Source organism: Candidatus Filomicrobium marinum (genome assembly GCF_000981545.1).
Taxonomy (GTDB): domain Bacteria; phylum Pseudomonadota; class Alphaproteobacteria; order Rhizobiales; family Hyphomicrobiaceae; genus Filomicrobium; species Filomicrobium insigne.
This window is the reverse complement of sequence record NZ_LN829119.1, coordinates 343,935-401,605: the sequence shown is the minus strand read 5'-3', so window position 1 is coordinate 401,605 and position 57,671 is coordinate 343,935. Positions and strand designations below refer to the sequence as shown.

Genomic DNA, 57,671 nt, shown 5'->3' with positions numbered 1-57,671 from the left:
CGAGGCAGAACTAAGCGAAGCGTTGCAAAAAGCCTGGCGGCACGCCGTGACCAAAAAACCACGTCGATAATGGCCTGCCCCAGCCCCAGCGGAGGCCTCCGCTGCTCAAAGGACGCCATTACGGTCTTTGGTTCAAAAACGGTGCAACCTTGCCACGATGCCATCATACCGTGGCAGAGCTCTCAACAGACCGCTTTTGATACTTAGGCCGTTGGAGTAATAAATCGGACGCCCATGACTTGCCGTCTCAAGCGGCCAGAGCTGCTCCACGGGAACCGGAAGCAGTCCTCACCGTGGGCACGCTGGGGGGATATATATGTACGCGTCGGACCAGTCTAAAACGGCGAGCCAAATATGTCTGGGACGCGTCGGAAGTCTACTGCCCCTAGCCCTCTTCATACTGATCGTTATTGCGCTCTTCGTCCTTTTGGCGTCCGGCACCGCCAGGGCACAGGACGAAGCTCAGGCCGCGGCAGGCCCACCTTACAATATCGCCCTCTTTACCAGCACCCGAACTGAAGAGTGCTATAGCCGTGGCTACGTCGAAGCCATTCGCAAACTCACAGGCGAGGAACAGGCCAGGATCAACGCCTACGGCGGCATTCGCGGCCGGCCCGTCTCACTCCATTTCTTCGATGACTTCCTCGAAGAGACGAAAACCATCAGCAATATGCGCTCCGCCCTCGCACTGCCAAACCTCTTGGCGGTAATCGGTCTTTCCAGCTCGACGCGGGGTAAAGCTTTGTTCGAAGCTATGTCTCCGGAACTTCGCGCAAGTAATGTGCCGTTTCTAACCGACGTATCAGTGAACGGCATCTTCAAAGACCTGCCTAATGTGTTCTCCACTCGCCCGTCACAGGAGGAAGAACGCGCCCCCATCGTTACACACTTCCTCGCGCAAATGGGCTTTCAGCGTGTGGCCTTCGTCGTGAGAGATGACGCCGTCTATAACAAGGCCTTGGTTGATGCCGTCTCCTCCGCACTCGGTCCGGATCGAATTACCGCAGACCACCGCGTACTCCTGAAAGGCGACACACTCGATCCCACCGATCTGGAGGCGATCGCAGAGGATCTCAAAGTCAAACAACCAGACTTGATCCTGGTCGCCGTCGGATCCGCGCAGACGGAACCGCTGATCAATAAAATCCGCGACGCGGGTGTCACGCCCGCGATTTTCATGATCGGCAGCTTGGACCGGCTGTCCAGCGCAACGCGCGATACCTACCCCAACGCGATGTATGAGCTTGCATCTGACGACCTTCCCGAGGTCTACAACGAGCGCATGCGCCGCGTCGCAACCCAAGCCGCTCCAGGTGCCTGGATTTTTGAAGGTCAGAAAAATCCCACCGCACCGGGATGGGCTGACGGGTCCTGCAAAGAAGAGGCCGAAAGAAGTTTCCGAGATCCCTTCGAACATGCAAACCTCCGCGCCATAAACAGCGGAAGCAAGTTCGCCGACATGGTCGCGCTCGTTTCTTCGGCCGCGCGCGCGGCCGGGCCAGACGCCGACCTCCCTACCCGACATTTATCGATCGTCCGCGCATTAACGACGACGTACGCAACCGGTCGCGGCGCATATCGCGGACGCTTCCAAAATTGGTCTTTCGACCCGCAAACGCGCGTGGCTTCACGTCCGCCACTCATCCTGATTTTGCCGCAAGGCCTCGGGCGCAAACAGTTGGCCCCGGTTCAGTTCGTGCGCGTCAGAAACGGTGAATTTCGCCGGATTGAAACGTTCTACGTCGATGTAGACATGATCCGCGCACACCGCGTCGACGAAAACGAGAGGTCATTCTTCGCCGAATTCTACCTGTCGATGCACGCAACCGACACCGCATCCATAGACAAAATTGACTTCACGAATGCGTATCTCGACCCGCGTACGAACGGCCGCCAGATCACCATCGAGGAACTGCATGGCGGCGGAAGCAGCGATGCGTTCCCCGCAACGATGAAAGTCTACAAAGTCAACGGGCGTTTCCTGTTCCAGCCAGACCTCGAAACCTATCCGTTTGATACCCAGCGCTTTGCGATCGAAATCCAGCCCAAAAGCGATGATGCACAATTTATCGTCCAACCGCCGCCCCTGGATCTACGCGATCACACCGTCGCATCGGATGATTGGAACGTCGAAGACCAATATGTCGGAATTGACGAAGACTACGTTCCGATCGTGAACGCATACACGCACGAGCCCAGCGCCGTACCGTTCTACAAAGCCAGCTACGTTTGGATGATGAAGCGCGAGGTGACCGATTATTTCCTGAGGGTTGTCGTACCCTTGGCGTTCATTCTTATCGTCGCTTACGTCTCCATCTTCATTCCACAATCACACTTCGAAGCAATCATTACGATCCAGGTGACAGCTCTACTTTCCGCCGTCGCGCTGTATCTATCGCTTCCGCAATTGGATTCAGACACAGCCACGCTTTCGGATCGCATATTCCTTTTCGATTACATGCTCGTCAGCCTGATGATCGTGATTTCAATCATGAGAATAAACAACCGGGTCGCAAGCAGGCGTTGGCTTTCACGAAGTCTCGAATTCATTCACATCGGCGCAATACCCGCACTGGTAGTAGGCATCGCATACTATGTGCACACCATGACATCGATCCCACCCGCCTAGCCTTACGAAGGTTGACGGATAAGCCTAAGAAAAGCGAGTCATCACAATACCCCATGAAATGGCACAAATAGCATAGAGTTTTGCATGCCACCATTCATAGTGGCATAGACGGCACCTTTCGTCGTCGAAGGGAATTTTTCCCAATTCGCAACTACAGCGTTAAGGCTCGCTTAACAATCGCGTCAATATATTACAACCTACGCGTGATTGAACTTTCAGCGAACGGATCGTCCAAATGTCATTCTCAAAGTCCGGCGAGTTGCTCGCAAAACTTCAAGCTTTGGACAAATCTCAAGCGGTCATTGAGTTCGACTTGAACGGAACAATCCTGACGGCCAACGAAAATTTTCTTCACACCGTCGGATATACGCTCCAAGAAATTCAAGGAAAACACCACAGTATTTTTGTTTCCGATAAAGACCGAACGGGTGCCGAGTATAGAAATTTCTGGGAGGGCCTAAATCGCGGCAAATTCCAATCTGGAGAATTCAAACGCATCGGCAAAAGCGGAAAAGAAATCTGGATCCAGGCCACCTACAATCCGCTCCTCGACTCCAGCAAAAGACCCTACAAAATTGTGAAGTTCTGCTCCGACGTAACGGAACGCAAACTTAAGGCAGCCGACCAGGACGGCCAGATCGCCGCGATAAACAAATCCAACGCCGTCATCCATTTCAATCTGGACGGTACAATCATCACAGCCAACCCCAACTTCCTTGCAACGACCGGCTACGCCCTCGACGAAATCACAGGGCAGCATCACCGGATGTTCGTAACGGATGCCGATCGCAACAGCCCGGCTTACCGGCAATTCTGGGAAACGCTGAACCGCGGCGAGTTCCAAGGCGGCGAATACAAGCGCATCGGCAAAAACGGCAAAGAGATCTGGCTGCAGGCCACGTACAATCCAATTTTCGACCCCTCGGGCAAGCCCTACAAGGTCGTAAAATTTTGCACGGACATCTCCAAACAGGTCGCCCTCAAAGCAGCGATCAAGCAAACAATCGATGTCGACCTCGGAACGGTTACGAACGCAATTCAAGCCACCAACGTTGAGGTGGAGAGTGCGGCCACCTCGTCAAACCAAACCTCAGCCAACGTGCAGGCTGTCGCGTCCGCCGCCGAGGAACTCGTGTGCTCGGTTATGGAAATCGGCCGCCGCGTGGATGACGCTGCCAAGATCACACAAAAAGCGGTCGAGCTTGGAAGCCGCACCAATCAGATTGTCGGGGGACTCGCGGGGTCAGCTGATCGCATCGGGCAGGTTGTTAGCCTCATCAACTCCATCGCGGGGCAAACGAACCTGCTTGCATTGAATGCCACAATCGAGGCGGCCCGTGCCGGGGAAGCAGGTAAGGGCTTTGCCGTAGTCGCAAGCGAAGTCAAAGCGCTGGCCAACCAAACAGCAAAAGCGACCGCCGAAATTGAAAACCAAATTGATACCGTACAGTCCGGCACCGCCGAGGCCGTAAAGGCGATCAAAGACATCACCGACGTGATTAATTCAATCAGCGACATCTCCTCGGACATCGCAGCAGCGATCGAACAGCAAGGCGCTGTGACTCAAGAGATCTCGTCCAACATGACAACAGCGGCCGCCGGGGTTCAGATCATTACCGACAACATGGGAAAAATCCTGGAAGTCACGCGAGAAGCTAATCAGTCTGCACACAAGGTTTTGGACGCGTCGAAAGCGCTTGTTGCCTGACCCTCCCGGGGCGTTCCCAAAAACGCCTCCAACGATAATCCCCCCACCCACCTTATGGCAGGACGGCTAGGGCCGCCCTGCCTTTTTTGGTGCGGGCGAGCATCAGCTGAATGAAATTTAAGCTCGGTATCTATCTTAGAGCGTTAACTCCTATTTAAAACCAGCCTCCTGGATGTCTCAACCTAAGCATGCTGACGAACCGCTCCATCTAATCTCAAGTCTCTCCCTCATACGTGACAACAAGATCACCCATCAGATCGTGACAGCGCGAACGATGCGGCCTAATAAAATTTGTGGGCCGTCCACGCGGTTCAGCAATCTGACCCAAGTGCCAACCTGAGTGTTTCCGACTTCGCAATGAGGACGACGCATGGCCACAGGAACGCGCAATCGGCTAAACCGCTCTGTCGATGCCCGTTACGACCATGTGCTGGGACCTCCGGGAGCACCAATTACCCTCGTCGAGTATGGCAGCTACGCCTGCCCGCACTGCCGCGCAGCGAACGATCGCATCGCAAATGTGCGCGATGATCTCGGAGACCGTCTCCGCTACGTTTTCCGACACAAGCCAATTCCAGACAACGATCTAGCCCGTCGCGCAGCGGAATTAGTTGAGCGCACAACCGACCCAATCCGCTTCTGGGACGCGCACATGGAATTGATGTCGCGCTCCAAAACGCTGACAGAAGAAGACCTGGTCGTCGTCGCCGAGAAACTGGATCTCGAACATCAGACACCCGAAGACAGTGAACGCTCTGAACTCCGCGCGAAAAAGCGCGTCGATGCCGACATTAATAGCGCCCAGGCAAGCGGCGTTCTCTTTACACCAACATTTTTCATAAATGGTCGTCGCTACGATGGCGCCTGGGACGAAAGCTCGTTCTCCGATGCCATGTTTGGCCGCCTCGGGCACAGGGTCGCGGCCGCAGCCGTCGATTTCGTGAGCTGGGGCCCCTCAGCTGGCCTGCTGCTCCTACTCGCGACCGTGTTAGCGGTGTTTCTGACCAACTCCGAAATGGGGCCGGAATTCCTCAGCCTCTGGCAACAAAAACTCACGCTGAGTTTAGGCGGCGCAAGCTTTGGAATGTCGCTGCTTCACTGGATCAACGACGGCCTTTTGACCATCTTCTTCCTGGTTGTCGGCCTGGAAATAAAACGGGAATTCACCGTCGGACACCTCGCAGGACGCAAGTCTGCAGCCCTGCCCATAGCCGCCGCACTCGGCGGAATGATTATGCCGGCTCTAATTTATGCGCTCTTTGTCCCGTCCGGCCCGTGGGTACACGGATGGGGCGTACCCATCGCGACGGACACCGCGTTCGCCGTCGCGCTCATATTCATGATGGGGCAGCGCGTACCGATTGAACTGCGCATTTTTCTGACCGCCGCCGCCATCGTCGACGATATCGCCGCGATCGTTGTCGTCGCCGTGTTCTATTCTGGCGAACTGTCCTTTGAATATATGGCCGCCGCGGTTGTGCTGACGGGCGGTCTGGCGTTGTTAAGCTGGGCCCGTATCTACCGCGTGTTCCCCTATATGATCATCGGACTTGGCCTCTGGATCTGCGTCCTCGCAAGTGGACTACATCCAACACTGGCTGGAGTCGTACTCGCGCTGTTCATTCCGACGCGCCCACCACCTAATCTCAAGGCCCTGATGGCTCAGGCAGATTCGATCATGGCAAACGAGGCGCAACGCAATAAAGAAGCCCTGCGCCACGGCCCTTCGACAATGGCTATGCGTACATTGGAAGCCATTCACGACCGGTTGGAATCTCCGGCGGACCGTCTCTTGCGGCACGCTGGCATGCGATCCAGCTATCTGGTGCTTCCAATTTTCGCGCTAGCTAACGCAGGAGTTCCCCTGTCGATGAACGTGATCACTGGCCATGAAACGCTGATGCTGGCGATAATATCGGGCCTTGTGATCGGTAAACCCGTCGGCATGCTATCGGCCGCAGCTCTTGCCGTATGTTCCGGACTTGCAGTGAAGCCCGCAGCCTATTCCTGGCGCCAGCTTGCGGGTGCCGGTGCCCTCGCAGGCATTGGTTTCACCATGTCGCTATTCATCGCCGGCCAGGCATTTCCCGTTCAAGCCGATTTCGCAGCAGCAAAGATTGCGGTGTTCGCAGCATCTATTCTAGCCGCAACGATTGGTGTGGCACTACTCATAACGGCACCAAAACCAGACATCGAAGAAGTGGATGTCAGTACTGCGGTGAAGTCGTGAACGGGAAGCCTCCGCACGCGAAAGATCAATTGCTCTTGATCCGCCGCTGTCAGGAAAAGGATCTCGGCGTGACTGCGCAGATATTCTTTGACGCGGTCCATTTCGGCACGCGCGATCATTACAACGATGCCCAACGCCAAGCCTGGGCCCCGACCGTTCCTGAGCCGTCGGGTTGGCACCAACGCCTGACATCTCAGACGACACTGGTGGCCGAACAAGAAGATCAGATCGTCGGTTTCATGTCGCTATCACGCGAGGGATGTATTGACTTGGCCTTCGTCACTCCGGATCGCATGGGCTCAGGCATAACGAGCAAGCTGTACGAAGCCATTCTCATTGAGGCCGCGGACCACGGCCTGACAAAGCTCTGGACAGAAGCGAGTTATCTCGCCCGCAGCTTCTTCTTGCGTCAGGGCTGGCAGGTTATCGAACCGCAGACGGTGACCCGCAACGGCATCGCGCTAACAAACTTCGTCATGGAAAAGGATCTGAGATAACGGGAACTGCGAACCCGATCGGGCCCCACTATTCTGGTATGCGAGCTTCAAACGTGATGCTTCGCACGTCGCTCTTGGGCATCAAACCATGTCGGTAGTCGCCGGAAATCACGATCTCTGTGAAACCGGCCTCACGCAAAGCCAATTCAAACTCAACAATTCCCCACCAACGCAAACTGAACAGATCCAACTCAACGGAAACGAGCTGCCCACTGCGCCAGTGCTCGTAACGAAGCTGCGAAACAGTTGTCTGGCGAACGAAATCCGTTTCGGCGCGGGCTTCCTGCAACGTCAAAACATCATCGCCGACTTGCCAATGCCGCACGCGGGCCCCAGGCGTTACAAAACTCGAGATGGGATCAAGATCAACGATCAGCCGTGCGCCGGGAGAGAGTGCTCTCTGAAATCGACATAACACAGAGCGCGCAACCGTCGCCTCGGTGATCAATTGAAATGATCCAGCCGGAATAATGATGGCCTCAAATTTCCGGTCATACTCGAAGCTTTCAAAGCTCTGCACGCTTAACGAAGGCTTCAGGCCACGGGCCGCACATTCCTTGCGGCAGAAGTCCAACATATCTGCCGAGGTGTCAAAGCCAACAACATCACATCCCGACTCGATAAGAGGAATGATCGCACGCCCATTCCCGACTGCCGGTTCGAGGATCGGCCCTTCGCAACCAGCCAGCCGCTCACGATAAAACTCGATATCTCCAAAGGAATGCCCGATGGGTTTATCAACGTGATAGACCCATGCAGCGAGCGTCCCGTAACGATTACTCATGCTCGGATGTCTCAAATGATGATGGCCGGCTGTCTGCATCGCGCAGATGGTCTTCACTCACCAGGAACGGCAACGTGGTCGTCGTGCGCTGCGGGCACCTCCACATGGCGACGCCCCATCAAGCTGTAAACGGTCGGGACCACAAACAGCGTTAGGATCGTTCCCAACGTCATACCACCCACGATGACAAAACCGATCTGCTGACGGCTTTCCGCACCGGCGCCCGTGGCCATCGCTAGCGGCAACGCACCGAGCACCATGGCACCGGTCGTCATAAGGATGGGCCGTAACCGCAGCACCGCAGCCTCGATCACAGCGGAACGCCGGTCAAGTCCTGCCATCTGCCTCTGGTTAGCAAACTCAACGATCAAGATGCCATGCTTCGTAATCAATCCCACAAGGGTGACGAGGCCAATCTGCGAGTAGACGTTGAGCGTGCCGCCACCAAGCCACAACATACCCAGCGCTCCGGTCATCGACAGCGGCACCGTCATCATGATCATAACCGGATCGCGAAAACTCTCGAACTGAGCGGACAAGACTAAATAAATGAATCCAAGAGCCAACAAGAAGACGAGCGCAAGGCTCTGGCCGGCCGAACGGAATTCACGGCTCTCACCATTCACATCCGTCTGCACATTGGCAGGCAAGATCTCACGAGCCGTTTTTTCCAGGAATGCAAGACCGTCACCGAGCGCATATCCCGGGGCAAGGTTCGCCGAAATTGTAACGGCCCGAAGCTGATTGAACCGCTTCAACTCTTTGGGAGCCACAGCCTCTTTCACGCTGACCACGTTGGAGAGTTGTATCATCTGACCTGTAGGAGACCGGAGGAAGATTGTATTGAGCGCATCGGGAGAAGATCTGTCGGACGCCGCGAGCTGCAGATAGACGTCATACTGCTCGCCGTTCATCTCGAAACGTGTCACCTCGCGTCCGCCCAACAAGGTCTCCAGGGTCCGCCCGACAACGTTCACGTCAATGCCAAGATCGTTGATTTTGGCGCGGTCCACTTCAAGCCGGAACTCAGGTGTGTTGAGCTTGAGATCGGTATCAACGCTCTCAAGACCCGGATACTTCTCGATGCGAGAGAGCATCTGATTGACGTACTCGTCAAGCTGCTCGTACGTCCCCGAAGTTTGGATGACAAACTCCACCGGCCGGGCAGATCCGCGCTGCCCGAACGATCCGGGATCCTGCACAAACGCCCTCACGCCGGGGATTGCACGCACGCCAGGCGCAATCTGCTTGCTCATTTCCTGCTGCGTACGTTCCCGCTCGCTCCAATCCGACAGGCGCCCGATCGCAAGGAAGCCCGTCACCTCAGGCGTGCCATTGATCACCAACCGTGATTGGACCTCGGGCAACGTCTTGAAGATATCATCAACTTCACTGGAATAGCGGGCTGTGTATGCGAGTGTCGCACCTTCTGGCCCAACACCGCGAACACGAATTGAACCTCGATCTTCGACCGGGGCGAGTTCGGACTTCAGCGATAAGAAGAAGACCCCGGCCATGCCCGCAACCCCGACGGCAATCAGCAGCACCAGCGGCCGCACATTGAGCGACGCCGAAAGAACCCTCCGATAACCGGCCTCAAAAGCAACAAGACCACGCTCCAACGCCGCCGAAATGCGCCCTGGCTTGGCCTCATGTCGTAGCAGTTTCGAGCACATCATCGGCGTAAGCGTCAGCGCAACAAAACCGGAAACCAGCACCGCGCCTGCGAGTGTAAGTGCGAATTCGAGGAACAGCTTGCCCGTCTTACCCGGCGCAAACGCCACGGGCGCATATACGGCTGCAAGCGTCAACGTCATCGCAACCACGGCGAAACCAATTTCCTGGGTGCCCTTGATTGCAGCCGCGACAGGCTTCATGCCACTTTCTATATGGCGGTAGATGTTTTCCAGCACGACGATTGCATCATCGACCACCAGCCCAATCGCCAACACCATAGCCAGCAACGTCAACGTATTGATACTGAACCCCAGCGCGAACATCAGCGTGAAGGTCGCAATCAACGAAATTGGAATGGTTACGATTGGGATGATCGAAGCCCGCGCCGACCTCAGGAAGAAAACGACCACCACAACAACAAGCGCGATGGCTTCGCCAATCGTCATGTAAACGGCCTTGATGGAGCGGTCGATGAACACCGCATCATCATTGCCAATGTCCGCCGTCATCCCGTTAGGCAAAGACCGATTCATTTCAGGCAACACGCCACGTACAGCTTGCGAGACATCGAGTGGATTGGCTACGGCCTGTTTGATAATACCGACCACGATGGCAGGTTCGCCATTGTAGCGCCCGTCGCGCCGCTCATCTTCAGCACCGAGCGCAATGCGGGCAACTTCGCGCATCTTGACTTGATGGCCCTCGGTCCGCTTGATCACGATGTCGCCGAACTGATCCGGCGTCACGAGCCCCGTGCGCGACAGGACGGAGAATTCCCGATCCTGACTTTCAATCCGCCCCGAAGGAAGCTCAACATTCTGCGCGCGAAGCGCGGCTTCAAGATCTTGCACCGTGAGGTCAAACGCAGCCAAACGTTCGCGATCGATCCAGATACGCATCGCATATCGTCGTTCGCCGAAAATAACGACGTCAGCCACACCGTTGAGATTTTTCAGTCTGTCGACAATAAAACGGTCGACATAGTCAGTAATTTGCAACGCCGACATCTGCGGACTCGTGAAGACGAGGTACATGACCGAACGTGCGTCCGCCTCGACCTTCGAGATCGTCGGCTCCTCGATTTCATCCGGCAAACGTCGCCGAACGCGGCTAACACGATCGCGAACATCACTGGCCGCAACGTCTTGATCGACATCAGAACGGAACCGGACCGTGATACGGCTCGATTCAGACCGGCTTGTAGACTCCAAAACGTCGATTCCGGAAATTCCAGCAATGGAGCCTTCTAAGATCTGCGTCACCTGAGTTTCGATAATCGTCGCAGATGCGCCAGGATATGTCGTCGAAACCGAAACCACGGGCTCATCGACGTTCGGATACTCGCGAACGGTCAGTCGGCCGTAGGACACGATGCCGAGAAGGATGAGCACGAGGCTCATCACTGTCGAAAAAACCGGCCGTTGAATAAAAAACGCGAAGGTGCCCATCAGCTGCCCTGGCGAAGAGTGGTCTTAGGCTGAAGCGGGATAGATCCACGCGTCTCGACCACTTTCACTGAGGCACCGTTCTTGACCTTTTGCTGCCCCGCCGTCACGACGGTAGCTCCGCTGGCAAGCCCCTCGAGAATTTGCACCTCAGCGTTGGCGCGGTCCCCCAATTTGACTTTGGCCTCGACCACCTTGCCATCGTCGATCCGGTAGACGTAGTTCTCGCCAGCCCGCGGCACCACAGCACTTTCCGGAACCACGACCACCTGTCGCTCGATTCGTCCCTTCACGATGATTCGTACGAACAGACCAGGCCGAAGCTCACCATCACCGTTTGGAACAAGAGCACGGATCGTCAATGACCGCCCATTGACGTCAACCATTGGGTCAATCGCGTAAATCTTACCTTGGAAGCCCCTTCCAGGCAGCGCATCAACGCGAAGGTCGACCGTCTGGCCTGTACTGATTTCAGCGAGATAAATCTCCGGCAAGCTGAAGTCGACCTTAAGTTGATCGATCTTCTCAAGGTTCACCACGGTCGTCCCTGCCGTAATAAAGGCACCTGGTGACACCTGCCGTATCCCAACAATCCCATCAAACGGCGCGCGCACTGTATGTTTGTCGAGCCGGACTTTCATAAGGTCTACGGCAGCACCGGAAGTCCGCAGATTGGCCTTGGCTTCGTCCTGCGCCTTTTCAGTGACGTTACCGGTTTTAGAGAGAGCTTTCGCACGCTCGTTATTAGCCTGAGCCAAAACATAGCGTGCCTCTGCGTCCGCTAATTCGGCCTGCGCCAATGCGTCATCGAGCTTCATGAGAATGTCGCCCTGCTTGACGGCCTGTCCTTCGGCAAAGCCGACAGTAACGACCCGTCCAGCAATCTCGGGTGCAATTTTTACAGATTCATCAGATCGTAGCGTTCCGATCGCCCGCAGATCGCGCGTTCGAGATATCGTGCGAGATTGACCACTTTCGACAGTGATCGCTGAACGTATCGCACCTGTGGCAGGAGCCGCTTTGGCTTCGCTATCCTTGGTCTCAGCCTTGATCGCGGCCCAGATCTCGGGTGGGACCTTCACGATGTTCTGAGACACGGCCACATAGGCAGCTCCACCCGCAATCAGGAGCGCTGTAGACCATAGCCAGAATTTTCGCATCGACGAAGACCCTCCTCAGCGGCCAGAGGCACGGGTTCAGCCGCCAATATAGCACATGCCGAAGAACGGATGCGCCAATATGTTTGGTGAACGTGGAACGTAAGCGACGCCCCGTTTCCGTCGCTCGATTTCATCTTTTTCCTTACACCCCGGTCAAATTCAGTAGCCCCAATCCACTTGTCCTACCAACCCGGGATAACGCGTCCACGTCGAACACCAACAGCCATGTTGCTGTCCCGCCACGCCCTGACACGTTTCGATTTTCTGCCTCGAAACCTGCCGACGACGGAATTTGTTAACGACACGCGTTATAACCGCGAACCCTCAAGGTGTTCGCACGTGCAAAAATATAAGGAAACTGGTCATGATGAAGGCAATACTGCCTGCAGCGATGCTTTCGATCCTCACATTAACGTCAGCCAACGCAGCTGCTCCCCAGTCGCTGGCTCCACACACGACGCCAGCCCTGGCACAAGACGTCTCCTCAACAGTGCTGAATAAGGTCCAGTACAAGGAGAGGAAGCACTATCACGGAAAACGTCACAAGAAGGGGCATCATCGCTACAAGGCAGGCTCCCGCCATCGCCACGCACCAAAGCACTGGCACCGCCACAAGAAGCGCCCCCACGATTGGCATCGTCGCGGTTGCATCATCGTTGGACCGGTTTGGTTCTGCCCATAACGAACTAAATAAATAGCGGAATCGCGGTGCAGAGGTTTCTGCACCGCGATTTTTTAGTTCACGGGCGAGCCTCGATCACCATATTGAACGGCGTCGCTACGGCTCGGCGCACACGTGAGAACCCACCCTGCTTCAAGACCTCAACCAGCCGCTTTTCACCAGCTTGAGCTCCAAGTGCCATCCCAACCTCCTGCTTCAAGGATGAAGGGACGCACACGCTGGTTGAGAACGCATAGTAAACCCTTCCAACCGGATTGAGATTGTCCTCCAGTCGATCTCCAGCAAGCGGCTCGACAATCATCAAGGTCCCATCATCGGCGAGCGTGGACCGGATATGCCGGGCAGCCCCCACCGGGTCGCCCATATCGTGTAACGCATCGAAGATTGTCACGAGCTCATAACCTTCCCCCGTGAAATCCTGCGCCTTCGCCACTTCGAACTTCACATTGGAAATGCCCATGGATTTGCTGCGTGCGATATCGATGGAAGGCGCGTGAAAGTCGAACCCGGTGAACGTGGATTGAGGAAAGGCTTCCGCCATGATCATCGTGGACGCGCCATGTCCGCAGCCGACATCAGCAACCTTCCCACCCCGCTCAAGTTTCTCGACAACCCCATCGAGCGCCGGCAACCATTCACTGACGAGATGTGCTTTGTAGCCCGGACGGAAAAATCGTTCGGTGCCGCAAAACAGACAACTACAGTGGTCTCCCCAGCCGACACCTTCACCGGATTTGAAAGCGTCGTTGAGGCGGGGCTCGTCCGCAAAAATCGCAGCAAGGGAATAAAAACCTCCCGTCATATTGACTGGGCTCTCTTCGTCAGCGAGCACCGCTGCCTGTTCGGGAGAAAGTGCAAATGTGGCCGCTGCCGGATCGTAAGTAACAAATCCGGACGCAGCCTGCGCAGAAAGCCACTCACGCACATACCGTTCACGCGTTTGCGTGTGGCGCGCAAGATCTGTGGGCGTGAGGGGCCCATGCGCCTCCAAGGCGCGGTAAAGGCCAAGCTTATCACCGAGGAGAACAAGCGCTGCATTCGCAGCCGCCCCCAGCTCGTTCACCATCGTACCGAGTAATGCTTCGAGTTTTTCTGAGTTAAGTGTCATCCGAGTGCCTTTCGCAATGAAAGCTGCTCTCGGCACAAAAGTCCTCGCTCACCGCGCGGGACCTGCACCGCAGAAGCAACGGGGACGAGTTATTTGCGACGGCATGGACACTTGGCTGTCCCGTCAGGAACAAAGCGTTGAAAACGGGTCAATCGCCGTAATTCTCAAAGAAGGCGAGCCTACCGGGAACAGTCACCGGCGCAAATCGTTGCGTAATAGCGATCATTCCAACGCAAAGATTGTATCACCCTTGGTCGCCAAGTCTGAATTTTTCAAAGATCGGCGGCTCAGGCACGCAGCATTGAGCTTGACGTCTCCAAGAGCGCGTACTGATAATACGTTCAGTCCGGCCAGACGCAGGCCCCACGATGGAGCTGCAGATGATTGGTTCAAGTTACTCGGGCGGCTATAATTTGGCCGCGGTACGAAGCGATGTCGCCGCCAATTGGGGATGGTACCTTGCTCTTGGCATCATAAGTCTGATTGCAGGCATCCTGGCCATCGCGTTTCCCTTGATTGCATCGATCGCCGTTAAGATTCTGATTGGCTGGCTTCTCATCCTCATCGGCATCAGCCAGATCTTACAGGCCTTTCAAACCCAACGATGGCGTGGCGCCATCGTCGACTTTCTCTTAGGTGCGCTCTTGTTCGCAGCTGGCTGCGTACTCGCGTTCCTTCCGCTCACAGGCCTCATTACGCTGACCCTTTTTCTTGCGATCGTCTTCATCGTGCAGGGCATATTTCAGATCGCAATTTCTCTGCAACTACGCCCCATAGATGGATGGGGATGGCTGATGTTCGGAGGAATCATTGCTCTCGGAGTCGGCGTGCTTCTAGCTCTCGAGCTCCCATCCAGCGCCAGCTGGGCGCTCGGACTACTCGCAGGCGTGAACATGATCGCATCCGGGATCAGCTATATCGCGCTGGCACTAACCGCTAAGCGCCTCGCGGACTCTGGTCGCTGACAGCGGGAGAGAGCGCTAGGTGATCGCTCGGGTCGGCTCGGAACTGACAAATACAAAAAGACGTTGGAACCAACCGAGTTGGACGCATTCAACCACGTCTTTCAGGAGGAGTAGCCCATGCGACGTAAGTTTATCACACTTGCAGCATTGATCCTATTAAGCGCACCAGCCAATGCCCAATCAGGTGCTACCGCCAAACTGGCAACCCAAGACGGCAAAGAGATCGGCACGGTCACATTGAAGGAAACTGCTAAGCAGGGTGTATTGCTTAATATGAAGCTGAACGGCGTCCCAGCAGGCGAACACGCTATTCATATCCATGAGACCGGCAAATGCGAGGGCGATTTCAAAAGTGCGGGAGGGCACTTCAACCCCGATGGACATAAGCACGGCGTCCTCGCAGAAGGTGGCCACCATGCTGGCGATTTGCCAAACATCCATGTTCCTGCCAGTGGCAATCTCCAGATTGAAATCCTGGCTCCCAAAGTGACCTTGGCAAAAGGAACGAAGAACAGCCTCTTTGACGATGATGGTTCAGCGATTGTCATTCACCAGGGCGTAGATGATTACTCGTCTCAACCCGCGGGCGATGCCGGAGGGCGGATGGTTTGCGGCGTTATCGTCGCCGCACAATAACGACGGAACGCGCGACAAGCCGCTATCGCGGGATACCGGGATCTCCACCTCCCTCCCGCAAAGTCGGACGCGCGCCCGCCGAAGAAGAGATCTCATCAAGCGTTACAGAACCTTGAGTGAGCCAAGCTGGATCGAACCAGCGATCAGCCGGCCCATCATATGGGAGCCTTGTCACGTCCCAATGCCGGATGTAGGGCGCATAAGCGTCCCACACCGGTGGACCGCCGCCGATAAACACAACGCGACCCGCAAACTGGGCGAGCGTTTCGGTTGGTATCATCGAAGATCGCAGAACTGCGATAGTCCTGTCACGAAAAGCAAACTCAGGAACAGATGCGATAGTACGCGGCCCAGCCAGCAATACATGCCCACGCGTCATCTCGAAAAACCGCTCAACATCATCACGGTAGGCCTGCCCCTTGCAGCCCTCCCACGGCATCCGGCCCTCAAGCCCGAGCTGACCGCGCTGCCCAATAGCACACATAGCCCTGACATCGACCTGCTCTAGACTCATGGGATCATTCTCCAGCCGCGCTAGTCAGCCATCAACAAGATTGTAATCCTCCTACTCAGCCGCAGGAACCACTGAAAGGTGCTCTCTTTTTTGCGACCTGAGACGGCGCTCGGTATCGAGCATGTAATCCCGCGTCAGAGGCAAAGCGTCGAGCCGTTTCACAAGCTGCAGCTGAAAGACCATGAGGTTCTGATAGCGGAAAGCCGCTTCAGACCCAGCGAGATAGAACTCCCACATTCTGCAAAACTTCTCGCCCTTCAGATCGACAGCTTTCTGCCAATTGCGAACAAAACGCTCCCGCCAGTTGCGCAGGGTCTTCGCATAGTGAAGGCGCCAGACTTCGACATCACTGACGAACAAACCAGCCCGCTCGACACTCGGTAACACCTCACTCAGAGCCGGAATGTAACCACCAGGAAAAATGTAGCGCCTGATAAACGGGTTTGCGATCCCGGGACCGTCAAAGCGGCCAATCGAGTGGACCACCGCCACCCCATCTTCCGAAAGCAACTCTGCAATCTTCGCGAAATAGTCGCTGTAGTGGTTAACACCAACGTGCTCGAACATCCCCACTGAGACTATCCGGTCAAACGCCCCGGCAAGCTTCCGATAGTCCTCAAGCTGGAAGACTACTGAGCCATCGAGCCCTTCATCCATAGCTCGTCTTTGGCTGTACCCTAGTTGCTCCGGGCTGAGCGTAATACCGGTAACGCTGACGTCGGCGAGCTTCGCAAGGTAGAGGCCCAAACCACCCCACCCCGATCCGATATCGAGGATCTTTTGCCCATCCTCAATAGCCAGCTTGACCGCTAGATGACGCTTCTTCGCCAGCTGCGCCTCTTCTAGGTCAACGTGATCCGACGTGAAGTACCCGCAAGAGTACTGGCGATCAGAATCAAGAAACAGATCGTAGATCCGCCCATCAATATCGTAGTGGTGTCGAACATTGCGGGACGAACCACCGATAGAGTTGAGTTGTTGGGCCCTGCGCAGCATCCAGCGCATACGTTCAAGCGCACGCATCCAAAGGGTAGGTTCTACCTCTCTCACATTATCCATAAGGAGAATGATAAGATCGTAGATGGTTCCCTGCTCTACGGTTAGCCCACCATCCATGTAGGCTTCACCGATCGCCAATGTAGGGTCTGCCGAGATTTTGAACTCTGTCGCAAGATCGGTGGTCCGGCAAGTAACCTGCTTTCCCGTACCATCGCCAAAAACACTTTCATGGCCGGTATGGTCTACGAAACGTAGGGCGCCATGGCGAACGGCATAACCGAACAGCTTCATCATAGGAGACGGCATACGAGTTCTCCTCGACCGGAAGATGCAACGAACAAAGAATGATTGGGGCGATCAACTGTTTCCCGCGCAAACAACCCGGGCACACCTCAATATTCTGCACACCTTCAAATCAGCACCACACATATCTCGACTTTTGCAATAATGGGTTGATATGAAAAAGGTTTCAAATCACCGCAGAAGTCGCAATGCATAATTTTCACCGCAACCTTTGAAAAAGCAAGACCGGGAAAATCCTCCTTTCCAAAAAGTTGTCACTCAGATCCGCACGACGTAACAAGGCCGACGATCCTTACCAGGATGTTTGCGACCAAATACCAAAAATCAAGCATTTCCATAGGCCATGCTCTTCACGAACACGTGCCAGAAATCACGTGTCCTCACGGTAGCTTCGCCCGACAACCCTCACAGCCCCCACAACAGACGGAACAAACCAATCCCCCGTCCCATTGACTATGAGTGGCACGATGTAAGGAGGCTAGCTATGGCGAGATGCGAAGTTTGCGGCAACGACTATGACAAATCGTTCGAAGTCCTAATGAACGGCGATCGCCACACGTTCGATAGTTTCGAATGTGCTGTCCATGCCCTTGCCCCCACCTGCAAACACTGTGGGTGCAGGATTATGGGGCACGGCTTGGAAGACGAGGGCACTTACTATTGTTGTCGCGCGTGCGCAATGCAGGAGGGCGTTCCCGGTTTCCAGGATCGATTATAGATTTCATAGGACACGCGATCATGGAACAACGTGCGGCTTGTGCGCTCGCCAAAACAATTTTGAGGAATCGCAACAGGCAAGCGCACAAAAATTAATCTCTCAGGAGTCCATCGCGATTACATCGTGGCATAGGCGAGAATAATTAACGTCAGGAGAATCAAACCTGCGGCAGTTGCTATGCCTTTTACAAAAGATCGATACGTTCGAACGTGATCTGCATAATCGGATTCTGTAAATGTTTCTGTAGTTTGAGCTGTCATATGAACCCCCTTTGCTGAAAAAAACAACTGGGCACTTCATAAACGCGTCGCACACCTCACGAGTTCCAATACCCTAGATCAATAAACTAAAAAAATATAGGAACTTATTGATTGCGATTGAAGTTATGGTAATCCCAAGGAGTGTGGCAAGTTTACTTCGAAAACAATGGAATTTTTCCCGTCAATGATATATCGGCGTTCTATATACCGCGATAGATCGACGGCATTCCACAGCATATTCAGCTAGATCGCACTCACATCGATCCTAGTGTAAGCGTGCCCACCAAGATAATTCGCTCTTTGATCCTTAGCGCACAAAACGCTGATCGCAGGGCACACATCTTCGGCGCCCCCCAAGCCCCCGAGTAGGCGCCGATAGACCGCGTGGATGTTCCCTCACCACGCGGCAAATCCCGCCCGGGCCTAAAGTTCGGCGCGGACGCAGCATCCCCCCAGCTGCGTGAGTCCGGCGTATTCGCAAACAGCGGATACGCCGGGCCTTAAAATCACTAATTTATATCAAGCCGATCCTGATCCGAACCGGAGCATACGGGGCGTGTTAAGGAACTATACGAGCTTAACTGCGTTGCACTGCACAAATTAAAATTGAATAATGCAGGCCTAATCAGACCAAAAGTTCACATCAGACACAGGACCGACGATCTCGTCGGAGACAGTAATTGTGAGCCGTCTCGTCGTTGCATCCAATCGGGTTGCCGATTTGAGCGTCGCCAAACAAAGCGGCGGATTAGCAGTCGCCGTAGGAGAGGCCCTACGCCAACGCGGAGGTGTTTGGTTCGGCTGGAGTGGAGACGTCGTTGAAGATGGCGAACCTGACGTGCCCACAACGACCAGTCTGGACAATGTCACGACAGTCACCGTCCCACTCTCACGAAGCGAATTCGAAAACTACTATCACGGCTTCGCAAACCGAACGCTCTGGCCGGTCTGTCACTACAGGTTGGACCTCGCGGAGTTCTCCAACGAGTTTCTCGAGTCATACCGGCATACCAACGCCCGGTTTGCCGCCGAAATCGAAAAGTTATTGCTCCCTGACGACATCCTCTGGATTCACGATTTTCACCTGATACCACTCGGCAGCGAACTGCGAAAACGCGGCGTGACACAGCGCATTGGCTTTTTCCTCCACATCCCCTTTCCACCCATCGAGATTCTCACGGCCACGCCAGAACATGAATGGCTGATCGACTCGATCTTTGCCTATGATCTCGTTGGCTTCCAAACGCAGACGGATCTCAATAATTTCAAACGCTATCTGCTGCAGCTCGGGAACACGACGTTCCTGCCACTGGACCGATTGATATGCGGGGATCGGGAGCTCACTGCAGGTGTATTCCCGGTCGGCATAGACGCGGACCACTTCGCCGAGGTTGCACACTCCCCGGAATCGGATCGCATCGTTGAGTCAATGAAGGTCCGCGATCCGGGGCTCGCCCTCATCATCGGAGTCGATCGCCTAGACTATTCCAAGGGGTTGCCCGAACGCGTCCGTGCATTTGAACGGCTCTTGGAGTTGCATCCTGAATGGCGGAATGCGGCGTCATTGATGCAGGTCGCCCAGCCGACGCGTGAGGATGTCGACGCTTATGTGGACATCCGAGAAGAACTCGAACGTCTGACAGGAGCAATCAACGGCCGCTATGGAAACTTCGACTGGACGCCCGTTCGCTACATCAACCGATCAGTGGAACGCGACCGTCTCGCTGCGATTTTCCGTGCAAGTCGCATTGGTTTGGTAACCCCTGTCCGGGATGGCATGAACCTCGTCGCCAAGGAATATGTAGTCGCGCAGGATCCGGACGATCCTGGTGTGCTCGTACTATCTAAATTCGCGGGTGCCGCTGAAACACTCACCGAGGCACTGATCGTCAATCCCTTCGACACCGACGAAGTGGCCGAAGCTCTGCACGCCGCGCTCATTATGCATCAAAGCGAGCGCAAACACCGCAATTACGCATTGCGCACAAAGATCAACAACTTCGATGTCTTCAAGTGGCAAAAGGATTTCTTGACTGCCCTCGAACATAGCCGCGCGAGCTACTTGATCCCGGAACGGACCGCCTAGGCGATCCTCTAGGGGCGACGCCCGGTTGCAAAGGTAAGACCATAAAGGGCCGGCTCCGGGAGCAGGATCAGACTGGTTCCCACATTTCCCATGCGCGCCGTCATTGCTCCCTTGCTTTCGAAGGTCGCACGAAAAGCGCCAATATCCGCAACGTCGCTCCACGCGCGCGCGACGCTGCCGCAAAAGAATACGCCGCCCCACGAGGCCGTCGCCAGAACGAGATCGCCGCTGACACGTGCGAGAACCCGCGTGAAAATCTCAAGTGCTTCAGCAGAAACCGTGTCTATCCCGGCCTCTCTGAAGATCGCTGCACCCTCCGGAACAGAGTGATCCTCCTCGACCGTTCCGCTCAGCTCCTTATGAAGACGGCGAATTCCACGACCGGAAAGCAAGTCCTCAACCGATCCGATGGAACCAAGCAGCTTCTCCTCGTCTGCCGTTGTTGCAGCATAAGAAATGTGTCCCGCTTCGCTCGGCACGCAAAGCCAGGCGCCGCCGATGGGCACGGCCGTCGCCGCTCCCAAACCTGTTCCAACGTTAACGGCCAGCCGCGTCGCCTTGGCATCCAGATCGGGCGGAGGCCCACCAAGCTTGCGGACGTCATCAGAAGTGAGATGAGGCAAGGCGAGTGCAACAGCTTCAAGATCGTTGAAGAGCATCACGGGCCTATCGCCCAACACACTTGCAACGTCACTAGCTGCAATACGCCATGGCGCGTTTGTCAGGACAACTTCATCCCGGTTAACCGGGCCCGCCGCGGAAATAGATCCGCCCGTGCATTGGCCGCAATCAACGCCCTCGAGATAGGCCTGGAGTGCTGAGTGGAAAGTCGGAAAATCGCTTACGTTCAGCTTCTTGACGTGCTGCAGGTCGCCGGGCCCTGCAGACCGCGCAAAGCGTGCATTGGTACCACCGACATCTGCAATCAGCTTCCAGCGTTTCACTTGGCTGACCCTCTACTGTCGTGGCCATTACACGGAAAGGCCAGAGCGTCCACTCACCTTCCCGAATACCGGCGCGTTTTCAATCGCTAAACGGCAGCCTCCCATGGGCGCGACAAGCGCACGGCACCATTTATGATCCCGACCATAGAGTACGTCTGCGGAAAGTTGCCCCACGGCGCACCGGTTTTGTAATCCGTATCTTCCGACATTAGGCCGAGAGACGTACGCGCCGCCAACAACGCCGTGAACAGCTCCCGCGCCTCATCCTTCCGTCCCATGCGTGCAAGAGTATCAATCCGCCAAAAGGCGCAGACGTTAAAGGCCGTTTCAGGGGCGCCAAAATCATCAGCCTCCTCGTAACGCATCATGAAGGGGCCACGCCCCAACACCTTTTCCATCTCCTGGACGGTCGAGACAAAACGGGGATCCAAGGGATCGATGATACCGACCTCACCCATCAGGAGAACCCCTGCATCCAGGTACTCCCCTTCAAAGCTCTCGACAAACGCCTGCCGTTTCCCAGACCAGGCACGCTCGAGAATGACCTGGCGAATGCGTGCTGCTCGCTCGGCCCAAAAACGCGCCCGATCAGTAAGGCCCATGTACAAAGCAATCTTTCCGAGACGGTCACAGGCCGCCCAGCACATGACGCTCGATGACGTGTGAACGCGTGCACGCGAGCGCAACTCCCACATGCCCGCATCTGGCTGATCGTGAAGCTCGTAGGCCTTCTCACCGACCCGTTCGAGCCGCTCAAAATCCTCATACCCAGCGCGCATAAAAAGCCGCGTGTCAAAGAAAGCTTGCGACGCACCCAGAACGAGATTGCCGTAAGTATCGTGCTGGAAATGTTCGTAGGCCTGATTGCCGATCCGCACGGGACCGATCCCCTTGAACCCATCAAGCGTGTCGACAACACGCTCGGTCAGCCGGTCCTCTAACCCGATACCGTAGACGGGTTGAATGTGTCCCCCGTTGGCATTGGAGACGACATTCATGATCCAACCGAAGTAGTTTTCCATGGTACGCACAGCCGAGAGGCTATTGAGCGCACGCACCACGAAAAAGGCGTCACGAATCCAACAGAACCGATAGTCCCAGTTGCGCTGCGTTCCCGGCGCCTCCGGAATACTTGTCGTCATGGCAGCAACAATCGCGCCGGTTGGCTCGTAGCTACATAGCTTCAACGTTATCGCCGCGCGCACGACGGCATCTTGCCAATCGAGCGGAACAGCGAGCCTATGTGTCCAGTTGCGCCAGTAGTCATGCGTCCGAGTCTCGAACATCTGCGCAGTTTCACTGGCACCGTCGCTCAGCGTCTCGTCCGGGCCGAGGATCAGGTTCAACGGCCCGTCCAGATTAAAGGCCGTCTCCGAACGCACGTAGTCGACTGGAGCATCCGTTGTGAGCCGCAACGTCGTTTCAGGACCAACATACCGAACATGGTTCGATCCGAATGTAATAGTCGGTGTCGTCCCGCCATAGTTGAACTGTGGCCGTACTTTAATGCGAACACGCGGCGTGCCGGACAATGGACGAACTCGGCGCACCAGCATCTGCGGGCGAAACGCTCTATCTCGCCACTTAAACCGCGGCGCAAAGTCCAAAACTTCGATACTGCCCGAAGCCCCATTGAGAACTGTTCTTAGAATGGCAGTGTTGGGTAAATAGGCCTGCTCGCTACTAACGAAATCGACGACTTCGATCGCAAACATGCCCTGCCCGGATGGATTGCCGTCACCCGCCAGCAATGAATGAAACACCGGGTCACCATCAAACCGCGGCAAACAGCACCATACGATCGAAGCTTTTTTATCAATGAGAGCCCCGATACTGCAGTTTCCGATCAGGCCCAGATCAAGACCGTTCACGATCCTTCCCCTTCGAGGTGCTGCGCATAATCAACCAGCCAAGCGACGAACGCAGCGGTCGTGGGCGCCCGATAGGACGCCGCTGTGAGACCGTCGCCAACCTTGATCGAGATCCCACCAGCCGCATTGACGGCGTCAAACGCATCTTCATCCGTAACATCGTCGCCCGCAAACAGTGGCACGCGTCCTAAGAACGGAGCCTCGCGCATAAAGGCTGTAACAGCGGCTCCTTTATTCGCATCCTTCGGACGGGCTTCGACCACCATCTTGCCGCGGCTCACGCGAAAACCGCCTGCTCCATCGACAATCCGTTCCATGGTCGCAATGCACACGTCCTCAAGCTCCGGTCTTGCCCGAAAATGTAGAGCCACACTTCCGGCCTTCTCTTCCAGGAGCAGCCCTTCGTTTTCACTGCAAAGCAGCCGAAGGCCGTCTTTCAATTTGTCGAGCAGATCCCCGTCCAGCTGAGGCATTTGAACCCTGCCCACTACATCCCGGCGCGTGAAGCCATGCACCCCAGCTATCGGAAACCGCAACGGCGCAACGAACGCATCAATGGTCGCAATATCGCGCCCGGTGACAATAGCGAGCGCCCCGTCTACATGCCGCGCAACCGTTGCCAGAGCATCCCGCGTCGCTTCCGTAAGCGCTACAGCATCCGGCCGGGCAACAATATCGACCAGAGTGCCATCGAAATCCAAAAACAATGCCGTACGGCGCGCGTGAGGATAAGGAGGTAGGGCCATGAATGCGGCTAAGTTCCGATGATCAGATCATGAAAGGAATGGGCGAGAAGCAGGCCACGACACCTGCCGGTTGCATCACCCTACTATCGCGCCAAACACAAATACGCCACCCCACCCGCTTCTCGGACTATTAAGCTTGGCATGGAGGGGAGGTACGATGGAAGAACACGAAAGTGGAGCTTCAACGGGCAGCCCACTAAGCAGCCCCTCTGCTGTATCTCAGGTCACCCGATCCAACGATCAGCCGGCCAACTTTTGCAGATGCACAGCAGTCTGTGTCCACCGTGCACGCGAGAATGCGACCCTTCGGTCACAGCAAGCTCTGCGCCCGATCGGTTGGAGGGGCAGCAGTGCCCCGGAAATTCTTGTGCTGGCAAAAAAAGACGGGCAGACGCCCATTTAAGGCGGCCACCCGTACATAGGGGAGGAAGTTGCAACCAGCCTGTCGTCCACTCTCAAAAGACGACAAGGAGGTGTCAATGTGGTATGCCATATACCAACATGTGCGCCGCGTCTACCTCTGCACTAGAGCTATTCGATCACAGAATCGTTCCTATTCATTTTGCATTGCAAAATTGCATGGGTCCCATGCATTTAAGGAGCATCTCAACCTCCGCGAAAGCCTTCCACCTCGGTCAATGAACCTAAAGCGAGCCCCCCCATGCTGATCAAAGCGGAAGCCTCCTGTCTCATTGTCATCGATATGCAGGAGCGTCTCGTCCCAGCAATGCAAGCCCCAGCCCGTACGCTTAAAAACACGCGGCTTCTTCTCACAACGGCTCGACGCCTCGACATCCCGGTTCTGATCACGGAGCAATACCCGAAAGGCCTGGGCCACACGGTCCGTGAGATTGCGGATGTTTCGCAAGGACTGCCTGTCCTCGAGAAGGTTCATTTCTCCTGTCTCGAAGACCCGAGATTTGCCGACGCCTTTCGGGAGTTAGGTCGTCCGCAAGCGGTTATCGCCGGCATGGAGGCACATATCTGCGTCATGCAGACGGCCGCCCAGTTGATGGAAGAAGGCTATGAGGTTTTCGTCGTGACCGACGCGACCTCTTCGCGCTCTCTAGCGAGTGAACAGGCATGCCTCGACCGGTTGCAGGCGAGTGGCGCAGGCATCGTCACGACGGAAATGGTCATATTCGAGTGGCTGGGACGCGCCGATACTCCAGCGTTTAAGGAGCTATTGCCCCTTATAAAATGACCGCGACGCGCCACATGCGATTATCCAGCACTCGCGAAAGTAACTAATCGTCATTCGCCGCCGAGTGCCCCGGCAAACGTCCGACAACGGAGACGCCACCCAAACGTCGTCCCTCATTGTCGGAGGCATCCAACGTCCCTGTAGGGACTTCCATCTTCGAAGTCTCGGGACGACCGCGAAGAGAAGTTCTGTCGGCCCCAGCCGGGTCGGCAAAATAAATAATCGCAACGAGTGCCGCCGCCGCAAAACCAAAAATTGTCGTCGTCATTGTCGTTCTCCAACCGCCTGAGGGGTGTCGGCGTTCGATATGCCGATCTAGGGGTTGGAGAATGCCTGAGTATAAGTCGGCAGGCTGTTCCCTACGGTACATGGGTCAAACCTCCCTCCAACTACCGGCGTGCGGAGCGACGCGAAACCTCGGCTTTGGAAACTTCACCAGCTGCGACGAGAGCATTGACGCACCCCCGCGACAAACGCGGTCCAGCATCGCGCATACACTGGCGAAGAGAGCTGCTTCCGACTGAATGGGCACTGCAATAAGAGAGATAATCACCGATGCAGGCGCGCTTGACGCTCAAGCTGACCGCACCTGCCTGAGAAACTGAAAACACCAGAGTGCTGGCGAAAACGACTGCCGAGACAGCGCGGCGAAAGTTTGTAGAAATCTTAGCCATCGTTCATATCCCTTGATCATGAGCCGCACCTCGGTGCCGGCATGTCGTCTGCGATGGCCTGACTATGCGTGCTCCGCCAACGGAACGCTGTTCCGGGCGTGACACCTGTCCAAATCTTTGTGAAAGCGTTTGCCGCCCTGCTTCAACGAGGCGGAAGGCGAACCGAATAAAACGATCTCAGGTCGCGGAGGGGCGACGTTCACCTGCTTGCGCCAACGGATCAGCACGTCGCTGATCAGTCGCCTCGCGCTGCTCGCGTTGTATCATCCGCCGCGTTCTAAGAACGCCGCGGTGACCGAACAGAAAGGCCAGTATAAAAACTGCTGACTGCGTAAGGACGATACAGGGCCCTGTCGCTCCGTCGATATGGAAACTAATGAGCGTACCCGTAATGCACGACCCGATGGCCACAACCGCGGCGACAACAAGCATGCGTGCAAAGCTGGTCGTCAGCAGGAACGCGATGGCGCCAGGCGCCACCAGCATCGCCACGACGAGAATGATACCAACCGCTTTAAGCGAGGTCACAATGGTCAGAGCCAGGAGGACCAGAAGCCCGTAGTGGATGACGCGCACCGGCAGACCGATAGCGCGCGCATGCTGAGGATCAAAGCAATAAAGCAGCAGATCACGCCATTTCAGCGCCACGACGAGAAACGTGCCGCCTGCAATGACCGCTATCTCGATCAGGTCCGAAACGCTGACACCAAGCAAATTGCCAAATAGAATATGATCCAGATGCTGGTCCGTATGGATCTTCGTGAACAGCACGAGCCCAAACCCGAACATCCCGGAAAACACGATCCCCATCACCGTGTCTTCCTTCACGCGGCTGTTCTCTTTGAGGTAGCCGGTCAACCCGGCACATGTCAGCCCGGCAACGAACGCCCCGAACGACAAAGGCAAACCTGCGACATAGGCGAGAACGATGCCGGGCAGCACGGCATGCGAAATGGCATCGCCCATCAAGGACCATCCCTTGAGCACAAGGTAGCACGACAGCACGGAGCAAACCGCGCCGATCAGCACAGAGGCCACAAGCGCCCTTTGCATGAACCCGAAACTCAAAGGCACGGTGATGAAGTCAAACCATTCGGTCATGGCTTCACCTCAACCGCGCCGCTGATACGTCGCCGTGACGCCAGCACACCATGCTTCGGCGCCAAATAGAAGGTCGCCAGGAACAACAGCGTCTGCAAGGTGACGATCACCCCTCCAGTCGCACCATCGAGGAAATAGCTGAGGTAGGCCCCAACAAAACTCGTCGTGACACCGATCGCGACGCTCAACATCAAAAGCCGTTCGAACCTGTCACACAGCAGGTAGGCAGTGGCACCCGGTGTCACCACCATCGCGATGACAAGGCAGGATCCAACCGTTTGGAGCGCTGCAACGGTACATGCCGAGAGCAGCGTGAAGAAGACAATCTTGAGAACGCGCGGCTGCAGCCCCACCGTCCGTGCATGGGCTTCATCGAAAAAGACCACCATCAGGTCTTTCCATTTGAGGAGCAGCACTGCCGCCGAGACGAGCGAAATGATAACGACCTGCAGCGCATCCTCGTCGGAAATACCGAGGATATTGCCCAGCACGATCGTCTGGACATTGACCGAGGTCGGATAAAGCGAAACCAGCAACAAACCTGCAGCGAAGAACGTCGTGAAGACGAGGCCGATGGTCGCGTCTTCACGCAATTGCGTATGCTGCCGCACGAACGCCATACCTGCAGAAGCGAGAAAGCCTGCAATGAAGGCACCCGCCGCATACGGCCATTGCATCAGATAGGCCGCTGCGACACCTGGCACGATGGAATGGGCCAGGGCATCCCCCATCAGCGACCATCCCTTCAACATCAGATACGCGGACAGAAACGCGCAGACACCACCCACGAGCGCGCTGACCCACATAGCCTTGACCATATAATCGTAGCTGAATGGAACCAGCAGCTCAGTGATCATGACGGCTCACCATCTTCACTGCGCCGCAGCGGGCCTTGATCCGGCCGCTTCTGTCCATAAAAGACCAGCGGCCGCTCATCATCCGTCAGCACCGTCACGCTGCGCGTGTCATCGTCTTCATGCAGAGCCGTCCCCGCCAGCTGGAAGTGCCTGAGCACGCCGCCGAAGGCACGCTCAAGATTGGCCTGCGTAAACACACGCGCCGTCGGGCCTGCCGCAAGAATCGTTCGATTGATAAGAACCACCTGATCGCAGAAGTCGGGCACACTGCCGAGATTGTGCGTCGAGACCAGCATCACGTGCCCCTGGTCGCGCAGCTCTTTCATCAATCCAATGATCTCGGTTTCGGTTTTGACATCGACGCCGGTGAACGGCTCGTCCAACAGAATGATACGCCCTTCCTGCGCCAGAGCCCGGGCAAGAAACACGCGCTTTTTCTGGCCACCGGAGAGCTCCCCGATTTGGCGTTTCCGGAAAGCGCCCATACCGACGCGCTCCAGAGCCTCCTCCACCTTCGCGTGATCCATCTTCGAAGGAAGACGCAAAAAGCCCATGTGGCCGTACCGGCCCATCATCACGACGTCTTCGACGAGCACGGGAAAGTTCCAGTCGACTTCCTCGCTCTGCGGCACATAGGCGACGAAATTGGCGCGCAGTGCCTCCTGCATCGGAAGCCCGCAGATTCGAACCGCTCCTTGACGCGGCGTCACAAATCCCATGATCGCCTTGAACAAGGTGGATTTGCCACTGCCGTTCACCCCGACCAGCGCACAGATCGTGCCGGCACGCAGCTCAAAGGACGCGTCCTGCACGGCCGTCGTCCCATTGGGATAGGTTACTGTTACGTCGCGAACCGACAAGGATGTCGCCCGAGGGGACGCGGGCGACGTCCGCTCGCCCTCTCGGTTCTGTCGGCTGTCACGGGCAACATCCATCACTGGCCAAATCCTTTTGCGATTGTATCGACCGTCACCTCAAGCAGCTTCAGATAGGATGGCACCGGTCCGTCTGCGGCGCTCAGAGAGTCAACGTAGAGAATGCCGCCATACGCAGCCCCGGTTTCCTTCGCGACCTGGCGAGCCGGCCGGTCAGAGACCGTGCTCTCGCTAAACACAACCGGAACCTCGTGCTTTCTGACAAGGTCGATCACCTTGCGAACCTGCTGCGGCGTGCCTTGCTGGTCGGCATTGATTGGCCACAAGTAGAGTTCCTTGAACCCGTAATCGTGCGCCAGATAGCTGAAGGCGCCCTCCGACGTAACGAGCCAACGCTTGGCTTCCGGAATGCCCGCGAGCCGTTTCCGCAAAGGCGCGTCGAGCGCTTTGATTTTCGCCGCGTAATCCGCCGCATTGCGGTCGTAGGTTTCCGCGTTGGCCGGATCGAGTTTGACCAAGGCTGCCCGGATGTTCTCAACATAGATCAGCGCATTGCTGGGTGACATCCAGGCGTGCGGATTGGGCTTTCCCGTGTACGGTCCGTCATTGATCCCAATCGGCTTTATGCCGTCGCTAATTGTCAGGCTCGGCACGTTGGACAAGTTCTGAAAGAACTGCTCGAACCAGCGCTCCAGATTGAACCCGTTCCAAACCACCAGATCCGCGGATTGCGCTTTCACGATATCGCCCGGTGTGGGCTGATAGCCGTGAATTTCCGCACCCGGCTTGGTGATGGAAACGACATCCGCCGCATCTCCCGCGACATTGGCTACGATATCTTCAATCACCGTGAACGTTGTAACGATCTTAAGACGCTTACCTGGCGTGGCCGCTGCGAGCGGTGTCGCGGCCACCACGACCATCAGCGCACAAAGCAGCAAGCCGCGCATTTGATTGAACGTTCGTCCCATCCACGTCACTGGCCGCCATCTCCCTCTATCCGCCACAGCATATATACTGAAACCATTAGCATTAGAACTGATAGTTAGTTTGTGCTAAACTTGTTGTCAATTGCGAACAGAGGTAGACAATAGGCGAGACGAGACTCGGGAGCCTGACATGACTGCTGACAAGGAAACCGTGGCCAAACTCCGGGCCGAGCGTTTCCAGCGCGTGCGCGACGCGCATCAGATGGAGTTGGCGGAAGATTACGTTGAGTTGATCGCGGAACTGATCGACCGGACCGGAGAAGCGCGCGTCGTCGACCTCGCCAGCTATCTGGGCGTCACCAATGCCACGGTCAACAACACCATCGCGCGCCTGCAGCGCGCCGGCCTCGTCACGTCTAAGCCCTACCGGTCAATCTTCCTGACCGAAGAAGGTCAGACGCTCGCCGAAGCCTCCCGCGAACGCCACGAACTCGTCGTCCACTTCCTGATGGCATTGGGCGTCGACGAACCCACCGCCGAGTCCGACGCCGAAGGCATCGAGCACCACGTGAGCGAGGAAACACTGCAAGCCTTCCGGAAATTCATGGCGAAGAAGAAGGGTTAAGCCTCTCGGCACGGGAGGACTCGCAGTCCACATGTGCCACGCTGCTAGCGATGCCATTCGCCACCGCTTCCATTAAATCATGCGCAAGCTACGCGGCTGGGCAGACTATCTGGTAAAGCAGTGTCCCTAACCCGGGCGGGCACTCCTGCCATCAGAGAGCTATGACCAGACCTCCTCACATCTACGATGCGATCATCCTCGGCGCAGGTGGCGCCGGTCTGATGTGTGCAGCCGTCGCCGGTCAACGGGGGCGCCGCGTCCTCTTGATCGACCACGCCGACCAGCCGGGCAAAAAGATCCTGATCTCCGGCGGTGGACGGTGCAATTTCACAAATCTGCACACCACGCCCAACTGCTATCTGTCCGCCAATCCGCATTTCGCGAAGTCCGCGCTTGGCCGCTACCAGCCGCAGGAATTCATCGCCCTCGTCAATCGCCACGGCATCGCGTGGCACGAGAAGACACTCGGGCAACTGTTCTGCGATGGCTCTGCGAAACAGATCGTCGCGATGCTCCTCGACGAATGCGCGAAGGGGGACGTCACCCTGCAACTGGGCCAGACGATCCGGGACGTCCGTCACGCGGACGGGCACTTCCATGTCAAAACCGACGAGCAGATCGCGGCGGCCCCAGCCCTGGTCATCGCCACAGGTGGACCGTCCATTCCCAAAATGGGCGCGACGGGTTTTGCCTACGACCTCGCCCGCCGGTTCGGCCTCAAGATCGTCCAACCGAAACCCGCTCTCGTCCCGTTGACGTTGCCCGCCGAGGAAAAGCTCTTCAGCACCTTGAGCGGCGTGTCTGCCGATGTCGTGGCGCGCTGCGGCAAGACGGCGTTTCGCGAAGCCTGCCTGTTCACGCACAAGGGCCTGTCTGGCCCCGCCATTCTCCAGATCTCGTCATACTGGACGCACGGGCAACCGATCGCGATCAACTTCCTGCCTGAAAGCCCAGCCGACTGGCTCGTGACCTTCAAGCGGCAAAAGCCGCGCGTCTCGCTGCGCACAGCATTGGCCTGCGTACTCCCCGACCGGTTGTCAGCGGTATTGGCGGACCGGCTCGCGTTGCCCGGCGAGCTGGCCAACTGTGCCGATCGCGCGTTGCGCGGTGTGGAGCAACAGCTCGCAGCATGGCCCTTCCAGCCCAACGGCACCGAGGGCTTTGCCAAAGCGGAAGTCACGGCGGGAGGCATAAGCACGGCCGCATTGTCCTCCCGAACCATGGAGGCAAAAGACGTGCCGGGCCTCTACGCCATCGGCGAAGCCGTTGACGTCACCGGCTGGCTCGGCGGCTACAATTTCCAATGGGCCTGGGCCAGCGGCTATGCGGCAGGTGAGGTTTTGTAGGACGCGCGGGAACACTCCTTCGCGAACAGGCCACCGCGATCGACGCACTGCAAGGACATCGCGAACCTGACGCAACTGCCCAAGACCGGAAGTGATCTCCGCGCGCACTGTAATTGGTCTAAGATCGGTCATGCCGTTCGGGAGAGAGCCCATGACCAATGCCCAGGAAAAGCACGTCACCCGTATCGCCGCGAGCAAAGGTTACCTTCTGGAAAAGGTCGGAAAGGGCCCGCACCACGGCCGCTTCGCCCTCGTGAACAAGAAAGAGGGGAACCGGGCGCATTCGGGCATCCCCGACGCCGAGTTTTCCTTTACGCTCCAGGAAGCGGAAGACTGGCTGGCCAAACATTGACGCTGAGTTTTCTTGGCAGCTGCCCGCAAGCCATTTTAAGGGAGCCTGCCGCGCGCCTATTCAATAGGCGAACGCTATGAGTTCGTCCGGCCCTGATGTCGGCTAGGTGGCGATTTCGACGCAAAGCCGAAGGGGGAAGGGTATGTCCGAATCCCTGAGATAGTCGGTCATCCCAATGCAACCGCGCATCCGACGCGAATGACCCAGAGCGGCCACTTCAAACTCGCGAAGTCAGTTTGCATTTTTACGGACGTTTATTTCTTTGCGGCCCTTGAGGGAACCTCGGGCTCAACCACAATATTCACATGCCGATAGGTGATGCCGCTTGTAGAGGTCTCGTCGGCGGGAATGCTGGTATGGGGAAGCGCTTTCTGAGAAACAACCACCAGGTATCGATAGCCGGTCAGCTCAAGGCCCGCGAGCGGCCCCACCTTATACAGATCGGCTTGGATTCGCGCTTCCTTGAACCGGGCAATCGCGTTCGCCGCGTCTGCCACTTTCCATTCCGTCAGTACTAACCCTTCTACGCTTCGGAATAGCAATGATTCATCGGGAGGCTCTGAAAAGACCAAGTCTGTCCGGGCCCCGATGGCATCCACCTTGAATGCGTAGATCCCTTGCGAAAGAAGGACCAGAGATCCAAGCCGCTCGCATGCCACCTCGCCACCCTTGTGCGCCTCTTTCCATCTCCTTTGCACGTCGCCATCGACGGCCAGTGTTCGCTGAAGCAGCAAGAATGCCCTTTCAGAGCGCGCTCTGATTTGCTCTTGGCGTCCATGTAGGATGTACGTGATTTCTGCCTCGACGGCAGCCAAGCCCACCAACGCACCTCTAGCGCCGCGTTGCGCGGTGGACGCGTCTTTTGCTGCCCTGGCAAGACGGCTGCCGAGAAAGCTGTCAATTCGGTTTGCGGCCTCCTTTGGGAGCGACCGGTCGAAGTCTCGACGGAAGGTCTCAAGAGCTATCACCGCGATTTCACATTGCTCGCGGAGATAATTTCCCGCGCCATAACTATCCTCGTTATGATAGCTCATGAAACGCGAATACAGCTCACCAGCTTCCTGCAAACCCTTGATGAGGCTTGAAACTGCAATCCATGCGTCTGTCTGTGGCATGTCTCGAGCGCCTGAGATGAAATCGCTGCTCGCAATCCTGTAAGCGTGTTTGGCACATGTCGCAATAACGACCCTTTGGATGGGGTAAGGGCCAGGAACGACGGCATACATGTTGTCGTGTCCGCTATTGGCCCTTCTCGGAAGTAACGGTGACGATGACGAACGACCGCATTGCCCATATAAGGTGAGTTTTAACCACGTGGCGGTGAGCTGAGAGCAGACTTAAAACTTCGATGGCAAGGTTCCTATTCCGCTAGGCGCACTAGAGGACTTATGACGAGGATCCAATGTTGTTTTGCCGAACGACTGCTTTTGCCGCTGTCTTTTGCCTCGTACATACCGCGCACGCCGCTGAGCCTCCCACTCTCACGCTGTTTGAGAACGTCCGTATCTTCGACGGCAAGAGCGATACGCTAAGCGGAACCATGAATGTTCTGATCCGCGGCAACACGATCGCGACCATCTCTAAAGACGCTATTCCGGTCGACGACAGCTCCCCGGCTCAGATCATAGCCGGAGATGGACGCACGCTCATGCCGGGTCTCATCGATGCGCATTGGCACGCGATGCTCGTGCGGCCGACACCGGCAGCGTTGCTCACGGACGACCTTGGCTATCTGAACTTGACCGCCGGGGCCGAGGCAACGGACACGTTAATGCGCGGCTTCACCACCGTTCGCGATGTAGGCGGACCGTCGTTTGGGCTCAAACGCGCCATCGACGAAAACATTGTCGTCGGGCCACGCATCTACCCGTCTGGCGCTATAATCACGGTTACCAGCGGTCACGGTGACTTCCGCCATTCACACGAAGTGCCCCGAACACTAGGTGACCCAGCGACGCGCCAAGAGCAGACGGGAGCGTCCATGATTGCGGACAGCCCGGATGAAGTCCGCGTGCGGGTACGCGAACAACTCATGTTAGGCGCGACACAGATCAAACTCACGGCGGGTGGCGGAGTGGCATCACCCAACAGCCCCCTTGATGCCTCTACTTTCACGGAAGCCGAATTGCGCGCAGCCGTCGAGGCGGCGGAAAATTGGGGGACTTACGTGACCGTGCACGCCTACACGTCGACTTCGATCCAGCGCGCTATCGCTGCCGGTGTAAAGTGCATCGAACACGGCCACCTTATGGATGAAGCGACTGCCAAGCTGATCGCCGAGCGAGGCATTTGGCTAAGCACCCAGGCGTTTCCGGACGAGATGGCCGATGCGTTTCCACCGGGTTCGCAAGAGCGGGCCAAGGCGTTCACTGTCTTCGCGGGCACGGACAAGACCATCGCACTCGCAAAAAAGTACAATCTGAAAACAGCGTTCGGCACCGACATCCTGTTCTCCCAGAAGTTGGCGCAGCGCCAAGGCGAATTGCTGGTCAAGTTCACACGCTGGTACAGCCCCGCTGAAACGCTCATAATGGCCACTGGAACCAACGCCGAACTGTTGGCGATGTCTGGAAAGCGCAACCCGTACCCAGGCAAGCTCGGCGTGGTCGAGGAAGGTGCTTTCGCTGACCTGCTACTGGTCGACGGTGATCCCATCGCCGACATCAGGTTGCTAGCGGATCCAGCCAAGAACCTTGTCGTCATTATGAAAGACGGGAAGATCTTCAAGAACGCTCTGCAAACGAAACAATAACCAACGTTCGCCTCTCCTCCCGGAAATACCGGCACCCAAGAAGAATGAGCGGAGATCGCTTACTGCCTTCCGCGTCCTACCCCCGCGCCTCGCGCCACGTAGACGGCGAATGCGCGAAGGCGCGCTTGAAGGCCCGGCTGAACGCTTCCTCGGACTCGTACCCGACGGAATGCGCGATTTGCGCGATCGACCGCTGGGATTCCCGCAATTGGATCTGCGCCGACTGCAACCGGCACGCCGTGCGGTATCGCATCGGGGGCATACCGACGAGCGCCGTGAAGCGCTCGAGGAACACACTTCGGGACATGCCGACCTCACGGGCAAGTTCGGTCGCCGTGGAAGGCCTGCTCAGATCGCAATGGATCATCGCCAGAGCCCGCCCAACCTGAGGGTCCCTGAGCCCTTTGAGCCACCCCGCTTCAAGATCGCCGCGCCCGTTCGCGTACTGGCGAACGGCCTCCACCAGGAGAACTTCGGACAAGCGCGCCATGACACTCGACGACGGCAATTGCCCATCGGAAAGTTCTTTGGCCGCGAATTTAACCGAAGCCTCAATCCACTCACGCGATGTTCCCTCGCGCATTTCCAGTTTTAAAACGCGCGGCAGCATCGACAGCAAGGGAGTGTGGGATTGCTCGCTGCCAAGAAAACCACAGACCATATGCGTCAACGCACCCGGGCCGCCATGGACAACCCGCGCCAGCCCGCCATCCGCCGAGGGCTGGACGAGACTGCGGGCGGGGATCGGGTTTAGCCCCGTTGCACTCGCCAGCGTATGCGTGTCGTTGCGGGGCAAGAGCACAATGTCCCCACCTCGAACCGACACAGGTGCTTCGCCCTCCACGTTCAGCACAAACTCGCCGTTGAGTACAACGTGATAGAAAATCAGCTGAGCGGGTTGGGTCAGTAAAGGCCGGCAATCCTCAGCCGTAAGCTGCGAGATGACACACCATGGCGCGGTCAGCCGGACGTCGAGAAAGACGCCGCCCGTCAAGCGCAGGGACCGCAACACGTCAGCTAAAGGGTCACTCATCACGCGCCCGCTCTTTCAATCGGACGAACGGTCAATTGATCCGGCGGAGCTGTCATTCGCTCAAGCGCCAAAAACCGATAGTGACACTGCCACCCTCGCAGGACTTAGGCAACTATCGGAGAACGACAATGAGCGATGTAAGCATGGCGACTAAGACGGCGATCCCGGCAACCAAATACGCACCAATGCCCGACTACACGGCGATCAAGGCGAAGCAGAATGCGGCCTGGGCGTCCGGTGATTATGCCTTGATCGGCACGACCCTGCAGATTGTGGGCGAGCAGCTTGCCGAAGCGATGGATCTGCAGCCGGGCTCTTCCGTGCTCGACGTTGCAGCTGGCAATGGCAATGCGACACTGGCCTTTGCTCGGCGGTGGTGTGACGTGACGTCGACGGACTACGTCGAGGACCTGCTCGCGCGCGGCCATCGCCGCGCCGATGCCGAAGGCCTTCCAGTAACATTCAGGATCGCAGACGCCGAGCAAATGCCATTTGAGCCAGCGTCATTTGATGCGGTCGTTTCCACCTTTGGCGTCATGTTTGCCCCCAACCAGGCCATGGCTGCAGAGGAGTTACTGCGAATGTGCCGCCCGGATGGAAAGATCGGCATGGCCAACTGGACGCCGGATGGTTTCATCGGCCAGATGTTCAAGACCATCGGAAAGCACATTGTGCCGCCTGCCGGCTTGCAGTCACCCGCCGTTTGGGGCGACTCCGCGTGGATCGAAGACACATTCACACGTCATCTCCGATCACTGGCCATCGAACAGCGCAACTTCATGTTCCGCTATCGCTCGCCGGAGCATTTCGTCGAAGTCTTTCGCACCTACTACGGTCCGGTCCACAAAGCATTCCTGGCACTAGATGCTGAAGGGCAAGCGGCGCTTGCGCAGGACCTGATGAGCCTGATCGCGCGCTTCAACACAGCAACCGACGGCTCAATGCGCGTGCCGTCCAGCTACTTGGAAATCGTCATGACAAAGAGCTGACCGCAAACAGCGCGCGAGTTGCGATTCCCTACTGCGCCGGGCCCTGCGCGACACTCGCCGGGTCCGCGCGGCGCGGTTTCAGATCGGGCGCCTCAGGCGCAGCCGGGTTGCGTTCAAGATCGCGGATAAGCTGTTTCATCTCATCGATCTCGCGCACCTGTGCCTCGATGATCCCATCCGCCAGTTTGCGGACGCGCGGGTCTTTGATATGCGCACGGCGGCTCGTGAGAATGGCAATCGAGTGATGCGGAATCATCGCTTCCATATAGCTGACGTCGTCGACAGTCTCCTGGCTGCGCACGAGCCAAAGCGATACGGCGAAAACGAGAATACTGCCGCCAATAATGCCCGTATTTATCCAGGAGTTCTTATACATCGCCCACATGAAGCCCATCATGATGATGGCCATCACGGCGCCCATGAGAAGCGCCATCCATGTGCGCGTTTGGCTGAACCAGATGTGGTCAATCGCGAAGGTATTGAGATACATCAGGCCGAACATCACGACCGTTGATGTGACAATCATCGCGCCAAATCGGGCATAGCTCATCGTTCGCTTCCTTCCATACGGGCCAACGCATGGAGGCACGAACGGTTTCCCCCCGGCAATTCAGTCGGAAGACCTACCCGGTTGAAAAACCACCGTCAGATTGTTCGCGGGCATCTCGAAAATCTCTTTCCTGACGAGCCCGGCGTCTTGCGCAACAGCCGTGACATCCGTCAGGTCACGCACGCCCCATTCGGGATTACGCGCCTTGAGAGTCTGATCGAACGTCGCGTTGCTTAGCGCCGTATGCTGACCGTCACGAGCATAGGGCCCATAGAGGATGAGAATGCCGTCAGACCGCAACAGCTTTCCCGCAGACGCCAGCACGGCAAGCGCCACGTCCCAGGGCGCGATGTGAATGACGTTGAAGCACAGGATCGCCGTCAGGCTTCCCGGCGCCACCGGGTTACCGCCCAACACCCAGGGCTGCCGTACATCGAGCTGAGTTGCCGGCATGACGTTGGTGATTTGCGCATGCCGACGCCACGCATCGACGCTCGCAACATGCCCCGCATTGGGATCGCTCGGCCAGAACACGAGGTCCGGCAAAGCCGCACCAAGGAACACGACATGCTGGCCGGTGCCGCTCCCGATCTCGACGACGTCTCCCGTCCGCCCAGCAAGGACCTCCATCAAGACATCTCGCAGTGGCTCGGCATTGCGGTGAAACGCCGGCGCATCAAGTCGCCCGTCACGACCCGCAGGCCCAACATCCTTGCTGAAATCAGAAACTGTCTTCAACGCGCTCTCCGCTCGTTTTCACTTTTGCGCCAAACCTATAGAAGCCGCGCCGCCCCGGCCAGTCACGCCAGAACACAAAAAGCCGACCGCTCCGACAGGAACGACCGGCTGGAAACACTGAGCGGGGCAGATCGGGGGAGGCCCGCCCCAATCGGGCCTCGTCAGTACTGCGGACTTGTCGCTTCGGCGTTGTAGGCCACCGTCATCTCGGGCCGCTGCTCTGACCGATGCTCCGCACGTTGATCGTACCCATGGCCGGGATCGTTGGCCGAGATCGGCTTCGGCGCAGCGTGCGCGGGGTCGAAATGACCGCGACCTGCCTGCTGCTCCGTAACCTCCCACTTGAGGCGGCCATCGTAATGCGTGCCCATCTCGATGCCGATGCCCTGATGCAGGATGTCGCCTTCGACATGGGCCGTTTTGTAGAGCATCACGCTCTTGCTATGGATCGAACCGAGCACACGCCCATGCACTTCCACTTCGTTGGCGACGATGCTGCCCGTCACCGCCCCGGCTTTTCCGACGATGACCTGATCGCCCCGCAAGTCACCTTCTACGGTGCCTTCAAGGCATATCGGCCGCTTCGCTGAGATGTTGCCGTTGATCACGATGTCTTCGGAAATGATCGTAACCGCTTCTTTGTTCGACCAGTCGGCCGAACCGTACTGCGACGGCGGCGGTTCTGACTGGGAACCGGAATACGCTGAAGCGCCACTCTGAGATGCGCCGGTCTGGGGCGTACCTTGATATGACGACTTGGCATCGTTAGCCGCACCGCTCTGCTGGCGGTCCGCCTTTAGTCCAAACATTTGCATCTTCCCCTACGCAACTGACTTGCCAAATGAACCAAAGTAAAGGCACCACCCTCCGGCATTCAGCACACCCGCAAATGGCGGCAGCATTTGGACCGATTGCGACGACTTAGGGGTCAAGCACACATATTTAAACGACGCGCGCCAGTCGCGATGGCGCATCAATAGGCATCAGTTCGACAGCAAGCCGGAAATGAGATCAGCTACAGTCTCGGGACTGCCGCTATAACCGCCGCCACCTTGCGCAACGGCAGGCGCTGACCGCCGAGACGGCGCACTCTGGGGAATTCTCTCACCCTCAAACACGCTTCCGTTGCCACCCATCGCACGCGCCGTGCGGCTGTCAAAACCATAAAGGTCCGGGAAGTAACGCACCTCCCCATTCTCTGACGCATAGGCCGTGAAGTAGGCTGTATGAACGGGGATCTTTTTCTCAAGTTCGACATAACCGTTCGCCGCCCCTGACCAACGCCGCCCGACTTCGTCCTCGGACCAGCCCTTGTCCTCGGCGAGTAGAACCTCCGCGAGACGCCGCGGATTGCGCACGCGCACGCAACCATGGCTCAGCGCGCGGGACGATTGCGCGAACAACTCGCGCTCCGGCGTGTCGTGCATGTAGACATCATGACGGTTCGGGAAACGGAATTTGACGCGTCCAAGAACGTTTGTCGGGCCGGGCGGCTGAATAAAGTCGTAGTTGACAATGTTAGCGCTGGTCCAATTGATCTGGCTCGCATCTACGGGGCGCCCCTGATAGCTCACGCTCAGATTATGCGCTGTGAGAATGCGCGTATCCGAGCCCCCAAAACCGAATAGCCCTGTCTTCTGCCGCAGATAGGGAAGGATCTCTGTACGCTTGATCCCGTTCGGCACGCCCCACGAAGGATGGAAGATGACGTACTTCATATCAGCGGAGAAAACCGGTGTTCGTGTATCGGTTTTGCCGACGATGATACGCTCGGAGAAAATCTCCGAACCGTTCTTGAAGACACGTGTCTGAAATTCCGGAACATTGTTGAGAACATGAAAGGCGCCGAGGTTGCGCGGCATCCACCGCCACCGCTCCATATTGACGATCAGGCGCTCCTCGGCCCGCGCCTTCGCCCGACCGGAGCGGTCGCTTTTATTCCCATTGAGCACCGCACGCGTTCCGCGGCCGACAAGGCCATCGGTACTCAGGTCATGCGCGCGCTGGAAGGCACGCACAGCCTCTTCCAACGGCTCATCGAATTTCTCTTCAGCACCCGGTTCCGCGGTAACCTCAAGTCGGCGACGCAACAGCGCGACATGCGGATGCTCCAGGCCCGGTCTCAGCAGCGGGCCATCCGGAAGCTTCACCTTTTCTGCTTCCGACAACTCCTTTTCAGCATCATCTTGCTCACCACGCAGCTTCAGAAGCGCCTGCCGCAGCATTTCAAACTGTGGATGCGGTGGATGCTGCTCGCGCAAGTAGCGCGCACCGTCTGATGCCGCCGCAATTTCGGACAAGACAACTGCGGGTTCCTTGAGTTCCGGATCTTGATCGATCTGCGAACTGACCCGCGACGGCGTTACGCGACCGCCCCGTGCATAGTTCACATATTTCAGAACCGCCAATCCAAGCTTGATCTCCGCTTCGGCCTGTCCCCCGACACCAGATTGAACAAGGTTGGAGGGCGGCAGCGAGAAATCTTCAGCCTCAAGCCCCCAGTCGGCGGCGTGCGCGATCTCGGCCATCACGGCCTTCGCCTTTGATGTGAAGCCAGACCCGTCCACCCAAAGTGCGCGCCCATCCCGGGCAGCATAAAATGCAACGAGAGCAGCTATATCCTCTCGGTTCTTTGCTCCGCCATCACTATCGTCCGAAAGAAACTGGCGCACTGCCGCAACCAACGGATCAACCGGAACATTCTCCGGTGCGGCCCCAGCAGCTGACCTTTGAGCATCAGCGTCTTCCGTCGGCTTTTCCGCCTGCGTTGTTTCAGTGGCGGGAGCCTCAGAACCCTTAACGGCAGCGTTCGCGTTTTCCGGAGCTGAAGCACCCTTCGCTTCGGCGGTGTGAGCCGACGTTTCTTTCGCAACGGTATCTTCGGTCTGTGAAGAAGGAGCGGGCCGAGCCGCCTCAGTGGACGTTGCGCCCTTTTTTTCATCCTGAGAGGCTGCGTCGGTGGCAGTTTCAGACGACGTCGCGTCCGTCACCTTTTCGCTTGGCTGGGGATTATTCTCGACTTGTGCAGATCGCTCAGCCGTATCTTCGGACGCCCCCTTTTCGGCATCCGCTTTCGCAGCAGGCACGCTCTCGTTCGCTGTAGAAGGCGCTGCGATCTCACTTCTTTCCTGCGCTGAGACGGACGGCACTCCTGGGAGCACAAGGGCCAACCCGATAGCCCCCGACAATGCCCAAGGTTTCAAGATCGACATTCCTGTAACCCTCCAGGCGCAAATACCTTTGCACCATGCACGCCACCCCTTTGGATGAGAGAGGCTACATCCCTTGGCGTGCGATAATAGGGCGAACGGAAATTTTCGCGCCCCGACCCGAAGCGTCAGACAAACATCTTTACAGATCACGGAAAAGAGGCGAGCCGATCACATCTCAGCTAGGAGAGCCTTGCAAAGGTCTGCGCATAAACGGCCGCGCCCAGCGCAACGTCCGATGGCAAAAGGAACAATGCCATAAAATACGGACCAGAGTAGACGCATGGAGACTGAGCAGCGAGATCCGTGGAAAACCCGAACCGCCGATAAAACGCTGGCTCACCCAATACGAAAACCAAGCCATATGAATCTTGCGCGCGGATAAACGCCGACCCTACGCCACGCGCTTGCGTACTCAGACAAAACCACGATTGGTCCAAGTTCAAGAGCGCCGAACGGCGACCGTGCGTGTATCAGCGCAACAATCCCGGCTTCATCCGAACGAACGAAAAAGCAGAAGAGTGTCTAGTCGATACCGAGGCGCTTCTTGAGAATCTCGTTGACCGCTTGAGGGTTGGCTTTGCCACCAGAAGCTTTCATCACCTGACCGACAAACCATCCGATCATCGTCGGCTTGGCTTTGACTTTCTCTACCTGGTCTGGGTTAGCCGCAATCACCTCATCCACCGCCTTCTCGATAGCGCTGGTGTCGGTCACCTGCTTCATGCCGCGTGCTTCAACGATCTCCGCCGGATCACCACCCTCGCTCCAGACAATTTCGAACAAATCCTTCGCGATCTTGCCCGAGATGGCCTGCGATCCGATGAGCTTCGCAATCCCGGCGAGCTGAGCCGCCGAAATCGGCGAATCCTCGATCGCAGTTCCTTCCTTGTTCAAGCGGCCGAAGAGTTCGTTGATAACCCAGTTGGCAGCAAGCTTGCCGTCACGTGCGGGATCATCCAGAGCAGCGATGACAGCCTCGAAATAGTCCGCCGATGACCGCTCCGCGACGAGCACGCCGGCATCGTAGGCCGACAGCCCGTATTCCTTTATGAAACGTGCGCGCTTTTCGTCCGGTAGTTCCGGCAGTCCCTTCGCCAACTCATCGACATAAGCCTGATCGAACTCGAGCGGGAGCAAATCGGGATCAGGAAAATAGCGATAATCGTGCGCTTCTTCTTTCGAGCGCATCGATCGCGTTTGCCCGGACTTAGGGTCGAACAGGCGCGTTTCCTGATCGATCGTGCCGCCGTCTTCAATGATGTCAATCTGACGTCGGGCTTCAACCTCGATGGCTTGCCCGATGAAACGAATGGAATTCACGTTCTTAATCTCGCAGCGCGTGCCAAGCTCGCCACCCGGCTTGCGTACCGAAACGTTCACGTCCGCGCGCAGATTGCCCTTTTCCATATCTCCGTCACAGGTACCGAGATAGCGCAGGATCGTGCGCAGCTTAGTGACATAAGCCTGCGCCTCTTTCGACGAACGCATATCCGGCCGCGAGACAATCTCCATCAACGCCACGCCAGACCGATTGAGATCGACATAGGAATATTCGGGATGCTGGTCGTGGATGGATTTTCCCGCATCCTGCTCCAGGTGAAGCCGTTCGATACCGACGCGCTTCGGACCACCATCCGTATCGATTTCAATCTCACCTTCACCGACGATTGGCGATTTGAACTGGGAGATCTGATAGCCTTGCGGCAAATCTGGATAAAAGTAGTTCTTCCGGTCAAAAACTGACCTCAGGTTGATTTGGGCCTTCAACCCCAGTCCCGTTCGGATCGCCTGCGCGACGCATTCCTCATTGATCACCGGCAGCATTCCAGGCATCGCGGCATCAACGAGCGACACATGCGCGTTTGGCGCGCCGCCAAACTCAGTCGAGGCGCCTGAAAACAACTTGGCGTGCGAGTTCACCTGCGCGTGCACTTCCAGACCGATGATGACTTCCCAATCGCCGGTCGCTCCCTGGATCAGATTAGGGTTCGCAGCCTCAGCGGCCTTCGCTTCCACGTTCATCCTCGCCTTGTCCTTCATATGCACTTAAAGCTCACGCGCACGGCCAGGACTAAAATAATGTCCGAGCCACTGGGCCGTCGCACTCAAGTCGCGTGATTGTCATGCTTTCGCAGCCACCGATACCCAATCCAGGCCCAGACGAGCCCCAGTATAAATTGAGTAACGAAAACACCGGCTTCACCACCAATCCCGCGCGCAGGAAGCAAGCCGACAAACGCCAACACCCATACAAATAGGGAGCCCGCACACGCCGATGCAAACGCCGCAACGACAAGCTTCTGCCACTGATCCGCAGCACGCCCCATCAAGACCGCTACCGCGATAGCAACAGGGTTGAGCAGCCCAATGAGAACGACAGAAACAGGGTCAAAAGGTTGAAGTTCGATCATCCCGCTACTTGCTCTTGTCCGCATCATTGCAATTGCCGGATTGGCGCAACTGTTCTTCCTCGTATTGTATGAACCAGCCGATCATCTGCCGCCACAGCGCTTCCGCCAACTCCGGCGGCAAATGGCGCTCGTCAGCGCGCGCTTTGACCTTGTCGATAACCTGCTGAATACGCCACGGAACCGTTGCTTCCGACGGGTTTTTCTTGAGCTGCCACGCTCGGTCGACATAACCGAACCGCTCCGCAATGAGATCGACGAGCGCACGATCTATCCGGTCTATTTCGTCCCGCACATGAGACATGTCGGTACAGTCGGCCGGAGATCTCGGACTCATTATTTACCTCCTTGCGACGCGCGGCCGCTCTTCGCGCCGTGAGCGCCTTAGCCTCGCCACCAGTGCGAGGGAACCACAATTCGCCCGGCCGCGTCCTCGATCACCTGACCGGTGCGGAGAAGCGTTTCCTCATCAAAAGGCTTCCCGATCAACTGCAGGCCCAACGGAGGACCTTCCGTGGAAAGCCCCGCTGGGACCGACAGTCCCGGCAGGCCCGCCATATTGACCGTAACAGTGAATATGTCCTCAAGGTACATGGCAAGCGGATCACCCGACTTCTCGCCGAAAGCAAAAGCGGGAGACGGTGTCGTCGGCGTCAGAACAACATCGACCTTATCCCACGCCTCGTCGAAATCCCGCTTTATCAGCGTGCGCACTTTCTGTGCCTTCAAGTAGTAGGCATCATAATAGCCCGCCGAAAGCACATACGTTCCAATGAGAACGCGCCGCTTCACTTCCCGGCCGAAGCCGGCCGCGCGCGTTTGCTCGTAGGTATCGATGAGATCGCTGCCCGTCTGCCGCATGCCGTAGCGGACACCATCATAACGCGCGAGGTTCGAAGACGCTTCGGCTGGCGCAACAATGTAATAGGCTGGCAACGCATATTTCGTATGCGGGAGTGAAATCTCATGGACCGAAGCGCCGGCATCCTTGAGCCAAGTGATGCCCTGCTCCCAGAGCTTATCGATTTCGGCCGACATCCCGGCGACGCGATATTCCTTCGGCACGCCGACGCGCAAGCCCTTGATGCCGTTACGCAGTGATGCCCGGTAGTCCGGAACGGGCGCATCGACGCTGGTCGAATCCTTAGGATCCTGCCCCGCCATCACTTGCAGCATGAGCGCAGCATCTTCCACCGACTTCGTGATGGGACCAGCCTGATCGAGTGAGGAAGCAAACGCCACAATCCCCCAGCGCGAACAGCGTCCGTACGTTGGCTTCAAACCAACTGTGCCCGTTAAAGCGGCGGGTTGCCGGATCGAGCCCCCGGTATCTGTCGCCGTCGCTGCAAGGCAAAGATCGGCTGCGACCGCCGCTGATGAACCGCCCGATGAACCACCCGGCACCAACTTGGCATCGGAACCGGTCCGCCGCCATGGATTGACGACGGGTCCAAACGCGCTGGTCTCGTTCGACGAGCCCATAGCGAATTCGTCATTGTTCAGCTTACCAAGCATGACGGCACCCGCATCCCAAAGGTTCTGCGTGACCGTCGATTCATAGGTTGGCTTGAAATCATCGAGGATTTTCGAGCAGGCCGTCGTCCGCACGCCCTTTGTGCAGAACAGATCCTTGATGCCGAGCGGCAAACCTTCCAGCGTCCGGGCTTCGCCTTTCGCGATGCGCGCATCTGCTGCGCGCGCTTGCTCAAGAGCAATCTCTGGCGTCGGCAACACGTAGGCGTTGATCGCACCGTTGCCGGCGTCAATCTCTTCACAGAATGCTTTCGTGAGTTCCTCGGCTGAGAACTCTTTCTTCTGCAGCCCCTCGCGTGCAGCTGCCAACGTCAATTTAGTCAGGTCGCTCACGAACTCTCCCCGCACTGCCTGTCTTGGCGCGCCTCATGTTATTCCGGCCCCGACATCGCCGGACCGCAGATCAATAGGGTTGCACAGACGACAGCCGGGACACGGTGCGCCTGCGCGCCTTGATTACTCCACCACTTTCGGAACGACGAAATAATCGTCCTCACTGAGCGGCGCATTAGCAACGATCTCATCGGCTTTTTCGCCATCCGTTACGACGTCCGAACGCTTCTTCAGCGATATCGGCACAACGCGGGTCATCGGCTCGACGCCGTCCGTATTGACCTCGGAAAGCTGCTCGACCCAGTCGAGAATCCCGCTGAGCTCGGCTTCGAGACCCTTGGCCTCTTCGTCCGTAATCTTGATGCGCGCGAGCCGCGCGATGCGTCGCACAGTCGCCTCGTCGACTTGCATCGTCCCTCACTTCTGCTAACCGAAAGACCGTAAGAATTGCGTTTGAATAGCCGCGAAGACAGTTCCACGCAACTGCGTCCCGACGCACCAATACAGCACTGGCAGCCCCACTGGTGAATTGAGGCCCTTAGGAACCCGTTCCCCTCAACTTCGAAAGGAGCGGCATAAATACGTCAGAACTGTCGTCTGTCCAGGGCGCTAACCCCGCGCCTTTGGGGTCACGAGCCCCAGGGAGAGTACGAAAGGTATCCAGCCGATATTGGTTCTTAGCGAAAACCGCAACCGTCGAATTCGTCTGATCATACGTGCCGTTTGCATCAAAATCTTCGATGATAAGAGCTTTGAGCTCCGGCACCCTGGCCATCGTCGCGGCAATCACCCCCTCAAGATCAAGATAACGGTTCGAAATATGAAGCAAGGCAACGCCATCGGGCGCGATCTTGTCTGCATAAAGCTTTAACGCCTCGGCCGTCATCAGATGCACCGGGACCGCGTCCGACGTGAACGCGTCAATGATTAGCAGGTCGAAATAACCGGCATTCTCCCGCGAAAGTGTCAATCGGGCATCCCCGAGCACAAAATCAGGCTGCGGCTGACAATTCCCGATGTAGGTGAAATAGCCTGAGTAAGCGGCGATCTTGACCATCAACGGATCGATTTCGAAGAACCGCCAACGTTCCCCTGGCTTGGACAGACACGCGAGAGACCCTGCGCCGAGCCCTACAACGCCATAACGCCCGCGTCGCACCTGCTGAAACAGCGTTGTCCGGACACTAGCGACAACACGCGCCATCGGGCTTTCAGGATAATAATATGTCCCGGGCACCGTGACGTCGATCTTAGGCTCATCAGCTTTCTGCAGACGCTGCGCCCCGTGCAGCGTCGTTCCGTGCGTCAGGACGTTGTGACCGCCATCGGTCGATTGCGACACCCGGTAAACGCCAAAGTAACTGCGTTGCGCATTCCCGCTCATCACACCGGAAGGCAATAAGGAGACGGCCGCCCATATTACGAGAGCGCTCGCCAGTTGAGCCAACGGCATCCGCCAGGTCGCGACCACAACCACCACAAATATGGCAACGATAAGCGGCGTAAGCCCCCACCCCCAAGCCGGAACCCCGAACTGGTTCAAGAGCGGCCCCCAGAAAATCGCGGCGGCCCCAGCCGTCACAATGAGAAGTGCGAGCGCCAGATCGTTGCGCGAGAACCGCCACCCGACAAACACGGGCCGACACGCAACAGAAAGCGCCAGCAACAGCGGATACTCGAAAACCTCGGAAAAGATCGTCGGGGCGATGAGGGCTGCAAACAATCCTCCGAGCGCGCCACCCAGAGACATCAAAAGATAGAACTCGGTCAGAAAGCGCGGAGCAGGCCGGCTTTCATAAAGCGTGCGATGCGCCATCAGCCCGATCATCACAAACGCCGCAAAACCGAACGAACTGGAGACGAACCAGTTGTCGTGCTCGCTCTGGGACAATTGAAGCAGCGCGAGAACCACGGCCGCCAAATGCAGCACGGCTATCCCGCGGACCACAGTTGCGGGCAATCTGCGAAAAACAACGACAAAAGTGAGCAGGTAAAGTGCCAGCGGCACCACCCACAACAAAGGAGCCGAAGCAATGTCGGTCGACAGATGCGTCGTAAACGCAGTTAGCAGCCCGGCGGGAACGAAGGCGAGTGCGATCCATCCAAACCGTTGCCGCCATGTCGGTCGCCCAAGCACATCCCCAAAGTCATCGTTTGCGATGCCAACAGGCGGAACAATCACTGTGGTTTTGAACCACCCCGCCGATGCCATACAGCCGAGGAGCAAAAATCCTAGAAGACCGAAACCAATCGACCAATAAACGCTAAGCGCACTGACACCCGCGACCGGTTCAAACAAAAACGGGTACCCCATCAGCGCAAGAAAGCTGCCGAAGTTCGACGCCGCATAAAGAAAATAAGGGTCTGCGCTTCGCGCATGACCTGTGCCGGCAAACCAAGCCTGGAGCAGCGGTGCGTTCGCGGCAACAGTTAGAAACGGAACGCCTATTGCAACAGCATAAAGTCCCAACTGCCAAAGATAGGGCCAATCCAGCGGCGGCTCCTGCCAGCTGTCCGGCACAGCAATCGGCAAAAAGAATACAGCAACAACCAAGACGCCAACATGCACGAAACTACCCGTACGCAACGGGAAGAGCCGGGTGAGAAGGTGAGCGTACGCGTAGCCCGCAAGCAATGCAGACTGGAAAAACACCAGAGCAACGGCCCAGACGGACGGTGAACCGCCGAGGATCGGCAGCACCATCTTCGTGAACATTGGCTGGATCAGGAACAGAAGAAACGCTGACACGAAGGATGTCAGCGTAAAGAGCACGAGCAGGCTCCTCCCCCCGGCCTCATCTCGCGTTGGCGTGACCGTGGGTTCAATTCTGTTCATACGCAATGAAACACCTTGCCAAACGTACGTAGGGGGATAGTTCGGTTCATCCACTCAGCGTTTGCAACGCTGAGCCATTCCCTCACACGTCCATGACTTCACCAACCTTGGGAACGACGACTTCTTCCTTGTCCATTTCGTCAACGAACGCGTCAGCCGTCTGGTCGATGATGGGGAACGTCCCGTAATGGCAAGGCACGACGAGATCAAAATCGAAGAAGCGCTTACACGCCATAGACGCCGTTCTGGCACCCATCGTGAAACGATCGCCGATCGGAACCAAGCCGACTTCTGGTTCATAGATATCGTCGAGCAGCTCCATGTCAGAAAAGATGTCGGTATCACCCATGTGAAGAATGACGGGGTCTTCAGGCGGCGTGATAACAAAACCGTTCGCCGAACCCAGCGGGAAATTCACGTCCAGCTCAACAAGCCCGGCGGAGTGATCCGCGCGCACAAGGCTGGCCTTGAAGTCTCCAAGATCAATCGTCCCGCCGGTATTCATAGGCTCGAACTTGTCGAGACCCTGCTTGGTGAGCCACATGCACAAATCATAATTCGTAACAACAGTCGCGCCCGTCGCCTTCGCAATGGCCACCGTATCGCCGACGTGATCGCCGTGCCCGTGTGTCACCAAGATATGCGTGACACCATCCTGCACTGCGTCCTGCGAAATGCCGCTCGCTTCAAAAGTCGCGTTCCCGGTTAGGAACGGGTCCAGAAGGATAACGCTCGACCCGGTTTCGACGCGGAAACAGGAGTGGCCGTACCAGATGATCTTCATGGTGGTCCCTTATATGATTTGTCCGCACGCGTGCGACACGTAAGCCTTATGCGCGACGAGGAGTGAAATAAAGCCCCGCTCTGCGGCGCGCCGGAGTATAGCCACCTGCCACAACACAACAATGGGCGAACCAAACACAATGCCGGATCCTGTTGAGATGCCCGCAACTTCCCCTGATCGGGGAGCAACGCTTGATGACCCGGATCGTTTCAAGTCCCTGTTGCCCGCGACCGCCCGACTTATCGGGATTGACGCCGGTACCAAAACGCTGGGATTGGCGCTGTCTGATCTGACGCGCATGATCGCTTCGCCCCTCGAAACCATCCGTCGAACCAAATTCAAACAGGATGCTGCCCGGCTACTCGCGCTCATAAACGAGCACAAAGTCGCCGGACTGGTCCTGGGCCTGCCAGCGAACCTCGACGGAAGCGAAGGCCCGAGGGCCCAATCGACACGGCAGTTAGCGAAAAACCTGAATGCTCTATCACCCCTACCCATCCTGCTATGGGATGAGCGGCTCACGACTGCAGCGGCAGAACGCATGCTGATCGGAGCCGACACAAGCCGTAAACGCCGTGCTGAGGTCATCGATAAGCTGGCAGCAACACTTATTCTCCAAGGCGCCCTCGACCGCATGCGTTAAGCCGCCTGACTTTCGGGCTCAGCCGGGAAAAACTGCTCACCTTTTGTTCAAGACGGACAATACCACCGTTCCGCCTCTCACAAGTCGCATCGCCGCCAAAATACGTGCGGAAACTCTTCATGCCGACATGGAAATCAGACAACTGCACCGCCATGTTGTTATGATAGCCTTGCAACCTCCGGCACGAAGAAGTCGATGGGACAAAGCTCCAAGGTTTCACCTGGCACTCCTCCCCAGGAGCGCCGCCCAAAGGTTAGCCTCTCGAAGCAGGACGAGCGGCTCATCTGTCGCTTTGAACTATCCGCGCGACGCGAACTTCGTCGCCTCATCCGTACATCACCGCGCTTTACCGAGTTGGCCGAAGTTTTTCCCGGTGCGGCATATGTGTTAGCCACCCGCCAAGGTGAAAAAGATCAGCGACGGAAAGCAGCCAAGCTCGTGCGGGATGGCGCCAAACTAAAGACGATCGCCCACACGCTAGAACTTCCTCTATGGCTTCGCCGCCTCCCTCCATCAGCCTTTAATGGCCCACTGCCGCCGCTTCCTGACAGCGAAACCTTTGCCCGCCGAGTAGCGGCACGCTTGCCTGCCGAAAGCGCGGATGCGACCTTCTGGCTAGCGAGTGTTGCCTTCGCCGCGGCAGCGGTTCACGAGGATTTTGCGCTCTGGCTGGTCGAGCAATCTATCTGCTCGCAAGACGCTAAGCCCGAACGCCTCTTCGCCGTTCTCGCCGCATATGCATGGTATTCTGGCGCGCTGCTGACACCCGCCCACGATTTGATCGTCGTGCCTTGGCGGCCCGAAATTGCGTTTGATACTGCTCTTTGCGCCGCCAAGAGTTGGCTGAACCGGCTTCGTCTCGTCATGCAGCTTGAGCCGGGAACGATTGCCGATAGCTGGCTCCGGCCGGGCGAAGCGATGGGCCTAACCTTTGTCCCCCTCATCGAACAATCTGAGATCCTGGAGGAAGCCCAAGCGATGCAGAACTGCGCTGATCAATATGCCGATCGGTTGGCGCGGGAAAAATGTCGCTTATTCTCCATCCGCCGAGGAGCGTCTCGCCTTGCGACCCTGGAAATCGGCCCACATCCGCGCGAAACCGGTGTCCTGGCCATCACGCAGCTGAAGGCGCGGCACAATATGCCGGCTTCCGTCGAAATCTGGCAGGCAGCCCACGCGTGGCTGGCAACTCAGCCGGGCCTAAAACGGTTGCCACCCATGGTCGCACCAGAACGCGCACTCAATTCCAAAGTCTGGACTGATCTGATGGAGCCTTACAGACAGCGGAAAAACGGCGCTGACTGGCTACCGTCCATACCGACGCAAGTGGCCTTCGCACGGCTGGATTCCGACATGACGGACCTCGCTCGTCGCGCAGGTGTAACATCTTGGTTATTCACATAAACTGTGTGTTACTGGGGAACACAACGACAACTTTCAAGCTCATGACGAAGATTTGTTGTCGCAGCCACTTTAATTTCCGAGGCATACGGCCAATTTATGCTGATCGGACGGGCGCATGCAGCCTAACCAATGGTTAGCTCTCAGCATCGCGAACAAGAGCGATCCGCGCACCGAAAGAAGGGTTGGAGCCATTGGCATCGAGCAACCCTGGTAGAGAACCCAAGATCTCTTAATCGGAACTTTGGCACATGAAAGCACGCACCAATATCGAAGGTGGCAACTCTTCGGCACTTCATCTCCTGCATCGCGCGGGCCAATGCGCCGACGAGTTATTCGCTCTGAACATCGGCGAAAGCGAACTTACGCCTCGCCAGTTCGAAGTCCTACGCGCTGTGGCATCCCACGCGGAGCCAAGCCAGACGGTACTTGTCGAACATACGGGTATCGATCGTTCGACACTGGCTGACATCGTTAGACGGCTCGTCGCACGCGGCCTGCTTGTGCGGAAACGCACCCGCCACGATGCACGGATGTACGCCGTTCGCCTCACTCCTGCTGGCGAAAATGCCCTGAAGAACGCGCAGCCAGCCGTTCATTCGACGAACGATGCGATCCTGCAGGCACTCCCCAATGCTGAGCGCAAGGAGTTCTTGAACGCGCTCAACAGGATCATCGAGCTGGTGAGCGGAGCAACACACCCTCGACCGGCGAAATAAATACGCCTCGTGGCTGCAGACGACTTATCGCCCTCGCAACACTTTGGCGTTCCTGCGGGAACGCCTTAGCGGGTGGGGGATGCGCGTCGCAGGATCGCTGCCGTATCAGCCCAATCCAGCTCCTGCCCATAGGTCTGGCGTGTCACGCTGCCCATGCGCGTTGCAATAAATCCATCAGAAACGGCCGCCGGTGTATGGGCCCGCAGAATGGTGCCGGCGGCGAGCACCGCGAGTCCTTCAACAAGGCTGCGCGCACGCAAATCCAATCGCCGCGGTTCGCAAAGGATCGCAGCAATACGAGCGTGAGCAGCCTCAAGGTACGCGTCATCCCCGACCGCCTTACCCAACTCCTCCATGACAATTTCAGCAGCCTCAGGCTCCCGCTGCAGAATGTGGAGAACTTCGAGTGCAAGTTCGTTTCCGGTCCCTTCCCAAAGAGAAAGAGCCACCACATCCCGGTAGATGCGCGCCAACGGCAATTCCTCGACGTAGGCGTTACCTCCAACGCATTCGATCGTTTCGGCAAGAATGGCGGGGGCTATTTTACAGACCCAATATTTGGTCACCGGCGTCATAAGCCGCCGCCAGGCAGCCGCTCGCGAATCCTCCGCACGGTCAAATGAGCGCGCCAACCGAAGTGCCAGTGCCAGCGCGGCTTCGACATCGAGAGCCAGATCAGCAAGCACCTGGCTCATCAACGGATGCTCGATCAGAAGCTTGCCCGAAACAACGCGATTTTCAGCATGATGAATGGCCTGAGCGAGAGCGCGGCGCATAGCGCCCGCAGACACAACCGAGAGATCAAGACGCAACTGCATTTGCGTCTCGGAAAGCACTGTTTCTCCTTCACCTTCCTCGCCTATCAGCCACCCATCACTTTCGATGAGCTCCACTTCAGCGCAGGCTGACGCGCGAACACCAAGCGTGTCCTTGAGCCGCTGCAGATGGATGCCATTGGCTTCCCCATCATCTCGAAAACGTGGAACCAGGAAACAACTCAATCCTCCTGGGGCCTGGGCCAGCATCAGGAAGGCGTCGGACATCGGAGCCGACAAGAACCATTTATGGCCGTTGAGGATATAGCGACGCCCATCAGGCTCTCCCGCCGGCTCCGCACGCGTTACCGTTGCCGAACGATCGGCTCCGGCATTTTTCTCCTGATTGCTGACGCCAATCAGAACGGCGCGCTTATCCACCAAGGCGGCAGCGCGCGCGTCGTACCCGTGGGAAACAAGCTTTGATAGCCATGGCGCCAATTCTGGCTGCATGGCTATCGTTGGCGCCGCTGCATGGGTCATGCAGAGGGGCAGGCAATGGCCCACATTCACTTGGCTAGCAAGGTAAAGCCCTGCCGCACGCGCCACCTGCCGCCCCTGAGCAGGAGCGGTATCACCCCCCTCTGCCCAGACCTCGCATTGGAGCCGCTCGCCGCAGCTCATCTCCAGCAGCTCATGATACGCGGGATGATGCTCGACCCGGTCGATCCGACGACCCTGAGCGTCAAAGATGCGCAGCCTCGGCGGATAATCTTCCGCCGTGCGTGCACGCTCCATCACGTCAGCACTGCCGCACACAAGACCGAATGCCACAAGGGACTTTTGCGCGTGGCCGCCACCCTCGCGGGTAAGCGCCTCCTGCAACGCAGCATCGCTTGAAAACAGATTGATATCCTCAAAGGGAGGCACTAAGCCGCCCCCCTCAACGCTCACCGGAGATTTTGTCATGGAACCCACAGTCTCGCGTGATTCGTCTTGAGCTTCTTGCCTATTTGTGTCAACGCGACGGGAACTTGAGCCAAACCGGTGAGATTGACCACAGCCAATTGACCATACTGGCAAGACGCCAGTTGCCGAGGCGTGGGACTCCACCTATTAGAACAACTTTGATGACCGATACCGCGCTCCAACAGTCTTTTGAATTTAAGCACCGCAATCTCCTCTCCTGTGAGGAGTTGTCGGCACCTGAAATAAATTTCCTGCTCGATCTGGCTGATGATGCCGCCGATCGCAACCGGAAGATTAATAAAAAGCGCGATGTCCTTAGCGGACGCACACTTATCAACCTCTTCTTTGAGGCCTCCACCCGCACGCAAGCGTCTTTCGAATTAGCCGCCAAGCGCCTGAGCGCGGACGTCATGAACATGACTGTCTCATCGTCCTCAGTGCAAAAGGGTGAGACGCTCATCGACACGGCGGTGACACTCAATGCCATGCGCCCCGACATCATTGTCGTGCGCCACCATGCTGCAGGCGCAGTCGAACTTCTATCACAAAAGGTGGACTGCTCGGTCATCAATGCTGGCGACGGCGCCCATCAGCATCCGACGCAAGCCCTCCTCGACGCCCTGACCATTCGCCGGGCCAAAGGACGCATAAGCGGACTGACCGTCGCGATTTGCGGAGATATCCTGCATTCGCGCGTCGCACGCTCCAACATCAACGTTCTGAATGCTCTTGGCGCCAACGTCCGCGTCATCGCGCCATCCACCTTGCTGCCGTCCGCACCAGAGCGGTTCGGTGCGGAAGTTTACACAGACATGTGGAAGGGCATCACGGACGCTGATGTCGTCATGATGTTGCGTCTGCAGATCGAACGCATGCAAGGCTCCCACATCCCTTCGACCCGCGAATTCTTCCACTTCTTCGGCCTCGATCAGGAAAAGCTCGCACGAGCCAAGCCCGACGCCCTTGTCATGCATCCTGGTCCGATGAACCGCGGTGTCGAGATTGCTTCAACGGTCGCCGACCACTCCCGAAGCGTCATCCGCGAACAAGTGGAGATGGGTGTCGCAGTACGCATGGCGGTTTTGGAAGCTTTGGCGCGCAACTTGCCGCAGGCCTGAGCCCATTTAAGAAGGCAGGCAGTGAAATGAGCCTGATCGCAATGAACACAAAGACTGAGCAGTCCAAAACATCCACCGGCAAGCGGCAGGTCTTTATCAACGCCCGTATCATCGACCCGGCATCGGGTCGCGACGAACCCGGTGGCCTACTCGTCGAAGGCACCACAATCGCCGATCTGGGGCCTCATCTGCGGCGCAACGCACCAGAAGGCGCTACCGTCATTGACTGTCAGGGCAACATCCTTTGCCCCGGCCTCATCGACTGCCAGGTTTTCACCGGAGAACCCGGAGCCGAACATCGCGAAACCCTCAAAACCGCAAGCCTCGCTGCGGCTGCCGGTGGCGTGACGACAATCGTCGTGATGCCGGACACTAGCCCGGTCATCGATCAGGTCGCACTTGTTGACTTTATTCAAAGGCGAGCGCGCGATAACGCCAAGGTACACGTTCACACCATGGCCGCGATGACCAGAGGTCTCGCCGGCACCGAAATGACTGAAATCGGCTTACTAAAGCGAGCTGGTGCCATCGCATTCACCAACGGCAAATCGACCATCGCGAATACCGCCGTGATGCGGAACGTCCTGAATTATTCGAAGGACTTTGGCGCTCTTATTGTCCACCACTGCGAAGACCCGCACCTATCAAATGATGGCGCGATGAACTCCGGCGAAGTTGCAGCACGGTTGGGCCTTCCAGGCGTATCCAGCGTAGCTGAGACAATCGTCATTGACCGCGATGTACGGCTCGTTGAGCTGACGGGCGGGCGCTACCACGCCGCCACGATCTCCTGCGAGGCGAGCCTCAACGTCATTCGCGCCGCCAAAACACGAAACCTGCCCGTGACCTGTGGCGTCTCCATCAACCATCTAACGCTCAACGAAAACGATATCGGCCCCTATCGAACGTTCTTTAAGGTGCGCCCGCCGCTGCGTCGTGAGGAAGATCGCGTCGCCATGGTCCGCGGGATCAACAACGGTGACATCGATATCATCGTTTCAAGCCATGACCCGCAGGACGCGGACGTGAAGCGACGCCCGTTCGCCGAAGCCGCCGATGGCGCTGTCGGACTTGAGACGATGCTTCCGGCTGCACTGCGCTTATATCACTCGGGTGATCTGTCGCTGCTCACGCTCCTGCGCGCTATGACGATCAATCCCGCGAAGTTGCTGGGCATCGGAGCCGGACGTCTTCAGAAAGGCGCCGTCGCCGACCTCATCGTATTCGATCCATCCGAGCCATGGGTTGTAAATAAAGACGTGCTCAGATCACGCTCCAAAAACTCCCCCTTCGACGAAGCCCGCCTGCAGGGCCGTGTGCTGCGAACGATGGTTGCGGGCGAGACGGTCTATCAAGTACCTTAAAAGCCAAATACGATGTACGCGGCATTTTTTGCCGCGCCTGGCCCTGAATTAGTCACAACGGACCCACTCACATGGAAGCTGCCCTCCTTGGCGCAATCCTGTGCTGCCTTGCCCTTGGCTATGCGCTCGGGTCTATCCCGTTCGGCCTATTGCTCACGCGCGCCGCCGGCCTCGGTGATGTCCGCGCCATCGGCTCTGGAAACATCGGTGCGACCAACGTTCTCCGCACCGGCAACAAGGGCCTCGCCGCGGCAACGCTAATCCTGGATGTACTCAAAGGCACCGCAGCAACCTTGCTCGGTGCCTACCTCCTTCCGGCTCTCGTGCCGGCCAGTCCGATAACCGGAGCCCTCGCAGCAGGGATCGGCGCGTTCCTCGGTCACCTCTTTCCGGTCTGGCTTGGTTTCAAGGGCGGCAAGGGCGTCGCAACCTATATCGGTATTCTTGCAGGCATAGCGTGGAAGGCCGCCCTAGGCTTTTGCGCGTTATGGCTCATCGTCGCATTCGTTACGCGCTACTCATCGCTGTCCGCCCTGATCGCCGCGTGCGGAGCACCGTTGTTGATCTGGTGGCTTCTCGGCCCCATTCCTGCAATCGTATTCGCAGGCCTTTCAGCGTTGCTTATCGGAATGCATCACGCAAATATCCGTCGTCTGCTCGCGGGGGAGGAGCATAAGATCGGTGCCAGCAACAAAGCCCGATAGCAAGGCGGACCTTTTCACCGCCGCACCGTTGCCGGTCGCGCCGCTCGATGATCAGCAACGTCTCGCCTGCTTGCGCCTGATCCGTTCGGAGAACGTCGGCCCCGTTACGTTTCGCGAACTCATAAATCGCTATGGCGGCGCCACTCAGGCGTTGGACGCACTTCCCGAATTAGGCCGCCGAGGCGGCCGAGGTCGCGCAATTCGCCTCTGCGACAGCGCGACGGCCCAGCGTGAATTGGAACAGGCCCAAAAGGCAGGAGCCACTCCGATCTTTACGATCGAACCAGGCTATCCCCGCAATCTCGCCGCGCTCGATGTCCCGCCACCGCTCATTTACGTGAAGGGTCGAACGTCTCTCTTGCAGGAACCGTCCGTTGCCGTCGTTGGCCCGCGCCAAGCCTCGGCAGCCGGACGCAAGCTGGCACGCCTATTCGCAGCCGCACTCGGCGAAGCTGGTCTCGTCGTCGTATCCGGATTGGCACGCGGCATCGACGGCGTAGCGCACGAGACGGCACTCCCCACGGGCACCATCGCTGTCCTGGCCGGTGGCGTCGACAAGATCTATCCCCCGGAACACGACGAGCTTTACGCGCGGATCAGTGACACAGGCTGCATCGTGTCGGAGATGCCCTGCGGCTTCACACCGCGCGGCAGCGACTTCCCGCGCCGCAACCGGATCATCTCCGGCATGTCACTGGGCGTCCTTGTCGTCGAGGCCGCAAAACGATCTGGCACGCTACATACGGCACGCCGGGCCGCCGAACAGGGAAGAGAAGTATTTGCCATTCCCGGCCATCCGCTTGACCCGCGCGCCGAAGGCACCAACTACCTCTTGAAGGAAGGGGCAACTCTCGTAACCGAGCCGGCCGACATCATTTCCGCCCTTAAACCCCTCACGGCACAAG

52 protein-coding genes (2 of these 52 cut by a window edge) are annotated in these 57,671 nt (G+C 57.4%); 23 read left to right on the top strand and 29 right to left on the bottom strand.

Going from position 1 to position 57,671, the window contains the following annotated elements:
* From YBN1229_RS01870 to YBN1229_RS18485, 5 genes are all read left to right on the top strand, one after another.
* Positions 1-70, top strand: the 3' end of a protein-coding gene (locus YBN1229_RS01870; RefSeq protein WP_046476077.1) for an MmcQ/YjbR family DNA-binding protein. Its footprint begins 254 nt before the window's first position; 70 of the gene's 324 nt are visible here — the last part of the coding sequence; its start codon lies beyond the left edge, outside the window; its stop codon occupies positions 68-70.
* Between the two features lie 246 nt (positions 71-316).
* Positions 317-2,629, top strand: a complete 2,313-nt coding sequence (locus YBN1229_RS01865; RefSeq protein WP_046476072.1) for an ABC transporter substrate-binding protein — start codon at positions 317-319, stop codon at positions 2,627-2,629.
* 235 nt (positions 2,630-2,864) lie between these two features.
* Positions 2,865-4,337: a methyl-accepting chemotaxis protein gene (locus YBN1229_RS01860; RefSeq protein WP_046476069.1), complete on the top strand. Its 1,473-nt coding sequence runs from the start codon at positions 2,865-2,867 to the stop codon at positions 4,335-4,337.
* 370 nt (positions 4,338-4,707) lie between these two features.
* Positions 4,708-6,567: a Na+/H+ antiporter NhaA gene (gene nhaA / locus YBN1229_RS01855; protein ID WP_046476065.1), complete on the top strand. Its 1,860-nt coding sequence runs from the start codon at positions 4,708-4,710 to the stop codon at positions 6,565-6,567.
* Positions 6,564-7,064 carry a GNAT family N-acetyltransferase gene (locus tag YBN1229_RS18485; RefSeq protein WP_052743612.1) on the top strand — a complete coding sequence of 167 codons (501 nt, stop codon included), beginning with the start codon at positions 6,564-6,566 and terminating at the stop codon, positions 7,062-7,064. Before nhaA ends, YBN1229_RS18485 begins: the two co-directional genes overlap by 4 nt.
* Positions 7,065-7,092: 28 nt before the next feature.
* Here the strand turns inward: YBN1229_RS18485 and YBN1229_RS01845 are convergent, their stop codons facing one another.
* Genes YBN1229_RS01845 through YBN1229_RS01835 form a run of 3 tightly spaced genes read right to left on the bottom strand, consistent with a single transcriptional unit; the run spans position 7,093 to position 12,130 of the window.
* Positions 7,093-7,848: a class I SAM-dependent methyltransferase gene (locus tag YBN1229_RS01845; protein WP_172655218.1), complete on the bottom strand. Its 756-nt coding sequence runs from the start codon at positions 7,846-7,848 to the stop codon at positions 7,093-7,095.
* Positions 7,849-7,901: 53 nt separating this feature from the next.
* Complete coding sequence (locus YBN1229_RS01840) at positions 7,902-10,973, bottom strand: efflux RND transporter permease subunit (protein ID WP_046476062.1); 3,072 nt, start codon at positions 10,971-10,973, stop codon at positions 7,902-7,904.
* Positions 10,973-12,130 carry an efflux RND transporter periplasmic adaptor subunit gene (locus tag YBN1229_RS01835; RefSeq protein WP_052743611.1) on the bottom strand — a complete coding sequence of 386 codons (1,158 nt, stop codon included), beginning with the start codon at positions 12,128-12,130 and terminating at the stop codon, positions 10,973-10,975. The genes YBN1229_RS01840 and YBN1229_RS01835 overlap by 1 nt, the downstream gene beginning before the upstream one ends.
* Positions 12,131-12,494: 364 nt before the next feature.
* Between YBN1229_RS01835 and YBN1229_RS01830 the strand changes: the two genes are divergently transcribed.
* On the top strand, positions 12,495-12,812 hold the full coding sequence (locus tag YBN1229_RS01830) for a hypothetical protein (protein WP_052743610.1): 318 nt from the start codon (positions 12,495-12,497) through the stop codon (positions 12,810-12,812).
* Positions 12,813-12,870: 58 nt separating this feature from the next.
* Here YBN1229_RS01830 and YBN1229_RS01825 read toward each other — a convergent pair whose 3' ends face one another.
* Positions 12,871-13,920 (bottom strand): methyltransferase domain-containing protein, encoded by a 1,050-nt coding sequence (locus tag YBN1229_RS01825; protein ID WP_046476056.1) that lies wholly within the window; start codon positions 13,918-13,920, stop codon positions 12,871-12,873.
* 380 nt (positions 13,921-14,300) lie between these two features.
* Here YBN1229_RS01825 and YBN1229_RS01820 point away from each other — a divergent pair, with 380 nt between their 5' ends.
* Both YBN1229_RS01820 and YBN1229_RS01815 read left to right on the top strand, forming a co-directional pair.
* Positions 14,301-14,885: an HdeD family acid-resistance protein gene (locus tag YBN1229_RS01820; protein ID WP_160298674.1), complete on the top strand. Its 585-nt coding sequence runs from the start codon at positions 14,301-14,303 to the stop codon at positions 14,883-14,885.
* Positions 14,886-15,002: 117 nt separating this feature from the next.
* Complete coding sequence (locus YBN1229_RS01815; RefSeq protein WP_046476051.1) at positions 15,003-15,521, top strand: superoxide dismutase family protein; 519 nt, start codon at positions 15,003-15,005, stop codon at positions 15,519-15,521.
* Between the two features lie 22 nt (positions 15,522-15,543).
* Here the strand turns inward: YBN1229_RS01815 and YBN1229_RS01810 are convergent, their stop codons facing one another.
* On the bottom strand, positions 15,544-16,035 hold the full coding sequence (locus YBN1229_RS01810; RefSeq protein WP_046476046.1) for a dihydrofolate reductase: 492 nt from the start codon (positions 16,033-16,035) through the stop codon (positions 15,544-15,546).
* 51 nt (positions 16,036-16,086) lie between these two features.
* Positions 16,087-17,340 (bottom strand): SAM-dependent methyltransferase, encoded by a 1,254-nt coding sequence (locus YBN1229_RS01805; protein ID WP_046476041.1) that lies wholly within the window; start codon positions 17,338-17,340, stop codon positions 16,087-16,089.
* 1,657 nt (positions 17,341-18,997) lie between these two features.
* Between YBN1229_RS01805 and YBN1229_RS01795 the strand changes: the two genes are divergently transcribed.
* The gene (locus tag YBN1229_RS01795; RefSeq protein WP_046476037.1) at positions 18,998-20,401 is read left to right on the top strand and encodes an alpha,alpha-trehalose-phosphate synthase (UDP-forming); all 1,404 of its coding nucleotides are present in this window, start codon (positions 18,998-19,000) and stop codon (positions 20,399-20,401) included.
* 8 nt (positions 20,402-20,409) lie between these two features.
* On the opposite strand, the gene YBN1229_RS01790 is transcribed toward YBN1229_RS01795, so the two are convergent.
* From YBN1229_RS01790 to otsB, 3 genes are all read right to left on the bottom strand, one after another.
* On the bottom strand, positions 20,410-21,345 hold the full coding sequence (locus YBN1229_RS01790) for an ROK family protein (RefSeq protein ID WP_046476032.1): 936 nt from the start codon (positions 21,343-21,345) through the stop codon (positions 20,410-20,412).
* Positions 21,346-21,431: 86 nt separating this feature from the next.
* Complete coding sequence (locus YBN1229_RS01785; RefSeq protein WP_046476025.1) at positions 21,432-23,216, bottom strand: glycoside hydrolase family 15 protein; 1,785 nt, start codon at positions 23,214-23,216, stop codon at positions 21,432-21,434.
* Positions 23,213-23,962 (bottom strand): trehalose-phosphatase, encoded by a 750-nt coding sequence (otsB, locus tag YBN1229_RS01780; protein ID WP_046476022.1) that lies wholly within the window; start codon positions 23,960-23,962, stop codon positions 23,213-23,215. Before otsB ends, YBN1229_RS01785 begins: the two co-directional genes overlap by 4 nt.
* 2 nt (positions 23,963-23,964) lie before the next feature.
* On the opposite strand from otsB, the gene YBN1229_RS19230 reads away from it, so the two are divergent.
* Positions 23,965-24,096 (top strand): hypothetical protein, encoded by a 132-nt coding sequence (locus tag YBN1229_RS19230; RefSeq protein ID WP_280136718.1) that lies wholly within the window; start codon positions 23,965-23,967, stop codon positions 24,094-24,096.
* Between the two features lie 527 nt (positions 24,097-24,623).
* Positions 24,624-25,166, top strand: coding sequence for a hydrolase (locus tag YBN1229_RS01775; RefSeq protein ID WP_046476017.1), 543 nt, complete (start codon positions 24,624-24,626; stop codon positions 25,164-25,166).
* A gap of 43 nt (positions 25,167-25,209) precedes the next feature.
* Here the strand turns inward: YBN1229_RS01775 and YBN1229_RS01770 are convergent, their stop codons facing one another.
* The 6 genes from YBN1229_RS01770 to YBN1229_RS01745 all read right to left on the bottom strand — a co-directional run bounded on the left by YBN1229_RS01770 (position 25,210) and on the right by YBN1229_RS01745 (position 29,644).
* The gene (locus tag YBN1229_RS01770; protein ID WP_046476012.1) at positions 25,210-25,434 is read right to left on the bottom strand and encodes a hypothetical protein; all 225 of its coding nucleotides are present in this window, start codon (positions 25,432-25,434) and stop codon (positions 25,210-25,212) included.
* 121 nt (positions 25,435-25,555) lie between these two features.
* Positions 25,556-25,840, bottom strand: a complete 285-nt coding sequence (locus YBN1229_RS01765; protein WP_046476007.1) for a hypothetical protein — start codon at positions 25,838-25,840, stop codon at positions 25,556-25,558.
* A gap of 177 nt (positions 25,841-26,017) precedes the next feature.
* Entirely contained in the window at positions 26,018-26,941 is a 924-nt protein-coding gene (locus YBN1229_RS01760; protein WP_082100962.1) for a metal ABC transporter permease, read from the bottom strand.
* Entirely contained in the window at positions 26,938-27,798 is an 861-nt protein-coding gene (locus YBN1229_RS01755; protein WP_046476003.1) for a metal ABC transporter permease, read from the bottom strand. The genes YBN1229_RS01760 and YBN1229_RS01755 overlap by 4 nt, the downstream gene beginning before the upstream one ends.
* On the bottom strand, positions 27,795-28,733 hold the full coding sequence (locus YBN1229_RS01750) for a manganese/iron ABC transporter ATP-binding protein (RefSeq protein ID WP_046476000.1): 939 nt from the start codon (positions 28,731-28,733) through the stop codon (positions 27,795-27,797). The genes YBN1229_RS01755 and YBN1229_RS01750 overlap by 4 nt, the downstream gene beginning before the upstream one ends.
* Complete coding sequence (locus YBN1229_RS01745) at positions 28,733-29,644, bottom strand: metal ABC transporter substrate-binding protein (RefSeq protein WP_046475994.1); 912 nt, start codon at positions 29,642-29,644, stop codon at positions 28,733-28,735. Before YBN1229_RS01745 ends, YBN1229_RS01750 begins: the two co-directional genes overlap by 1 nt.
* Positions 29,645-29,792: 148 nt before the next feature.
* Here YBN1229_RS01745 and mntR point away from each other — a divergent pair, with 148 nt between their 5' ends.
* From mntR to YBN1229_RS01730, 3 genes are all read left to right on the top strand, one after another.
* Positions 29,793-30,227 (top strand): manganese-binding transcriptional regulator MntR, encoded by a 435-nt coding sequence (mntR, locus tag YBN1229_RS01740; RefSeq protein WP_046475989.1) that lies wholly within the window; start codon positions 29,793-29,795, stop codon positions 30,225-30,227.
* A gap of 161 nt (positions 30,228-30,388) precedes the next feature.
* Entirely contained in the window at positions 30,389-31,573 is a 1,185-nt protein-coding gene (locus YBN1229_RS01735) for an NAD(P)/FAD-dependent oxidoreductase (protein ID WP_046475984.1), read from the top strand.
* A gap of 151 nt (positions 31,574-31,724) precedes the next feature.
* Positions 31,725-31,925 carry a hypothetical protein gene (locus tag YBN1229_RS01730; RefSeq protein WP_046475980.1) on the top strand — a complete coding sequence of 67 codons (201 nt, stop codon included), beginning with the start codon at positions 31,725-31,727 and terminating at the stop codon, positions 31,923-31,925.
* A 254-nt stretch (positions 31,926-32,179) separates the two neighbouring features.
* On the opposite strand, the gene YBN1229_RS01725 is transcribed toward YBN1229_RS01730, so the two are convergent.
* On the bottom strand, positions 32,180-33,040 hold the full coding sequence (locus YBN1229_RS01725) for a hypothetical protein (protein ID WP_152024934.1): 861 nt from the start codon (positions 33,038-33,040) through the stop codon (positions 32,180-32,182).
* Positions 33,041-33,327: 287 nt separating this feature from the next.
* On the opposite strand from YBN1229_RS01725, the gene YBN1229_RS01720 reads away from it, so the two are divergent.
* Positions 33,328-34,677, top strand: coding sequence for a metal-dependent hydrolase family protein (locus tag YBN1229_RS01720; RefSeq protein WP_046475975.1), 1,350 nt, complete (start codon positions 33,328-33,330; stop codon positions 34,675-34,677).
* Between the two features lie 76 nt (positions 34,678-34,753).
* Here the strand turns inward: YBN1229_RS01720 and YBN1229_RS01715 are convergent, their stop codons facing one another.
* Complete coding sequence (locus YBN1229_RS01715; RefSeq protein WP_046475970.1) at positions 34,754-35,710, bottom strand: AraC family transcriptional regulator; 957 nt, start codon at positions 35,708-35,710, stop codon at positions 34,754-34,756.
* Between the two features lie 128 nt (positions 35,711-35,838).
* Here YBN1229_RS01715 and YBN1229_RS01710 point away from each other — a divergent pair, with 128 nt between their 5' ends.
* Positions 35,839-36,699: a class I SAM-dependent methyltransferase gene (locus YBN1229_RS01710; RefSeq protein WP_432264125.1), complete on the top strand. Its 861-nt coding sequence runs from the start codon at positions 35,839-35,841 to the stop codon at positions 36,697-36,699.
* 28 nt (positions 36,700-36,727) lie between these two features.
* Here the strand turns inward: YBN1229_RS01710 and YBN1229_RS01705 are convergent, their stop codons facing one another.
* The 11 genes from YBN1229_RS01705 to YBN1229_RS01650 form a co-directional block, all read right to left on the bottom strand.
* Complete coding sequence (locus YBN1229_RS01705; protein WP_046475967.1) at positions 36,728-37,249, bottom strand: DUF305 domain-containing protein; 522 nt, start codon at positions 37,247-37,249, stop codon at positions 36,728-36,730.
* Positions 37,250-37,309: 60 nt separating this feature from the next.
* Positions 37,310-37,987, bottom strand: coding sequence for a DUF938 domain-containing protein (locus YBN1229_RS01700; RefSeq protein WP_046475964.1), 678 nt, complete (start codon positions 37,985-37,987; stop codon positions 37,310-37,312).
* Positions 37,988-38,148: 161 nt separating this feature from the next.
* Positions 38,149-38,796, bottom strand: a complete 648-nt coding sequence (locus tag YBN1229_RS01695) for a bactofilin family protein (protein ID WP_052743607.1) — start codon at positions 38,794-38,796, stop codon at positions 38,149-38,151.
* 174 nt (positions 38,797-38,970) lie between these two features.
* A complete protein-coding gene (locus YBN1229_RS01690) occupies positions 38,971-41,199 on the bottom strand; it encodes a L,D-transpeptidase family protein (RefSeq protein WP_052743606.1) in 2,229 nt (742 codons plus the stop codon).
* A gap of 522 nt (positions 41,200-41,721) precedes the next feature.
* Positions 41,722-43,221, bottom strand: a complete 1,500-nt coding sequence (gene gatB / locus YBN1229_RS01680) for an Asp-tRNA(Asn)/Glu-tRNA(Gln) amidotransferase subunit GatB (protein ID WP_046475960.1) — start codon at positions 43,219-43,221, stop codon at positions 41,722-41,724.
* Positions 43,222-43,304: 83 nt separating this feature from the next.
* Complete coding sequence (locus tag YBN1229_RS01675) at positions 43,305-43,610, bottom strand: hypothetical protein (protein ID WP_046475958.1); 306 nt, start codon at positions 43,608-43,610, stop codon at positions 43,305-43,307.
* Positions 43,611-43,614: 4 nt separating this feature from the next.
* A complete protein-coding gene (locus YBN1229_RS01670) occupies positions 43,615-43,944 on the bottom strand; it encodes a chorismate mutase (protein WP_046475955.1) in 330 nt (109 codons plus the stop codon).
* A gap of 47 nt (positions 43,945-43,991) precedes the next feature.
* Positions 43,992-45,473 (bottom strand): Asp-tRNA(Asn)/Glu-tRNA(Gln) amidotransferase subunit GatA, encoded by a 1,482-nt coding sequence (gene gatA, locus YBN1229_RS01665; RefSeq protein WP_046479805.1) that lies wholly within the window; start codon positions 45,471-45,473, stop codon positions 43,992-43,994.
* Positions 45,474-45,596: 123 nt separating this feature from the next.
* Complete coding sequence (gene gatC / locus YBN1229_RS01660) at positions 45,597-45,884, bottom strand: Asp-tRNA(Asn)/Glu-tRNA(Gln) amidotransferase subunit GatC (protein WP_046475951.1); 288 nt, start codon at positions 45,882-45,884, stop codon at positions 45,597-45,599.
* Positions 45,885-46,011: 127 nt separating this feature from the next.
* The gene (locus YBN1229_RS01655; RefSeq protein WP_046475948.1) at positions 46,012-48,309 is read right to left on the bottom strand and encodes a spermidine synthase; all 2,298 of its coding nucleotides are present in this window, start codon (positions 48,307-48,309) and stop codon (positions 46,012-46,014) included.
* A gap of 82 nt (positions 48,310-48,391) precedes the next feature.
* Positions 48,392-49,093 carry a metal-dependent hydrolase gene (locus YBN1229_RS01650; protein ID WP_046475944.1) on the bottom strand — a complete coding sequence of 234 codons (702 nt, stop codon included), beginning with the start codon at positions 49,091-49,093 and terminating at the stop codon, positions 48,392-48,394.
* A 157-nt stretch (positions 49,094-49,250) separates the two neighbouring features.
* On the opposite strand from YBN1229_RS01650, the gene ruvX reads away from it, so the two are divergent.
* From ruvX to YBN1229_RS01635, 3 genes are all read left to right on the top strand, one after another.
* Positions 49,251-49,736: a Holliday junction resolvase RuvX gene (gene ruvX / locus YBN1229_RS01645; protein WP_152024933.1), complete on the top strand. Its 486-nt coding sequence runs from the start codon at positions 49,251-49,253 to the stop codon at positions 49,734-49,736.
* 195 nt (positions 49,737-49,931) lie between these two features.
* Positions 49,932-51,140: a PcfJ domain-containing protein gene (locus YBN1229_RS01640; protein WP_046475940.1), complete on the top strand. Its 1,209-nt coding sequence runs from the start codon at positions 49,932-49,934 to the stop codon at positions 51,138-51,140.
* Positions 51,141-51,388: 248 nt separating this feature from the next.
* Entirely contained in the window at positions 51,389-51,856 is a 468-nt protein-coding gene (locus YBN1229_RS01635) for a MarR family winged helix-turn-helix transcriptional regulator (protein ID WP_046475935.1), read from the top strand.
* A gap of 65 nt (positions 51,857-51,921) precedes the next feature.
* Here the strand turns inward: YBN1229_RS01635 and YBN1229_RS01630 are convergent, their stop codons facing one another.
* A complete protein-coding gene (locus YBN1229_RS01630) occupies positions 51,922-53,580 on the bottom strand; it encodes an acyl-CoA dehydrogenase family protein (RefSeq protein ID WP_046475930.1) in 1,659 nt (552 codons plus the stop codon).
* Between the two features lie 161 nt (positions 53,581-53,741).
* Here YBN1229_RS01630 and YBN1229_RS01625 point away from each other — a divergent pair, with 161 nt between their 5' ends.
* The 4 genes from YBN1229_RS01625 to dprA form a co-directional block, all read left to right on the top strand.
* Positions 53,742-54,698 carry an aspartate carbamoyltransferase catalytic subunit gene (locus YBN1229_RS01625; protein WP_046475926.1) on the top strand — a complete coding sequence of 319 codons (957 nt, stop codon included), beginning with the start codon at positions 53,742-53,744 and terminating at the stop codon, positions 54,696-54,698.
* Between the two features lie 41 nt (positions 54,699-54,739).
* Entirely contained in the window at positions 54,740-56,062 is a 1,323-nt protein-coding gene (locus YBN1229_RS01620; protein WP_046479803.1) for a dihydroorotase, read from the top strand.
* A 71-nt stretch (positions 56,063-56,133) separates the two neighbouring features.
* Positions 56,134-56,766: a glycerol-3-phosphate 1-O-acyltransferase PlsY gene (plsY, locus tag YBN1229_RS01615; RefSeq protein WP_046475923.1), complete on the top strand. Its 633-nt coding sequence runs from the start codon at positions 56,134-56,136 to the stop codon at positions 56,764-56,766.
* Positions 56,744-57,671, top strand: partial view of a DNA-processing protein DprA gene (dprA, locus tag YBN1229_RS01610; RefSeq protein WP_197540872.1) — the 5' portion only. It continues 257 nt past the right edge of the window; only the first 928 of its 1,185 coding nucleotides appear in the window; it begins with the start codon at positions 56,744-56,746; the stop codon falls past the right edge of the window. The genes plsY and dprA overlap by 23 nt, the downstream gene beginning before the upstream one ends.

Bases quoted from the DNA above. Each gene is read 5' to 3' on its own strand.
- YBN1229_RS01865 (WP_046476072.1), top strand. From the start codon at position 317: ATGTACGCGTCGGACCAGTCTAAAACGGCGAGCCAAATATGTCTGGGA.
- YBN1229_RS01860 (WP_046476069.1), top strand. From the start codon at position 2,865: ATGTCATTCTCAAAGTCCGGCGAGTTGCTCGCAAAACTTCAAGCTTTG.
- nhaA (WP_046476065.1), top strand. From the start codon at position 4,708: ATGGCCACAGGAACGCGCAATCGGCTAAACCGCTCTGTCGATGCCCGT.
- YBN1229_RS01845 (WP_172655218.1), bottom strand. From the start codon at position 7,848: ATGAGTAATCGTTACGGGACGCTCGCTGCATGGGTCTATCACGTTGAT.
- YBN1229_RS01840 (WP_046476062.1), bottom strand. From the start codon at position 10,973: ATGGGCACCTTCGCGTTTTTTATTCAACGGCCGGTTTTTTCGACAGTG.
- YBN1229_RS01835 (WP_052743611.1), bottom strand. From the start codon at position 12,130: ATGCGAAAATTCTGGCTATGGTCTACAGCGCTCCTGATTGCGGGTGGA.
- YBN1229_RS01830 (WP_052743610.1), top strand. From the start codon at position 12,495: ATGATGAAGGCAATACTGCCTGCAGCGATGCTTTCGATCCTCACATTA.
- YBN1229_RS01825 (WP_046476056.1), bottom strand. From the start codon at position 13,920: ATGACACTTAACTCAGAAAAACTCGAAGCATTACTCGGTACGATGGTG.
- YBN1229_RS01820 (WP_160298674.1), top strand. From the start codon at position 14,301: ATGATTGGTTCAAGTTACTCGGGCGGCTATAATTTGGCCGCGGTACGA.
- YBN1229_RS01815 (WP_046476051.1), top strand. From the start codon at position 15,003: ATGCGACGTAAGTTTATCACACTTGCAGCATTGATCCTATTAAGCGCA.
- YBN1229_RS01810 (WP_046476046.1), bottom strand. From the start codon at position 16,035: ATGAGTCTAGAGCAGGTCGATGTCAGGGCTATGTGTGCTATTGGGCAG.
- YBN1229_RS01805 (WP_046476041.1), bottom strand. From the start codon at position 17,340: ATGCCGTCTCCTATGATGAAGCTGTTCGGTTATGCCGTTCGCCATGGC.
- otsB (WP_046476022.1), bottom strand. From the start codon at position 23,962: ATGGCCCTACCTCCTTATCCTCACGCGCGCCGTACGGCATTGTTTTTG.
- YBN1229_RS19230 (WP_280136718.1), top strand. From the start codon at position 23,965: ATGCGGCTAAGTTCCGATGATCAGATCATGAAAGGAATGGGCGAGAAG.
- YBN1229_RS01775 (WP_046476017.1), top strand. From the start codon at position 24,624: ATGCTGATCAAAGCGGAAGCCTCCTGTCTCATTGTCATCGATATGCAG.
- YBN1229_RS01770 (WP_046476012.1), bottom strand. From the start codon at position 25,434: ATGACGACGACAATTTTTGGTTTTGCGGCGGCGGCACTCGTTGCGATT.
- YBN1229_RS01765 (WP_046476007.1), bottom strand. From the start codon at position 25,840: ATGGCTAAGATTTCTACAAACTTTCGCCGCGCTGTCTCGGCAGTCGTT.
- YBN1229_RS01760 (WP_082100962.1), bottom strand. From the start codon at position 26,941: ATGACCGAATGGTTTGACTTCATCACCGTGCCTTTGAGTTTCGGGTTC.
- YBN1229_RS01755 (WP_046476003.1), bottom strand. From the start codon at position 27,798: ATGATCACTGAGCTGCTGGTTCCATTCAGCTACGATTATATGGTCAAG.
- YBN1229_RS01750 (WP_046476000.1), bottom strand. From the start codon at position 28,733: ATGGATGTTGCCCGTGACAGCCGACAGAACCGAGAGGGCGAGCGGACG.
- YBN1229_RS01745 (WP_046475994.1), bottom strand. From the start codon at position 29,644: ATGGGACGAACGTTCAATCAAATGCGCGGCTTGCTGCTTTGTGCGCTG.
- mntR (WP_046475989.1), top strand. From the start codon at position 29,793: ATGACTGCTGACAAGGAAACCGTGGCCAAACTCCGGGCCGAGCGTTTC.
- YBN1229_RS01735 (WP_046475984.1), top strand. From the start codon at position 30,389: ATGACCAGACCTCCTCACATCTACGATGCGATCATCCTCGGCGCAGGT.
- YBN1229_RS01730 (WP_046475980.1), top strand. From the start codon at position 31,725: ATGACCAATGCCCAGGAAAAGCACGTCACCCGTATCGCCGCGAGCAAA.
- YBN1229_RS01725 (WP_152024934.1), bottom strand. From the start codon at position 33,040: ATGCCACAGACAGACGCATGGATTGCAGTTTCAAGCCTCATCAAGGGT.
- YBN1229_RS01720 (WP_046475975.1), top strand. From the start codon at position 33,328: ATGTTGTTTTGCCGAACGACTGCTTTTGCCGCTGTCTTTTGCCTCGTA.
- YBN1229_RS01715 (WP_046475970.1), bottom strand. From the start codon at position 35,710: ATGAGTGACCCTTTAGCTGACGTGTTGCGGTCCCTGCGCTTGACGGGC.
- YBN1229_RS01710 (WP_432264125.1), top strand. From the start codon at position 35,839: ATGAGCGATGTAAGCATGGCGACTAAGACGGCGATCCCGGCAACCAAA.
- YBN1229_RS01705 (WP_046475967.1), bottom strand. From the start codon at position 37,249: ATGAGCTATGCCCGATTTGGCGCGATGATTGTCACATCAACGGTCGTG.
- YBN1229_RS01695 (WP_052743607.1), bottom strand. From the start codon at position 38,796: ATGTTTGGACTAAAGGCGGACCGCCAGCAGAGCGGTGCGGCTAACGAT.
- YBN1229_RS01690 (WP_052743606.1), bottom strand. From the start codon at position 41,199: ATGTCGATCTTGAAACCTTGGGCATTGTCGGGGGCTATCGGGTTGGCC.
- gatB (WP_046475960.1), bottom strand. From the start codon at position 43,221: ATGAACGTGGAAGCGAAGGCCGCTGAGGCTGCGAACCCTAATCTGATC.
- YBN1229_RS01675 (WP_046475958.1), bottom strand. From the start codon at position 43,610: ATGATCGAACTTCAACCTTTTGACCCTGTTTCTGTCGTTCTCATTGGG.
- YBN1229_RS01670 (WP_046475955.1), bottom strand. From the start codon at position 43,944: ATGAGTCCGAGATCTCCGGCCGACTGTACCGACATGTCTCATGTGCGG.
- gatC (WP_046475951.1), bottom strand. From the start codon at position 45,884: ATGCAAGTCGACGAGGCGACTGTGCGACGCATCGCGCGGCTCGCGCGC.
- YBN1229_RS01655 (WP_046475948.1), bottom strand. From the start codon at position 48,309: ATGAACAGAATTGAACCCACGGTCACGCCAACGCGAGATGAGGCCGGG.
- YBN1229_RS01650 (WP_046475944.1), bottom strand. From the start codon at position 49,093: ATGAAGATCATCTGGTACGGCCACTCCTGTTTCCGCGTCGAAACCGGG.
- ruvX (WP_152024933.1), top strand. From the start codon at position 49,251: ATGCCCGCAACTTCCCCTGATCGGGGAGCAACGCTTGATGACCCGGAT.
- YBN1229_RS01640 (WP_046475940.1), top strand. From the start codon at position 49,932: ATGGGACAAAGCTCCAAGGTTTCACCTGGCACTCCTCCCCAGGAGCGC.
- YBN1229_RS01635 (WP_046475935.1), top strand. From the start codon at position 51,389: ATGAAAGCACGCACCAATATCGAAGGTGGCAACTCTTCGGCACTTCAT.
- YBN1229_RS01630 (WP_046475930.1), bottom strand. From the start codon at position 53,580: ATGACAAAATCTCCGGTGAGCGTTGAGGGGGGCGGCTTAGTGCCTCCC.
- YBN1229_RS01625 (WP_046475926.1), top strand. From the start codon at position 53,742: ATGACCGATACCGCGCTCCAACAGTCTTTTGAATTTAAGCACCGCAAT.
- YBN1229_RS01620 (WP_046479803.1), top strand. From the start codon at position 54,740: ATGAACACAAAGACTGAGCAGTCCAAAACATCCACCGGCAAGCGGCAG.
- plsY (WP_046475923.1), top strand. From the start codon at position 56,134: ATGGAAGCTGCCCTCCTTGGCGCAATCCTGTGCTGCCTTGCCCTTGGC.